49 protein-coding genes and 1 riboswitch (2 of these 50 running past the window's edge) are annotated in these 57,671 nt (G+C 46.7%); of the genes, 11 read left to right on the forward strand and 38 right to left on the reverse strand.

Features of this window, described 5'->3' with window-relative positions; translation table 11 throughout:
• Positions 1-186 carry the beginning of a cell wall hydrolase gene (locus DCC85_RS11560; RefSeq protein WP_108465727.1) on the reverse strand. The gene continues 237 nt to the left of window position 1, outside the view, so 186 of the gene's 423 nt are visible here — the first part of the coding sequence; the start codon lies at positions 184-186; the stop codon falls past the left edge of the window.
• Positions 187-491: 305 nt separating this feature from the next.
• Between DCC85_RS11560 and DCC85_RS11565 the strand changes: the two genes are divergently transcribed.
• A complete protein-coding gene (locus DCC85_RS11565; RefSeq protein ID WP_108465728.1) occupies positions 492-1,820 on the forward strand; it encodes a phytoene desaturase family protein in 1,329 nt (442 codons plus the stop codon).
• Positions 1,821-1,929: 109 nt separating this feature from the next.
• Here DCC85_RS11565 and DCC85_RS11570 read toward each other — a convergent pair whose 3' ends face one another.
• From DCC85_RS11570 to DCC85_RS11590, 5 genes are all read right to left on the reverse strand, one after another.
• The gene (locus DCC85_RS11570) at positions 1,930-2,325 is read right to left on the reverse strand and encodes a DUF2500 domain-containing protein (protein WP_108465729.1); all 396 of its coding nucleotides are present in this window, start codon (positions 2,323-2,325) and stop codon (positions 1,930-1,932) included.
• A 179-nt stretch (positions 2,326-2,504) separates the two neighbouring features.
• Positions 2,505-3,905 (reverse strand): group II intron reverse transcriptase/maturase, encoded by a 1,401-nt coding sequence (gene ltrA, locus DCC85_RS11575; protein WP_108463800.1) that lies wholly within the window; start codon positions 3,903-3,905, stop codon positions 2,505-2,507.
• 492 nt (positions 3,906-4,397) lie between these two features.
• On the reverse strand, positions 4,398-4,580 hold the full coding sequence (locus DCC85_RS11580) for a hypothetical protein (protein ID WP_108465730.1): 183 nt from the start codon (positions 4,578-4,580) through the stop codon (positions 4,398-4,400).
• A 187-nt stretch (positions 4,581-4,767) separates the two neighbouring features.
• Positions 4,768-6,045 (reverse strand): WD40/YVTN/BNR-like repeat-containing protein, encoded by a 1,278-nt coding sequence (locus DCC85_RS11585; RefSeq protein WP_108465731.1) that lies wholly within the window; start codon positions 6,043-6,045, stop codon positions 4,768-4,770.
• A 107-nt stretch (positions 6,046-6,152) separates the two neighbouring features.
• The gene (locus DCC85_RS11590) at positions 6,153-7,130 is read right to left on the reverse strand and encodes a polysaccharide deacetylase family protein (protein WP_159081857.1); all 978 of its coding nucleotides are present in this window, start codon (positions 7,128-7,130) and stop codon (positions 6,153-6,155) included.
• A gap of 419 nt (positions 7,131-7,549) precedes the next feature.
• On the opposite strand from DCC85_RS11590, the gene DCC85_RS11595 reads away from it, so the two are divergent.
• Positions 7,550-8,479 carry an L-lactate dehydrogenase gene (locus tag DCC85_RS11595; RefSeq protein WP_108465733.1) on the forward strand — a complete coding sequence of 310 codons (930 nt, stop codon included), beginning with the start codon at positions 7,550-7,552 and terminating at the stop codon, positions 8,477-8,479.
• 76 nt (positions 8,480-8,555) lie between these two features.
• On the opposite strand, the gene DCC85_RS11600 is transcribed toward DCC85_RS11595, so the two are convergent.
• From DCC85_RS11600 to DCC85_RS11615, 4 genes are all read right to left on the reverse strand, one after another.
• Positions 8,556-9,482 (reverse strand): carbohydrate ABC transporter permease, encoded by a 927-nt coding sequence (locus DCC85_RS11600; RefSeq protein ID WP_108465734.1) that lies wholly within the window; start codon positions 9,480-9,482, stop codon positions 8,556-8,558.
• A gap of 12 nt (positions 9,483-9,494) precedes the next feature.
• Entirely contained in the window at positions 9,495-10,454 is a 960-nt protein-coding gene (locus DCC85_RS11605) for an ABC transporter permease (RefSeq protein ID WP_108465735.1), read from the reverse strand.
• 74 nt (positions 10,455-10,528) lie between these two features.
• The gene (locus tag DCC85_RS11610) at positions 10,529-12,181 is read right to left on the reverse strand and encodes an extracellular solute-binding protein (protein ID WP_159081858.1); all 1,653 of its coding nucleotides are present in this window, start codon (positions 12,179-12,181) and stop codon (positions 10,529-10,531) included.
• Between the two features lie 192 nt (positions 12,182-12,373).
• On the reverse strand, positions 12,374-13,345 hold the full coding sequence (locus DCC85_RS11615) for a glycoside hydrolase family 113 (RefSeq protein WP_199909913.1): 972 nt from the start codon (positions 13,343-13,345) through the stop codon (positions 12,374-12,376).
• Between the two features lie 352 nt (positions 13,346-13,697).
• On the opposite strand from DCC85_RS11615, the gene DCC85_RS11620 reads away from it, so the two are divergent.
• The 3 genes from DCC85_RS11620 to DCC85_RS11630 all read left to right on the forward strand — a co-directional run bounded on the left by DCC85_RS11620 (position 13,698) and on the right by DCC85_RS11630 (position 17,884).
• Positions 13,698-15,491, forward strand: a complete 1,794-nt coding sequence (locus tag DCC85_RS11620; RefSeq protein WP_108465737.1) for a sensor histidine kinase — start codon at positions 13,698-13,700, stop codon at positions 15,489-15,491.
• 24 nt (positions 15,492-15,515) lie between these two features.
• Positions 15,516-16,232 carry a response regulator transcription factor gene (locus tag DCC85_RS11625; RefSeq protein ID WP_234414470.1) on the forward strand — a complete coding sequence of 239 codons (717 nt, stop codon included), beginning with the start codon at positions 15,516-15,518 and terminating at the stop codon, positions 16,230-16,232.
• A 335-nt stretch (positions 16,233-16,567) separates the two neighbouring features.
• Positions 16,568-17,884, forward strand: a complete 1,317-nt coding sequence (locus DCC85_RS11630; RefSeq protein ID WP_159081859.1) for an outer membrane protein assembly factor BamB family protein — start codon at positions 16,568-16,570, stop codon at positions 17,882-17,884.
• A gap of 146 nt (positions 17,885-18,030) precedes the next feature.
• Here DCC85_RS11630 and DCC85_RS11635 read toward each other — a convergent pair whose 3' ends face one another.
• Positions 18,031-19,623, reverse strand: coding sequence for a sigma-70 family RNA polymerase sigma factor (locus tag DCC85_RS11635; protein WP_108465740.1), 1,593 nt, complete (start codon positions 19,621-19,623; stop codon positions 18,031-18,033).
• A gap of 145 nt (positions 19,624-19,768) precedes the next feature.
• Positions 19,769-20,656: a tyrosine-type recombinase/integrase gene (locus DCC85_RS11640; protein ID WP_234414471.1), complete on the reverse strand. Its 888-nt coding sequence runs from the start codon at positions 20,654-20,656 to the stop codon at positions 19,769-19,771.
• Positions 20,657-20,923: 267 nt separating this feature from the next.
• On the opposite strand from DCC85_RS11640, the gene DCC85_RS11645 reads away from it, so the two are divergent.
• Positions 20,924-22,258 carry an outer membrane protein assembly factor BamB family protein gene (locus tag DCC85_RS11645; protein ID WP_108465742.1) on the forward strand — a complete coding sequence of 445 codons (1,335 nt, stop codon included), beginning with the start codon at positions 20,924-20,926 and terminating at the stop codon, positions 22,256-22,258.
• Positions 22,259-22,511: 253 nt separating this feature from the next.
• Here DCC85_RS11645 and DCC85_RS11650 read toward each other — a convergent pair whose 3' ends face one another.
• Positions 22,512-23,405, reverse strand: a complete 894-nt coding sequence (locus DCC85_RS11650; RefSeq protein WP_108465743.1) for a dihydrodipicolinate synthase family protein — start codon at positions 23,403-23,405, stop codon at positions 22,512-22,514.
• 228 nt (positions 23,406-23,633) lie between these two features.
• Here DCC85_RS11650 and pdxR point away from each other — a divergent pair, with 228 nt between their 5' ends.
• Entirely contained in the window at positions 23,634-25,067 is a 1,434-nt protein-coding gene (gene pdxR, locus DCC85_RS11655) for a MocR-like pyridoxine biosynthesis transcription factor PdxR (RefSeq protein ID WP_108465744.1), read from the forward strand.
• Positions 25,068-25,158: 91 nt separating this feature from the next.
• Here the strand turns inward: pdxR and yidC are convergent, their stop codons facing one another.
• From yidC to DCC85_RS11675, 4 genes are all read right to left on the reverse strand, one after another.
• Entirely contained in the window at positions 25,159-25,989 is an 831-nt protein-coding gene (gene yidC, locus DCC85_RS11660; RefSeq protein WP_108465745.1) for a membrane protein insertase YidC, read from the reverse strand.
• 723 nt (positions 25,990-26,712) lie between these two features.
• On the reverse strand, positions 26,713-26,898 hold the full coding sequence (locus DCC85_RS23715) for a nucleotide disphospho-sugar-binding domain-containing protein (RefSeq protein WP_442789489.1): 186 nt from the start codon (positions 26,896-26,898) through the stop codon (positions 26,713-26,715).
• Between the two features lie 701 nt (positions 26,899-27,599).
• The gene (locus DCC85_RS11670) at positions 27,600-28,493 is read right to left on the reverse strand and encodes an aldo/keto reductase (RefSeq protein ID WP_108465746.1); all 894 of its coding nucleotides are present in this window, start codon (positions 28,491-28,493) and stop codon (positions 27,600-27,602) included.
• A 113-nt stretch (positions 28,494-28,606) separates the two neighbouring features.
• Complete coding sequence (locus DCC85_RS11675) at positions 28,607-29,098, reverse strand: GNAT family N-acetyltransferase (RefSeq protein ID WP_108465747.1); 492 nt, start codon at positions 29,096-29,098, stop codon at positions 28,607-28,609.
• Positions 29,099-29,183: 85 nt separating this feature from the next.
• Here DCC85_RS11675 and xerS point away from each other — a divergent pair, with 85 nt between their 5' ends.
• Positions 29,184-30,266, forward strand: coding sequence for a tyrosine recombinase XerS (xerS, locus tag DCC85_RS11680; protein WP_108465748.1), 1,083 nt, complete (start codon positions 29,184-29,186; stop codon positions 30,264-30,266).
• 45 nt (positions 30,267-30,311) lie between these two features.
• Here the strand turns inward: xerS and mobB are convergent, their stop codons facing one another.
• From mobB to DCC85_RS11720, 8 genes are all read right to left on the reverse strand, one after another.
• Entirely contained in the window at positions 30,312-30,863 is a 552-nt protein-coding gene (gene mobB, locus DCC85_RS11685; protein ID WP_234414146.1) for a molybdopterin-guanine dinucleotide biosynthesis protein B, read from the reverse strand.
• On the reverse strand, positions 30,863-32,134 hold the full coding sequence (locus tag DCC85_RS11690; RefSeq protein ID WP_108465749.1) for a molybdopterin molybdotransferase MoeA: 1,272 nt from the start codon (positions 32,132-32,134) through the stop codon (positions 30,863-30,865). The genes mobB and DCC85_RS11690 overlap by 1 nt, the downstream gene beginning before the upstream one ends.
• 146 nt (positions 32,135-32,280) lie before the next feature.
• Positions 32,281-33,042, reverse strand: a complete 762-nt coding sequence (locus tag DCC85_RS11695; RefSeq protein ID WP_108465750.1) for a DUF4247 domain-containing protein — start codon at positions 33,040-33,042, stop codon at positions 32,281-32,283.
• Positions 33,043-33,053: 11 nt separating this feature from the next.
• Entirely contained in the window at positions 33,054-33,560 is a 507-nt protein-coding gene (locus DCC85_RS11700) for a DUF4178 domain-containing protein (RefSeq protein ID WP_108465751.1), read from the reverse strand.
• Between the two features lie 99 nt (positions 33,561-33,659).
• Positions 33,660-34,331 carry a PspA/IM30 family protein gene (locus DCC85_RS11705; protein ID WP_108465752.1) on the reverse strand — a complete coding sequence of 224 codons (672 nt, stop codon included), beginning with the start codon at positions 34,329-34,331 and terminating at the stop codon, positions 33,660-33,662.
• 187 nt (positions 34,332-34,518) lie between these two features.
• Positions 34,519-34,884 carry a prenylated flavin chaperone LpdD gene (locus DCC85_RS11710; RefSeq protein ID WP_234414147.1) on the reverse strand — a complete coding sequence of 122 codons (366 nt, stop codon included), beginning with the start codon at positions 34,882-34,884 and terminating at the stop codon, positions 34,519-34,521.
• The gene (locus DCC85_RS11715; protein ID WP_108467832.1) at positions 34,877-35,809 is read right to left on the reverse strand and encodes a dihydroorotate dehydrogenase; all 933 of its coding nucleotides are present in this window, start codon (positions 35,807-35,809) and stop codon (positions 34,877-34,879) included. Before DCC85_RS11715 ends, DCC85_RS11710 begins: the two co-directional genes overlap by 8 nt.
• Complete coding sequence (locus tag DCC85_RS11720) at positions 35,806-36,498, reverse strand: dihydroorotate dehydrogenase electron transfer subunit (protein WP_108465753.1); 693 nt, start codon at positions 36,496-36,498, stop codon at positions 35,806-35,808. The genes DCC85_RS11715 and DCC85_RS11720 overlap by 4 nt, the downstream gene beginning before the upstream one ends.
• 147 nt (positions 36,499-36,645) lie before the next feature.
• Here DCC85_RS11720 and DCC85_RS11725 point away from each other — a divergent pair, with 147 nt between their 5' ends.
• A complete protein-coding gene (locus DCC85_RS11725) occupies positions 36,646-37,500 on the forward strand; it encodes a polysaccharide deacetylase family protein (RefSeq protein WP_108465754.1) in 855 nt (284 codons plus the stop codon).
• Positions 37,501-37,726: 226 nt separating this feature from the next.
• On the opposite strand, the gene DCC85_RS11730 is transcribed toward DCC85_RS11725, so the two are convergent.
• From DCC85_RS11730 to DCC85_RS11755, 6 genes are all read right to left on the reverse strand, one after another.
• The gene (locus tag DCC85_RS11730; RefSeq protein WP_108465755.1) at positions 37,727-39,430 is read right to left on the reverse strand and encodes a methyl-accepting chemotaxis protein; all 1,704 of its coding nucleotides are present in this window, start codon (positions 39,428-39,430) and stop codon (positions 37,727-37,729) included.
• 30 nt (positions 39,431-39,460) lie between these two features.
• A complete protein-coding gene (locus tag DCC85_RS11735; RefSeq protein ID WP_108465756.1) occupies positions 39,461-40,735 on the reverse strand; it encodes an ABC transporter substrate-binding protein in 1,275 nt (424 codons plus the stop codon).
• Positions 40,736-41,207: 472 nt separating this feature from the next.
• Entirely contained in the window at positions 41,208-41,891 is a 684-nt protein-coding gene (locus tag DCC85_RS11740) for a 3D domain-containing protein (protein WP_108465757.1), read from the reverse strand.
• 3 nt (positions 41,892-41,894) lie between these two features.
• Positions 41,895-42,054: riboswitch (cyclic di-AMP (ydaO/yuaA leader) on the reverse strand.
• Positions 42,055-42,156: 102 nt separating this feature from the next.
• Positions 42,157-42,879 (reverse strand): amino acid ABC transporter ATP-binding protein, encoded by a 723-nt coding sequence (locus DCC85_RS11745; RefSeq protein WP_108465758.1) that lies wholly within the window; start codon positions 42,877-42,879, stop codon positions 42,157-42,159.
• The gene (locus DCC85_RS11750) at positions 42,866-43,528 is read right to left on the reverse strand and encodes an amino acid ABC transporter permease (protein ID WP_108465759.1); all 663 of its coding nucleotides are present in this window, start codon (positions 43,526-43,528) and stop codon (positions 42,866-42,868) included. Before DCC85_RS11750 ends, DCC85_RS11745 begins: the two co-directional genes overlap by 14 nt.
• A 126-nt stretch (positions 43,529-43,654) precedes the next feature.
• On the reverse strand, positions 43,655-44,473 hold the full coding sequence (locus DCC85_RS11755) for a transporter substrate-binding domain-containing protein (protein WP_108465760.1): 819 nt from the start codon (positions 44,471-44,473) through the stop codon (positions 43,655-43,657).
• Between the two features lie 297 nt (positions 44,474-44,770).
• Here DCC85_RS11755 and DCC85_RS11760 point away from each other — a divergent pair, with 297 nt between their 5' ends.
• Positions 44,771-46,516 (forward strand): alpha-glycosidase, encoded by a 1,746-nt coding sequence (locus tag DCC85_RS11760; protein WP_108465761.1) that lies wholly within the window; start codon positions 44,771-44,773, stop codon positions 46,514-46,516.
• 138 nt (positions 46,517-46,654) lie between these two features.
• On the opposite strand, the gene glgA is transcribed toward DCC85_RS11760, so the two are convergent.
• Together glgA and glgB are read right to left on the reverse strand one after the other, a co-directional pair.
• On the reverse strand, positions 46,655-48,085 hold the full coding sequence (glgA, locus tag DCC85_RS11765; RefSeq protein ID WP_108465762.1) for a glycogen synthase GlgA: 1,431 nt from the start codon (positions 48,083-48,085) through the stop codon (positions 46,655-46,657).
• Positions 48,086-48,168: 83 nt separating this feature from the next.
• Positions 48,169-50,139, reverse strand: a complete 1,971-nt coding sequence (gene glgB, locus DCC85_RS11770) for a 1,4-alpha-glucan branching protein GlgB (RefSeq protein WP_108467833.1) — start codon at positions 50,137-50,139, stop codon at positions 48,169-48,171.
• Between the two features lie 203 nt (positions 50,140-50,342).
• On the opposite strand from glgB, the gene DCC85_RS11775 reads away from it, so the two are divergent.
• Positions 50,343-51,563 (forward strand): glucose-1-phosphate adenylyltransferase, encoded by a 1,221-nt coding sequence (locus tag DCC85_RS11775; RefSeq protein ID WP_108465763.1) that lies wholly within the window; start codon positions 50,343-50,345, stop codon positions 51,561-51,563.
• 88 nt (positions 51,564-51,651) lie between these two features.
• Here DCC85_RS11775 and ltrA (DCC85_RS11780) read toward each other — a convergent pair whose 3' ends face one another.
• The 5 genes from ltrA (DCC85_RS11780) to DCC85_RS11800 all read right to left on the reverse strand — a co-directional run.
• On the reverse strand, positions 51,652-53,052 hold the full coding sequence (gene ltrA / locus DCC85_RS11780) for a group II intron reverse transcriptase/maturase (RefSeq protein WP_108463800.1): 1,401 nt from the start codon (positions 53,050-53,052) through the stop codon (positions 51,652-51,654).
• Between the two features lie 475 nt (positions 53,053-53,527).
• Positions 53,528-54,607 (reverse strand): GNAT family N-acetyltransferase, encoded by a 1,080-nt coding sequence (locus tag DCC85_RS11785; protein WP_108465764.1) that lies wholly within the window; start codon positions 54,605-54,607, stop codon positions 53,528-53,530.
• Positions 54,604-56,085: a sensor histidine kinase gene (locus DCC85_RS11790; RefSeq protein WP_108465765.1), complete on the reverse strand. Its 1,482-nt coding sequence runs from the start codon at positions 56,083-56,085 to the stop codon at positions 54,604-54,606. The genes DCC85_RS11785 and DCC85_RS11790 overlap by 4 nt, the downstream gene beginning before the upstream one ends.
• Positions 56,082-56,780, reverse strand: coding sequence for a response regulator transcription factor (locus DCC85_RS11795; RefSeq protein ID WP_108465766.1), 699 nt, complete (start codon positions 56,778-56,780; stop codon positions 56,082-56,084). The genes DCC85_RS11790 and DCC85_RS11795 overlap by 4 nt, the downstream gene beginning before the upstream one ends.
• A gap of 29 nt (positions 56,781-56,809) precedes the next feature.
• Positions 56,810-57,671, reverse strand: partial view of a hypothetical protein gene (locus DCC85_RS11800; protein ID WP_234414148.1) — the 3' portion only. The gene runs 410 nt beyond the window's last position; the window shows 862 of its 1,272 coding nt (coding positions 411-1,272); its start codon lies beyond the right edge, outside the window — the gene reads right to left on this strand; it ends in the stop codon at positions 56,810-56,812.

Here is a 57,671-nt window from a genome sequence, read left to right on the forward strand (position 1 = left end):
TGGCGATTGAAACACCATTTGCTTCATCAGACGTATGTCTTGGAAATCGAGACAGTTGCCTAAAATCCGGTTTACACCGACATTACCGACCATCAGCATGCCTTGCTCTCCTTCGCCTTCTGCCTCCGCACGCATTAAGCGGGCCAGCAGTTTAACGTCTTCGGAATTCACATTAATGACTGCCAACGGCTTACCTCCTTTGGGCTCTTTATCAACGGTATATCTTATGTGTGTTCGCCCAATTGGTTCCTCTTTTTTGAACCTTTGATAATAAATTTCATAAGAAGTAAGTCATCTACATGTGAATGCGGTTACATTTTTGAACATTTCGTGACTGTTTCTGTGGACGCGCTTACATGAATAACATATACTAGAAACATATCCTATGTTTGCTTAGCTCCACAAAACTTAAGCGTATGCTTTCGAAGCAAGTTTTGTTGCGCCGTTTTCCATGTTGTATCGCTCCACAAAACTTTGAGGAGGTACCATTCATGAAAATAGCCATCATCGGAGGAGGCTTAGCCGGTCTAACGGCAGCCGCTTATCTATCATCCCATCCGGAAATTGAAGGAACTGTGTTTGAGCGCAGCCCACAGCTCGGAGGCCGGGCTTTTACCTATGAAAAAGCAGGTTTCACCCTGAATTATGGGGCGCATGCAGTTTACGGCATTGATCGGCACACCCTCCGCCATATGGAGGATGAGCTGGGAATCACGATTCCAAGCAAGCAGGTGGACAAACGCAAGGTCATGTACGCCAAGAATGGGCGCCTCACCCCTGCACCGCTTGATTTCGTTAATATCATGAAGACCGAAGTACTAACAACTATGGATAAAGTGCGTTTTGTAGGTGAGGTTGCAGCGATTATCGGCAATCTGCACCAGCTCAAGAATTATCCGACACTGGGTGATTATCTGGATCAATCCCACGCTGCAGATGATGTGAAAGAATTGTGGGCCCACCTGGTCTGCTCCAATTTCTTCATAACGCCTGAGGAAGCTCGTAAAGTTTCCGGTGAGGTCATTGCTGATTACTATCATAATCTGTTTCTCTCATCAAGACCGGTGAACTATGTACTCGGCAGCTGGGCGGTAATCACGAATCAGCTTAAGGAAAAGGTGGAGAACAGCGGCCGCTGGACGATTTCAGTTAAAGAGCCGGTCGAGACCATCTTGCAGGATGGTAAACAGTTTCTGTTAAACACTAAATCAAGAGAGCTGCTCCCATTCGATGCCGTTATCATTGCTTTGCCCGTTCAGCAAGTGGTGAAGCTGATGGAATCTTCTCCTTGGGAAGCTGCAATGATTCCTTATATGGACAACACATGCACAGAAGTCATGGTCTATGATCTCGGCTTCTCTACTATTGTAGCAAGACCTTTCCATTACATTAGTGATATGGACAACAAGCTGTTTATCAGCGATGTTTCCGCCACGGATAATACGGTAGCTCCAGAGAATGGACAGCTGCTGCAGGGTATCGCTTACTTGAATGATGAATTTGCTACGGAGGAAGAGCGCAAGCAGTACTTGGAGAAGAAGAGCAGCCAGCTCGAAGCGCTCTTTGATCAGCATTATCCGAATTGGAGAGATCATGTGGCGGTTAAGCGAGTTTCGAAAAAAGCCATGGTCTCGAGTGTTAAGAACATAGCGAGCAACCGGCTTCTGCCGCATCAACTGCCCGAAGTTCCTTTCTACTTCTGCGGCGATGGCTGCGAAGGAAAGGGCGAACTCGCAGAGAGAGCCTTCTCCAGCGCCAGAATCGTAGCTCAACAACTGTTATCACAGCAAAATGAAAAAGCGAAGGTATCCTCCATTTAAGAGGAACCTCCTGTTTATAGTCTGAACTACAGCAACAGCCCCGGGACCTATGGATCCGGGGCTGTTCGAGCATAGAAAATGGGCGGGATAATGTCTACTTTCATTGGAGTTAGACAGAATACGATCTGGCAATAGCTTTCACATTCCTGCGAAAACCGAGATAACGCCTGCCTTGAAAGGTCAAGCTTCCCTCATCTCCTTCCGAGGTCTGCCCATACTCTTCTCCTGTTACGGAAAATTCCAGCCGGTCCCCGCTCTCAACCTCAAAAGTAATGTAATATCTTGTAATCGACCTGCTGGATGAAGTCTCAGCATCCTGGGCCCGGATCACTTCCGTCCGTTTGCCGCTCACCACTGTAGCCACGGTAAGCACAGGCTGTCTAACCGTATGGAACCAGCGGAAGATGCCTCCAGCCATGGAGGCTGCCAAGATTCCTACCACGACGATCAGGAATACGGGTACCACCGAACCCGTGATATCGAACATCTCAAATCCGGTTAGCATGCTTGATCCCCTCCTTCCAAGTCCCAAAGCCAGGCAAATGTGTCCAAGATCCCGCTCCATTTCAGTATATGCCCACATCACTAAAACTTGTTTATCGATTTGAATCGAGTAGGAGGCTATTCATTAGATGAGTAGCCGACCTCTCACACCACCGTACGTACCGTTCGGTATACGGCGGTTCAACCGCATAAGTGCAATTTACGTAAACGCTCGTATTGCGCAGGAAAGTCATAATATCCTGCCTGTACGAGCTTTTTGTTTGTTATGGAACGAGACAACACTGGACTTCCGGCGATGCGCCAGTACCCGAGACGGGAATTGCCCCACTGGTAAGCCTGCCATTCCGGTATCCCCAGCTTCCGCAGGTTTTGTACTTTTGTTCGCGGCTTTTTCCACTGTTTCCAGATGTACATCCGCAGTCGTCTTCGCAACCATTCGCTCCAGCTTTGCAGGATCCGTTTCATGTCGGCCACATAGTAGTAACCAATCCATCCCCGAATGTAGACTTTTACCTTTTCCATGACTTGGCGAACATTTCTGCCCTGGCTGCGACTTGTGAGTTCTTTCAACTTCTTCTTCGCTTTTGCGAGGGATTGTCCATGGGCACGGATATACATGCCGTTCTTGTTCTTTCCCAGGGCAAAGCCGAGAAATTTGAAGTGCTTTCGAGCCACTACGCTACCGACCTTACTTTTCTGCGTATTGATCTGGAGTCTCAGTTTGGTCTCCAGGTACTTTCCGCAGGATTCCAGTAGCCGCACCGCTGCCCGTTTGCTTTTGGCAAGCACCACAATATCGTCCGCATAGCGGATGACGTTCACTCCGCGGCCTTTCATCTCTTGGTCAAATTCGTTCAGGTAGATGTTCGCCAGAAGCGGCGACAGGGGGCCTCCCTGAGGGGAGCCTTCTTCTGTTTTGCAGTGCACCCCGTTCTCCATAACCCCACTTTTCAGGTATCTCTTAATCAGTTCGGTTACGCGTCTGTCCTGAATTTGTTTGCGCAAAAGATGCATAAGCAGCTCATGATTCAGCGTGTCGAAGTATTTGGAGAGGTCGATTTCTACTGCGTAGCCGTATCCCTGTTCTGCATAGTCTTTCACCTTGCGAATGGCCTGTTGTGCGCTCCGACCGGGGCGGTAGCCATAGCTTCCCTCCGAGAAGAGCGGCTCGAACAGGGGCTGGAGCTGCTGGGCGACTGCCTGCTGAATCACTCGGTCTACGACCGTGGGTATGCCAAGCTTCCGTACTCCGCTTCCATCTGCTTTGGGAATTTCCTTGCGCCGTACTGGGCTGGGCTTGTATCTGCCTTCCCGGATCTTTTGCAACAGCTCGTCTCTATGTTCCTGCAGCCAGGGTAGCGCGTCTTCTACGGTCATTCCGTCGATTCCTGGCGCTCCATGGTTGCGTTTGACCTGTTTGTAGGCTCTGTTCAGATTGTCTCTGTCCAGAATCTGCTCCAGCAGGTCTGTTGCACCGCCTCTTTCTTTACGTTCCCGAGTGCCGGCGCTCCGCACTCCCGCATGCTCTTCGCGTTCCACGCTATCCCTTTGCAGGTAGCCCTTTCGGTATTCTGCTTTCATCGCGTCAGCTCTCCTTTCGGTATGTACTCGAGACTTACGATTGTTCGGCCCTTCCCCGAAAAAAAAACCTTCCGGGTACTATGGCCTCTGCTGACTTCTCACAGCAAGCTTTACTCCGTCTTTCGGTTTTTTTTCCTACTTGTCGTCTGTGAGACCTCCCCGGGTAAGAGCGATAACCTTCCCCTCATCTATCTGCCACATTTACACCATGGGATTCGGGCAGTATTGGACTTTGCTTTGTAGTGCAAGCTCGTCCGTCCCATGATGCCTTCTATGTGATTTCTGTTCGTCAGACCGAGGGTTTGCCTCCGGCTTCCTTCAGATTCCGCCTCGCGGCGGACACCCTTGCCTTCAGCTAACAGTTCCTACTGCCAAGCCTGTAGCGGACTTTCACCGCCGAGTTATCGCCCATGCCGGGCGCACACTCATAACAATAGCCTCCCCGATCCTCATTCTCGGGAAGGCTATTGTTTTCTTGAGAGGAAGTATAGATTAAGCATAATACTCCATAAGAAGTTGTCTTGTCTCTTCCGTACCGTCGGCTTCCTGTTCCATCATACCGTTCTCTTCCCAGCAAGCTCTGCAAGCTTCTTCCGTCGTACAGAGGTGTGCATCTTCACAGGTGTAGCAGAATTGGAGCAGGTTTCTTGTCATGACATCGTTTGTTGTTTTCATGATCTATCACTCCTTAAGGTTGTTTGTAACTTTGTGAATTTTCTTACAAGTTAAATATATCACAGCTTCTCATATCTACATGTGATTTTTTTCACAATATGAGCTAAATCACATTATTTATTTTCTAGCAGTCACAAGGTCATCCTGTAATGCCCTTTCCCGCATTCATAAAAAAAGACGCGTGCTCTTAGAGCACACGCCAATTCATTCCTCCATCCTTGGTCTGCAATAACAAGGACTTCCTCTCATCATAATTCTGAATTAGGATCCATCCTACAGAAGAAGATACAAACTCCAGCTTTGCCACCTCTGGATAATCGGTCATCATCTTCTCCAGTTTATCACTTACTGGCAGCTTAGCCCAAGTTTTCCCTTGATCCATAGTGTGAAGCAGATTAACCCCGCTTAAGCTCCAACCTTCCCTTCCATTAATGAATGTCGGAGGAATATAACGATTCGGGCCACTTTGCCATTCAAGCGGAAATGCAGCAAAAGACCAGGTTGCCCCTCGATCTGCCGTGAAATAACCATTGTACTTGCTCTCCTGCCCTCTACTGCATCCAACTGGGACCCAAGCGCTTGTATGCTGGGCATTTAAAAAGCTTATACTGCGTGAAGTATACTGATCACATTTGCCCATATCTTTCTTCTCAAAGTTAGAATTACTTGTCCGCCAGTGATATCCGCCATCAGTTGTGATGTACAGCTTCGGACGATCCAGCTCCTGCTGAACTACATAACCGTACATGCTGTTCCCAAACTCCATGTCGCTTATATAGCCGAATTCCGGAAGCGGTGTCGTGGATGAATTGTCAGTTTGGGAATGCATGACAGTCTTCCATGTCTTTCCACCATCTAACGTTCGATACAGAAGTTTCTCCTGATTGCCCGGAGTTGAATTCTGTGTCGTCATGAGCCAGCCTTGCTGTTTGGAGACGAAGGAAATATCACTGACTTGTACAGATTTCGGCAATGAGGATACCTTCCAATTGACTCCACCATCTGTCGTATAAAGAACAATTGTCTCCGAGGTACCTCCACCATTGCGTACAATCCAGCCGTTCATCGAATCTGCAAAGAAAAGTTCCTTACCGTATCTAACGATCCCCGGAAATTGTACGGTTCCGGCCGGGGAGATATTTGTCCAAGTGGTGCCATTATCCTCTGTTCTATATAGACGCAGCTCACCGCGTGTTGAACCCCAAGCAATGCCTGTCGTATCACTTAGCAGATGGAAATCTGAGAGTCGTGTCTGAATCTGATATTTTTTCTCGGGGCTTTCCGTTCTCTTCGTTGTTTCCGGCTCGGTACGATTAGGTTCGATCACCGTTAAGGTTTGCCCTTTCTCCTGTGAATCGTGCTCTGCAGGAAGATCCTTCGGCTGTTCCTTGCTTGAAGTGCATGCTGTCAGCAGCATGCCGGCTAGGAGAAGAAGAACCATGATCCTGCCGCCCTGATTTCTCAAGTTATGCAAGCCTCCTATCCTTTTTACATTTTCAGTGTCGGGTAGTTCTTTCTATTATATTAAAAAAGGAATACGCAAGTCCACGTTGCTAAAGTCTCTCATGTCTCTTACAATCTAGGATCCTTAGCAAAATTAAGAACAAAGTGCTGTTCCGGCTTGTAGACCGCAAAGGAGTAACCCTGTTTTTTCAGATAAGCAATAATTTGCGGAAGAGCTTGCACCGTCTGCTTCTTCTCATGCATTAGGATTACTTCTCTCTTCCCGTGTACTTGTTTGCGGATCTGTGCAATGACTTTATCGGGCTTGCCCGTATAACTCCAGTCTTTGGAATCTACGGTCCAGTCCCACATTTTGAATCCGGCGTCCGAGATAGCTCCTCTAAAAGTTGAGCCGATTTGAGGCGCACTGCCATAAGGTGCACGAATCAAGGTTGGAGTTATTCCGGTCAGCTTTTTAAACAGAGCCTGTTCCTCCTTGAATTCATGAACGAAATGAGCTGCGCTCCCGCTTTTATACAGCTTCTTGTAACTATGAGTCATGCTATGGAGTCCCACATAATGCCCTTGATCAAGCACTTTTTGAAGATTGGCTTTATTCTCCTCAAGCTGCGAACCGATCACGAAGAATGTAGCATGAATATGTTCCTTCTCCAATATATTTAGAATTTGCTTGGTATATGGCCCAGGGCCATCATCAAAGGTCAGGTAAACGACCTTCATATTTTGGGCCGGCGGGGTGGAAGTTGAAGCGGGCTTCTTATTAGCTTCAGGCACAGCCTTAGCTGCGGCGGTCTTTGTTTCCGCATTCTGTTTCGAAGCAGTGTCAGCATCCGCTGCCTTCACATTGGTATTGGCATGATCCTTTTTCGATGGGGACTGGAGTTCGGGCACCTCGACAGATTGCTTACCGGCCGTATGAGCGGAAGCAGATGCAGTCGTTTCAGCACTGGTGGAAGAACTGCTTGGCTGTTCGCCCTTCATAAAAAAAGAAACAGCCGCAAGCCCAATGACGGTAGCGGCTAAGAGGGTGTTGATTTTAGTTAGACTCCAAAATTTGTTCTTCTTGTTGGACTGTAATTGACTCATACAACTTATCACCGATTCCTTCTCTATGTATTCTACTACTAGCATAATACAAATTAGAGGAATGGTGCTTACAGAAAAGTTACACTATTAGAAGAATTCTATCATTTTATGACAAATTTCATATTTTCCGCGTGAGCTAATATAATTCTCAGCAAGAAATCTAAGGATTCGTGTATTTCTCCCTTTCTTTTACTTTTAAATTTTAACTATCTGTGTACAATAAACATTAGCTTCATTCTTATTTCAAGGAAGCTTGAGGGTTCCGCTTACAATTTCAGAACACGTACATATTCATTTTAAGCCTGGCGGGTAAATGGATTAGAGCGGAGCCTACACAATTTAAGCACTTGAGGTTCTGATTGAAAGCTGTAAATGAAGATGGAACTAATTGAAACCGCATTCTAAAGGAGATGATGTTTATGAAGAAATCAGGTCAGCGTTCAAATCGTGTGGTAATTATCGGCACAGGTGCCGTGGGAGCTACAACAGCTTATACCCTGTTCCTCCGGGAACGTGTATCCGAGCTCGTGCTGATTGATGCCAACCATGATAAGGCACTTGGCGAAGCGCTCGATATGAATCACGGCATGCCGTTTACCGGCGGCGTCAAACTGTGGGCAGGCGATTACAGTGATTGTGCAGATGCGGATATTATTATTATTGCAGCAGGCTCGAATCAACGCCCTGGCGAGACGCGCATTGACCTGCTTAAGCGTAATGCCTCCATCTTTGACAGCATCATTCAGAATATCGTGAAATACAACAATCATGGCATAATACTGGTTGCCACCAATCCGGTCGATATTCTATCCTATGTATCTCTGAAGAAGAGCGGATTTCCGGTCAGCCGGGTTATTGGTTCAGGCACGCTGCTTGACAGCGCTCGCTTTCGTTATTTGATCGGCCAGAACAAGAAGATCAATCCGCGAAGCATCCACGCCCATATTGTAGGAGAGCACGGTGACTCCGAATTGCCGCTGTGGAGCCTCGCCAACGTGGCCGGCATTGGACTGGAGTTTACCGATGAAGAGCGTGAGGACATTTTTGACCGTACCAAGAATGCGGCCTATGAGATCATTAACGCTAAGGGAGCAACCTCTTACGCCATTGCCCTCGCTCTAGACCGAATTGTCGTCTCCATTTTGCAGGATGAAGGCTCTGTCTTGAATGTCTCCACCCTTTTAGAAAATTACAATGGAGTATCCGATGTGTATCTAGGTGTTCCTTGTATCGTTGACTCCTCCGGAGTTCGCCAAGTGCTTGACCTTGAGCTTAACGATGAGGAGCTAGCCCGTTTTAAGGCATCTGCCGATAAATTGAAAGAACAAATTGCCAGCTTGGATCTGTAATCAATTCCAAGATAAGATTCCACACCAAAGCCCGGCCCTTCCATTGCTGAAGGGCCGGGCTTTGGCAATACGGATTTTATTCCTTCACTCCGCCCAAGGTCAAACCTGTGACAAAGTATTTTTGCAGGAATGGATAGACAATGACAATAGGCACTGTGGCGACAATCGTAATTGCAGCACGGATGGATGCAGGTGTGACAATGTTTGCCTGCACATTTTTGCTGTTCGCAAAGGCAGATTCAGCGCTGCCGCCAACACTCATATTCGCGGACTGAAGCTTCTTCATGAGCTCATATTGCAGTGTACTTAAATCTATATTTGAAGAGTTATACAGGAATGTATCAAACCAGCTGTTCCACTGGCCGACGGCGACAAACAGCGCCACCGTGGCCAGAACCGGCATGCTTAGCGGAAGAATGATTTTAATGAAAATCGTAAAGTGATTAGCCCCGTCGATTTGCGCGGACTCCACCAGGCTTTCAGGCAGCCCCTCCATGAAGGATCGCATGACAATAAGATTAAAGGCCCCAACCAGACCCGGAATGATATAGACCCAGAAGGTCCCGTTCAGCTGAAGATTTTTGATGAGCATATAGGTAGGAATTAATCCACCGCTGAAATACATCGTAAATACAAAGATAAAAGAAATGGGCTTGCGCAGTGCATATTCCTTCCGGCTGATTGTATAAGCGAGCATTGCGGTACAGAATACACTTGTGGCTGTCCCGATCAGCGTTCTCGCTACAGACACGAAGAAGGCATGAAACAGAACGCCGTCCTGAAATAAAGTGCTGTAGTTCAGTGTGGTGAATTTGCGGGGCCAGAGAAAGGTGCTGTCCCTCACAGTATCCGAGGCTTGGTTGAACGATACCGCAATCGTATTCAAGATCGGATACAAGGTCACCACGAGCAGCAGTAGCAGTAAAGCCATATTCACGATATCAAAAACTACGTCTCCCATAGACCGGCGTGTTCTGCCGGCAGAAGCTGTCCATGCTGACATATGAGTTCCCTCCTAGAACAGTCGCTCTTGTCCCATGCGTTTGGCCATCCGGTTCGCAGCAAGCAGCAAAACAACACTAATAACCGTTTTAAAGATGCCTGCCGCTGTAGCGAAGGAGAATCGCGACAAATTAATCCCGTATTTGAGCACAAAAATATCAATCGTCTCCGCATAATCCACTACCATCGGGGTCTGCAGCAAATATTGCTGTTCAAATCCGGCATCCAGGATGTGGCCTATGTTCATAATCAGCAGAATTACAATAATCGAGCGGATTCCCGGCAGCGTAATGTGAAAGATTTTTCGAAACCTTCCTGCCCCATCAATGCTGGCCGCTTCGTAAAGGGATGGATCAATCATGGTCATGGCAGCCAGATATATAATTGCACTCCAGCCAATTTCCTTCCATACGTTCGAAGAACCGATAATCCACCAGAAATAATGCGGTTCAGACAGCCACATGATGGGCTCCTTGATCACATGAAGGCTGACCAGAACTTTGTTGATAATCCCGTCAATGGACAGCATGTTCATAATGAGATTTGCCGCGACCACCCAGGATATAAAGTGCGGCAGATAACTGATGGTCTGCACGAAACGCTTGAAAAATATTTTACGAACCTCATTGAGCATCAAGGCCAGTGCGATCGAGCTTACAAAGCCGAAGACCAAATTGATCACACTCATGGCCAGCGTATTTTGGATGACACGAAGAAAAGCATCATCCTGAAACAGCTCCGTGAAATTGCTCCATCCCACCCATTCATTGTTCAGCATAGAAGAGCCGGGTTTATAGTTCTGAAAAGCCATCATCCAGCCATACAAAGGAACATAGGCGAAGATAATAACATAGACCAGGAACGGTATTGACATCAACATGAGCAGCTTTTGTTGCTTCAGTCTCTTCCACAAGGACTTGCGATCCTGCGGATGGTAGGCTTGCTTGTTTGCCAATTCTGTAGATGCGGGCATATCCTCTCCTCCTTGTCATCCAAGAATAAAGGCGCCGGCTGAATGAAGCTTGAAGCCCGGCGCCCTTCTTATGCTTACCAGTTCTCCTGGCGCTGCTTCACCTTCTCGGTCAACTCATCCAGCCAGCTTTGAACATCCAGCTTATTAACCGTGTCCACATATGCATTCCAATTTTTCTCGAAATCCTCCGGCGACTTGGAGACTACCATTAGTGGCGGGAATTTCTTGTTAATGTCGTCAAGCTTCTGATTGAAGACCTTAGCCTTCTCAGACAGCTCAATACTCCATAACGGGAAATACTTGCGGGCCATATTCGGTCCATCGAACAGGTCCTCATAAGTCTTGACTCCATAGGCTTTCAGAATTTCCTTATCCAGTTCATCATACCCGGCTGCAATCTCTTCGGGCTGTCTGTAGGATTCATAGTTGTTCCCATCCGGCATCGTTCCAGAGGAACCTGGCCAGAAGAACATAATGTTACCGAAAGTCTTCAGTCCGTTCTTAGGATCTGCAAAGAAGTCGCGCTGCTCTTGGGTACGATAGAACCGACCTTGGTCACTAACCGTGAAGTCTTCTCCCTTCACACCCCAGTTCCGCAAAATCTGCCCTTCATCGCTTGCCATGAAGTCTGCATACTTTATGGCTGCAACCGGGTCTTTACAACTCACGGTAATTGAGAAACCCTGATTATAGTTCAAAGAAGGCACATCGAGATAATCCGGCTGGATACTTTCATCGAAAGTAAGCTGCAGCGGAACATGAATGCGATTACTCTTCCCCTGCTGCTTCAAGGAATCCATCGCCGTCTGGAACTGCCACTTCTGATCGAAGAAACCGAGAACGCGACCACTCGACAGCTTGGCAAGGTATTGCTCGTAGTTCATGACGAATGCTTCCTTGTCGACCATGCCCTCGTTATACATTTCATTCAGCTTGGCATAATACCGCTTCGTGATGTTCTCATCGGTCTGATAGAACTTGAGAGTATTACTATTCGGGTCTACCAAAGCTCTGGAATCGTTAGGACCGCCTGCTAGGAATTGCATTGCTGTCGTTAAGGTAAAGTTCCGATTATCGTAAGTCAGAATCTCAAACGGAATGGTATCTGCACCGTCGATTTGCGGATATTTCTTGTAATAATTTTTGAGTACATCGACATATTGATCGAACGTAGTGATTTTAGGGTAGCCTGCATCCTTGAGCACTTCCTTCTGAATCCAGAAGGCTGCGCTTATCCCCTTGCTTGGCGTCCCGGTAGGGGCCACCTGCGGCAGAGCATAGATGTGACCATCCGCTGCCTTTAAGCGCTCCCAATAAGGCCCATAGATCCTCTTAATGTTTGGAGCATGTTGCTCAATCAAGTCCTCCAGCGGAATCAGAGCTTTAGCATCTTCGAATTTGACAGTCTGATCGGTATTAAGCAAGTCCGGGTAATCTTCGCCGGCAATCATAACACCTACCTTTTGCTCCTTCTCTCCAACCAGACGCTCGTATTTTATTTTCACGCCAGTTTTCTCTTGAATAATGTCGCCAATCTTCGTATGCTCCGGCACATTGTCGCCCGGATCAAAGATAAAATAGGTAAATGTCTTCGTTCCCCCGCTGTCCTTATTCCCTGCATTAGCTGAATTCTTGCTGTTATTCCCGCCAGAGCTGCATCCGCTGATCGTCAGGGATAAAATCAACGCCGCGGAAACCAGTATTGTAAGCGCTCTTTTTTTGTTCAACTTTGAACCCACCCTTTCGCTAATTTAGCTATACTTTAACACTCCGATCCCGATGGATGTACCCGATGAAACATAACAGCACCCCCCACAAATCTAAGAAGTTTGTTTCCAAGCAGGTGCGCTATTATTCAACAAAAAAACCTTCACAGCGGACGAATCCGTCGTGAAGGAATAAAACTTAAGTGAAGCAATCTATCTTATTGCTGGATGCTTATAATAACTTCTAAGAATCTGCTCGGCTGCTTTACCGTAAATGTCAAAGCCAACATTCTGCGCCGCCTCTTCTCTACTATAGAGCTTTGTGCGCCAATCCCACCAGAAATAGCCGGCAAACCAAGGCTCATCCCAGAAGGCTTCCAGGGCAGACCGGTAAAAGTTAGCTTGCTCGCTCTCAGAGAACGGAAGATCGGTATGCTCGAAATCCCAAGGCATCGTGGCACAGCCAAGAGCACTGCGGCAGCCGATCTCCATGAACACGACAGGTTTATTAAAGCGCTCCGATAACGCCTTCAAATGCGGTTTTTGTTTATTCCAGGCAGCAAGCATATTCTCATAGCTTTCCCCCGGAGCTGTGGCTACAGGATAGTATGCGCTCGTACCGATCAAGTCCACGGCATCCAGCCACTCGATTCCATCTTCTTTGCCATGATTGGCATTGTAAATGATCGGCCCTGTATAGAGCTCCCTTACCTGACTGATCAATGCCCGCCACTGCTGAGTCCTTGATTCTGTCATAATCATCTCACAGCCAATACACAACATCTCACATTCGAGCTCGCTGGCAAGCTCAGCATAATGCTTGATGAAATTCGTGTAAGATTCAAACCATGCGGCCCAATAGGAGACCGCGTCTTCCGGAAAACCGATCCGAGCTCTCCAAATGCCATCTCTTGAATTCACTACAGGCTTCAAGCATACTTTCAAACCCAATTGCTTGCCTTGCTTCACTGCAAAGGCTATATCCTGGTCCGTCGGAGTGTATCCATAATCGAAATAAATGCTTGTTGAATGAATGGTATCCTGCCAGGTCCAGAACGATAAAGCAATCCACTCGCTGCCTGTCTCGGCCAGCTTCCTCATTGAATCAACAGCCTCGTCAGTCTGATAGGCTCCGCGCTTCTCTCCCCAGCCATAGGTCATTCCCTTTAAAAAAATATGATTCATTGTCTATTATCTCCCCCCATAAAATCTAATGTTCATTAACCTTCGTTAGCTTAAATAACCCGTCAGATTAGCTCAATCACTAAACATTCCAACGTTGATAAACATATCCTTCTGTATAGAATGAACTAAAGAAATAGGTATTATAGGGCCGTATTAGGCCGCTATATATAGATAGGTCAATGTATAACTTTAGTTCAATCTATCTGGCTATAATTATACAATGATCTGTTATAACCACATAATAACTGTTAGAATAAAACAAAATAATATATATAACAAGATTGATTATTGTTATTGTCTTAAGAGGAGGCGAGCAGCCAGCATCGCAATATTGTAAAGGAGGTTCATTCCATTGACTAGAGAGCGCAGTCTAAGTCAATATTGGAATAATTTGAGACTTAAGAACAAGTTGATGATTCTCTATTTTACAGCCGTGTTTTTTCCGATTCTGCTGACCAATACGGTCTTCTACCACATGACTGCACAAAATGTAAGAAACGAGAAAATGAAAGATCTTAAGCAAGCACTGGAGAACAACAAAGACAACTTTCGCAAAATACTTGATGGCATCATTAGTTTCTCCACTGTAATTTACACGGATGGGCCCCTCTACAGCGCCCTCGATCAAACTTATTCGAGTCCTGAGGATGTGCTTACCGCTTATAATGATGTGCTCATTCGTTCCATCAACCGCTTTGTTCCACTTAACAAGCAATTTTATAATGCTTATTTGTATACGGATAACAAGACACTCCCTTCCTCAGGAATGCTCAATTCCATTAATGAGCAGACCCTGCAGCAGAATTGGTACAAAGCCGCCATGGACCCGGCCCGCAGCCGGAAATGGACCATCTACACTCACTCATCGGATGAAGTACGGTCAGGGGCAGCCATACAACGATCTCAATCGCCGTCTACTTATGTAAGCTTGATCCGCGAACTTGATTTCTACCAATTATATTCCAATTATCGGAAAATACTAAAAATCGATGTGCTCCCAGGCTACCTGCAGAATACCTTGTTTGATCGCTCCTTTCCTGGTGAATTGTATTTGATCAATCCCCGGGGAGAAGTCGTCTATACTTCTGTAGAATCACCTCCTGATCAGTTGGAAGTCTCTGTTACCAAAGGTCATACTTCCATTACAAGTCCATATGAGGGAGTAGATTACCTGCAAGGCTGGAAGATGGTCGGCGTATATCCAGACCGTGTTATGGGTCAAAGTCTGTTTGAGTCTCGTAAATTCATCGTCCTTCTTACCTGTGCCAATCTGCTCTTCCCCAGCCTGATCATCCTGGCGATAAGCCAGTCGCTCAACTCCCGGCTCGGGCTGCTTCTAAAGGGAATTCGAAGGGTTCAGAACCAGCGATTCGAGCAATTGAATACGCCAAGGGCCAATGATGAGATCGGCCAGCTGACCGAGGAATTCAACCGAATGACCCTGCGTATTGACGGCTTAATCCAAGATGTCTATATAGCCGAGCTGGATCGCAGGCAAGCCCAGTTCAATGCATTACAAAGCCAGATTAACCCTCACTACTTGTACAACACGCTGGATGCGATCAGAATGAGCTGTATCACAAAGGGAGAACATGAGACAGCAACGATGATTAAACTGCTTGGACGAGGATTTAGGCGTTCCCTAAGCTGGGGTCAAGACTTCATTCCCATCGAAGAGGAATTGGAATTTGTCGTGGATTATTTGGAAATCCAGCAGTTTCGGTTCGGCTCCAAGCTCACCTATGAGCTCAATCTGGATGAACAGGCAGCTGATGAACGAATTCCGAAGATGAGCATTCTCCCGCTTGTGGAGAACGCCTGCATACATGGAATCGAGCATCTAGAAACGCCCGGCTTCATCCGTATTTCGGTTACTCACACAGAACAATGGGTGCTAATCTCGATACAGGATGACGGAATTGGCATGAATGGAGCGAGGCTAGCTACTCTTAATGAGCAGTTAATTCACCCTAGTTATAACCAGGAAGGAAAACATGTAGGTCTAAAGAATGTGTATGATCGGCTAAAATGGCAGTTCGGAAGCAATTTCAATATGTCTATAAATTCGCAAGAGCATGTAGGAACTGAGATTGAGCTATGGATACCGCACTCCTCCAACGAAGAAGTTAATTCAATGAAGGGATAGATTCGCTTGCTGAAAACCTTGATTGTGGAAGATGAACCGAGAATGCGGGAAGGCTTGAAGAAGATTATTGCGTGGGAAGAACATGGATTTCTCTTATGCAATGAAGCCGAGAATGGAAGACAGGCACTTCAATTAATCAAGGCCGAGAAGCCGGAGCTGGTCATTACGGATATACGGCTTCCTGGCGTAAGTGGCCTTGAGCTTATGAAGGAAATCACAGAGGTGCAGGATACCTGTTTTGTTGTGATCTCAGGTTATGATGATTTTGACTATGTCAAAACTGCCTTGGTCTGCGGAGCCGTGGATTACATCTTGAAGCCCATAGAGGAAGAGCAGCTGATCAGCGCTTTGCATCGTGTTAAGAAACGGCTTGGCAAGGAATTGCTTAAGCTGCCGCAAGAATCTGTTGGGAACGTCGAAGATCCTATCGAATCCGTGAAGCAATATGTCAAGGAGCACTTTTATGAGCAGATTACGATGAAGGAGCTTGCCGGGAAAATGTACCTGCATCCTTTCTATCTCGGACAGCTGTTTAGAAAGTCAACGGGGTTGTACTTCAATGACTATGTCCATCAAATCAGGATTGAAGAAGCCAAGCAAAGACTGATAAAATCAGCTTGTAAAATTGCCGACATAGCAGCTACGGTCGGATACAATGACACGGATTATTTTGTCCAGCAATTTAAAAAGAACACAGGCTGCACGCCATCGGCTTACCGTAAGCAGAGTTCGCAGCAATAAGCAAGCAATATAGAACAAAGATAACCGGAGGTCTCATTCTACAACAAGAGCCTTCTATCTCAAGACATGAAACTAGAAGGCTCTATCTATATTTAAAAAGGATACTCCTCTTCTTCTCTTTCTTATCAAGAATTCGCTGAAACGACGGTTTGCAGTGGTTCCGGCTGCAGAAGCGTCAATAATTTATTAAGGGAAGAAAATTACGTTCCCAGTCCTTAAATCAAGCATCATATGCAACATAAAAATAATTATGTAAACTATATATCGTTTCACATCCGCAACTAATTCCTGGAAGTCACGTTAAACTGTTATGATGAAAAATTTAGGAGATGATTATGTTGCCACGAACACCTTATAAGCAATTTAAGGTCATAGGAGCCATTGCAATTTCTACGGGCCTGATCCTTTCTGGATTGAACTTCCCCGCCTCCGCTGCTCCTATCACTTCTTATTCCGGACATCTTGGGAACAGCTATTCTGATCGAACCAAGGTATTGACCCCGAAATGGCAGACCTCTGTCGATTATGTAGCTGACGGACCGATGAGTGCAGCCGCGGATAACGGAATGGTATTTTATACGCTACAAAATAAGCTGACTGCAGCAAATGTCAATACCGGCAAAGTGGTGTGGTCCTCCTCTTCGAAGAGAATATCCAACCTCATTGCCAGCAATAATGCAGTGTTCTATGTGGACAGTACGGGTACGCTCCTGAAGCTGAACGGTCAAACCGGTAAGGTCGGATGGACAGTCAAATCGGCTATAGCTGTCAAAGCAGATATAGATGTACAAGTCTTTTTACAATCTGGAACTTTATATGTAGTTGGCTTCAATCAGTTTGCTGCCTATGATGTACAGTCTGGCAAGAAAAAGTGGCAGATCAAGCCGCGCAGTACATACGGTTTTGATTTGAGCGGCGTCCATGACGGCGTGGTGCTGACTTCAGCACTGGTGGACGAGAATCCGGCCAATCAATATGCCGCCTACGATGCGGCCACCGGTAAACTGCTCTGGACCCTTGCAGAGGGACACTCGGGAATATTGGAATACCGCAGCGGAACAATTTATACACTTAAGGAAGGAACAAGCAGCGGTAAAGGCTATGCGGCTACCATCGATCAAATTGATGTAAAAACAGGAAAGATTCTCTCCTCTTATTCTTATATCCCTGTAAAGGATGTTGTGAACCAAAGCGCTCGTCAAGTCGTCATTGATGGTACTACCATTTATATTGTACAAGAGTTATCAGATTCAAATAGTAGAGTTAGCGAATTTGTCCTGGGACAAGATCCCGCCAAGCAAACCCCGAAAGTTACAGAAGGACGAGGGTTATGGCTGGCTGGTGTGTATAAAGGCCTGCACTTCTACGAAGACAACGATCAGCTCGTTGCACGCAAGGTTAACTCAGATGACTACACTCCATTCTTGGGCCCCAACAATCCCATTAACCGCTTGGACCTCATCGGGAATGGAGCCTACGTTGGTCTTACGGACGGCCAGTTTTATCTGACAAATGCACTAACAGGCAAAGTCACTGGGAAAATTAAAACTGCAGCTCGCAGCTTTGGCACTACGCTGGTAGAGAAGAATACCGTAATCATTCAGGCTGAAAATAAGCTGATTGCCGTTCAGCTTCCCGTCGGTCTTCAATAAACCAAATATATAAATGCAGAAGGGCCCCCAAGATAATATATAACGTATCTTGAGGGCTCATTCTATACTTCAACTCTAGATTGGAACGCGTGTATATGCATGTTCATAACGTTGATGGCGGTACTTTTCGTATAAGTATCATCCCGTTAAGCTTGTGTCCTTAAGCAGCCTGCTTGATCATCCCATCTCCACATAGGTCCATCCGAGATAAGATGAACGCCGCCCAGATACTTATTGATTCCCCGCACTTCAACTGCATCTCTTTTCCCTTGCAGAATCAACTCCCCTAAAGATGTTAAAGAGACTTCTGTTTGCCAGAATGAGTGCTGTCCTTGGGTTGAACCAAACTTCGGCGGTTCAGGATTACCTTGAATTTCTATTAAGGGGCTCGGAAGCTTAGCCAGAAGTGTCAGCTCGCGGGCCGCCTGTAAATCTGAGAATCCCAGCCAACGCAGCTTGTCACTGGCTTTCCTGAACAGCTCCAAAAGCTGCACTGTACCCTTCGCGATTTCACTCAATAAAGTCTGTTCGACAATACCGAGTCCGTTGTAGACCGAGGGGAATCTGGATAGATGAAACCGGAAGGCTTGCTCGCTGAAAGGAAGCTTCCCAGGCTGTTGATCAAGCAATAATTGAAGGGACAACGGATCGGAAGAGATATAAGCCTCCCAAATAAGGCGCCCTGCCTGCAGGTCCTCCGGGCCTAGCTGTGTCCAGGTACCCGATAGCTTCATCAGCTGATCAGAGGACAGCTGTCCAAACCCGTGAAAAGGCTCGATTCCAGGATATTCACCTATCGACAGAAGATGAATCGGTAGTTGCTTGCCTGAGGTGGTGCCCAACCCTTCCAGCTTGTGCAGTAGTAACATCAGCATGGTCTGATCGAACAAATCATATTCGAACCAAAGGATAATCCCCCCCTTCTGCTCCTCAACAAATTGCTGCAAGACCTGCTCCTGGCTTCTGCATCCCTCTTCATATATAGACATTGGGATACCGAGCTCTTGCTCCAGATATCTTCCGCGTTCCTTCAGATTCTTCACAGGCTCAGATGGAGAAAAATGCGGGCCCTCGGTGTACAATTCCCGCCAGACGAGAATCTCCCCCTTGATCCTCCCATCACGCAATTTCTCAGCAACTACATCTCCATTTACAATGTGAAGCATGCTTTGTCGGCCTCCTTGTTCAATGAGCTCAGGCAACGCTAACAAGTCTGCCGCCGGCAGGCTGATCTTGAGCTTATTCCTGGCGTCATAGAGTCTTTTCTTGAGCGTAGATAAAGGGATCTCCAGATGGGCAGCAGTCTCAGCTAGCGAATAACCGAAAATATGAAATAACAAGACGGCATTTCCCAGCTTTTCAGGCAAAGAGCCGATATAGCGGTGAACCGTTGCCTTAAGCTCATTTTGCAACGCGATCTCGGCCGGATTTAAACGCATGACCGGGCGATCCAAAGCATCTTCTCCCATGGCTACAGCCAGCTGCTTCTTGCGCAGTAGTCGATTACACTGCCTTCTTACAATGGTCAAATACCAGGAAGGGAATGCTCCTGGCTCCTTTAACTTGGCTAAATGCTGGTAGACTTCGGTCCATGCCTCCTGAACCGCATCCTCCGCCAAATAATAATCGTTCAAACGACGATAAGCTGTAATCATTCCCAGGGGAGTGAACTCCCGGTTTAGCCAATTGAAGGCAGCTTGCTTCCCTTGCTGTGCTTGTTGCACCTGCTGCTCCAGCAACCTGATCTCTCCTTTATCTCTAATCTCATTAATCAAGTGCCAACTCTATAAGGAAAAGTTACAAATGAGGTCGAAAAACATTAAAGTTTACATAATTTTATTTTCGTTAATATAAATTCAGAGGTTTCAGACTCTTTAAGTAGAATTACAATTTCACTTCAAGCCGTGCCATTGCATCCTCTTTTTCCCGATTGGTGATATGTGTGTATACGGTGGTGGTCTGAATGGAGGAATGGCCTAGCAGTTCTTGGACTGTTCTCAAATCGGCTCCTCGTCTCAGGAGCATCGTTGCGAACGAGTGCCGCAGCTTATGGCTGGAGTATGCGATCCGCTGATTCTCCGGCAGTTCGCTCTGGAATCGCTCGAACGTTTGGGATGCGATGTCTTGAATGCACCGAATGGACAGTCTCTTACCTTTCTGAGAAATAAATAGGGCTTCCTCCTTACTGCGCCAAGGCTGAAGCCGATGCTCTATCGCATCCTTCAGATAAGGGAGCACAGGCTCCGGAACCGGAACTGTACGCCACTTCCTCCCTTTTCCAAACACACTGAGCAGCCGTTTCTCCATATGGAGATCCGCTAAATTCAAGTGATGTACCTCGCCAACACGAAGCCCCATATAGCCCATCAGCAGGAAGATCGCCAGATTGCGTGACCTATACTTTCCCTCCACACTGTTTAAGAAGCGCTGAAGCTCTCGTTCTTCCAGAAAAACAGGCGACCTATTCTTCTCAGTCTTCGATTTCTTAACGCCAGCAGCCGGGTTTCCTTCAAAGACTTCAAGCTCATTAAGCGCCTTATAGAAGCAATTAATGGATGCATGCTTACGATTTCTGGTGCTATCGGATACCCCCCGTTCTCGGACAGAGGTTAAGTAGCTGACTATATGAAGACGCTTGACCTTCTCTAGTGGCTTACCTGATAATCCGCTTAAAAACTCTCGAACGTCCCCAAGGTAGGACTTTTGTGTATATGGAGTATAACCGGCATCTTTCATCCAAATCAGAAATGCCTCAAGCTCTTCTTCATACATTTCATCGATGACGGAGTAATCTGTTTTATGTTTTGGCAACGTTCTTCTCCCTCTCATCTCTTGGAAGCTGTTTCTATCAAACAGTGTATCGGATGCCAGTATGCATCGCAAGTCACGGGCAACAGTTCTACATATGAAGAGACTAGGTATTGATTTTATTGCATTTAGGAAAAATGAATCAATTCGGCCCTGATATGAAACATTTTCCATGTCATAAGCGTCTTTAATGCTGGAACTACAAGACAGTCATATTTAGGAGGTTAACACATGAATTATTCGAAGTTACTTAACCACAAGAAAATAGGTTCCGTACTCTTGGCATCCGCAGTCGTGCTGTCCGCCACGGCCGTTCCTTACTCTGCCGTCAACGCTAAAGCAGCTACTGCAGCCACACAGAAGCAAAGTAATAGCAATGTACAGACACTTAAGCCCGTATGGGAAAAGAACATAGGCAAAGCAAACAGTGCGCAAATCAGCTACACTTTCTCCAAAGGGATCATCTATTACAATGCGGGAACATCTCTGGCTGCAGCAGATATGAAGACAGGGAAAACCAAATGGACCTATAAAGCGACCCCATCCTCAGCACCCGTTGTAAATTCCGGCTATGTATTCTTTACAGACAATACGGGTCGACTCCACAAAGTAAACGCCAAAACAGGGAAGAGCACATGGACTGGCAAGGTATACGGTGCTCCAAAGAGTGGCAAGGCATATAAGCCGAATGGCGTATACTACCTGGATAAGATGATGATCGTTAACGATTCATACGGCTTGACCGCTTACGACATCAACACAGGGAAGCTCAAATGGAAATCCGAAGCCGAAGGAAATTCCGGTTATAACATTGAGATTATGAACGGTCTGATTTTGGCCAGTTCCCCAGTCAGCGGTGCCATTACTACCAACTATTTGTATGGTATTGACGCGTATACAGGCAAGGTAGAATGGACTTATAAAGGCGACTTCAAAAAAGTGCTACAAACTAGTCCAAATTTGTATATCGCCAAAAATAACAACGGTATAGACGATGGATACGCCCTCACGATCGATGTACTTGAACAAGCCACAGGCAAGGTGTTGAAAACGCTGGAGTATCAGCCCGTTCAATTTGTCGAGAGTGAATCGGCCCAACTGGTTGAGAACACGGCGAGCAATTATTATTTCGTGAAGCGTGCACAAGAAGGCGGAAGCATTCTAGGGGTCGTGCCGCATAACGCAGCTAACCACTCTGCCGCCGTGACTTCGTATAAATACGATTCAGAAATTACCGGAATTGAAGTCGCAGAAAGCTATAATACCATCGTCATTAGTTTGGCTGACGGACGGCTCGTCTTAAAAAACACTAAAACAGGTAAAGATACAGTTACCAAATACAGTTCTAAAATCAGCCGGTTCGATATTCTATATAACACGATCGCGATCGGGCTGGCAGACGGACGAATGGTTGTGAAAAATATCAAGACAGGCAAGGATGCTGCGAGCTACAAACTGGGCTCCGGAAACTTCCTTGAGACCATGCACAACGAGAGTAACAGACTGATTGTCCAAACTGGCAGCAAACTTTACCTTGTTCCACTTCCGGCAGGTTTGAAATTATAAACTCATCACAAAACCCCGCTCTTCCATTTCGGAAAGCGGGGTTTTTGGCCTCTCATTTTATCGGGCAAGTGATTGAGCGTTACATATAAAATCGATATCATCAAAAACTGCGTATAATTTATGTTATGCGCAGTTTTTTGCTTCATTTTCTAGCTTAAAAGGGACGATAATAACCATTTAATGGAGATATCCGCTAAGCCCTTGAATGCCTTAGGCTTAGCGGCATGTTTACCTGCTTATAGCTATCGTTACATTAGTCAACAAGCTTCAACCTTTTAAGAATCTCACAGAGGTGTTGTCGAGCTGGCCCGTTCAGCGCTTGCAGCGGCAACGGCAGGCAAGGACTGTCGACCGCCTCCTGTAATTCGGCTGCAGCTGCTATTACCCTTAGGCTGCCATATTGACGAAACAGCTCCCATAATGGATTCAGTTGTGCGGATTGCTGTAGGACATCCTCTGAATCACCCGCCTGTGCAGCACGAATGATGCTTAGACAAGGCTCGGGAAATAAGCCTCCAAGCGCCGAGTACCATATTTCACAACCAGCATTCAAGCCTGTTGCCGCAAATGGATCGCCGCTTATACCGATCGTCACATGTGGTGGAATCTGAGCACGCAGTTCTTCTATCCGTACCTTTGCTTCTTCAGGATCAAGCGTGACTCCCGGTATCTTGATGGAACTGACATTGGGAAGCTGAGCGATCCGGCCAAGTAATTCGTCACTGAATTGAAAATGAGTCGTACCCGGATTATCATAAATGCACAGTGGTATGGATAGATTACGCGTCACGGTTTCGTAAAGCGAAAAAACCTCCACGTCGGTGAGCTTCTGATACGATACCGGAGCCAAAAGCACAGCGCTTGCTCCCGCTATTTGTGCATCCTCTGCTAGCCGAAGCACAGTGTGAGTAGTCAGTGCCCCAATACCAACCATAACCGGCGTTCCTTCGGCATTCTCTACGGCAAGCTGAGTGACACGCATTCGTTCATCCCGAGAAAGATATGCGTAGCTCCCGGTTGAACCCAATGCGCCAATGGAGTCCACTCCCGCTGAGACCAAGCGTTTAACGAGTCGCACGAATGCCTTTTCATCAATACCTGTTTCGTTCAACGGTGTAAGCGGAAAAGCAGATAATCCAGAAAACATGTTTTTCACTCCTTTTATCCATTCTTCAATTTTAATGTTTAAACTTCCCCTTGGTTCCCTCTTTACTTTTTGCTTCATGAAAGATTAGACTTATTATAAAAATCATTTGGCCCCATTAAAAGATCCAGTTTCGAGTTATTTGATGATGCCAGGTGACACTGTCAGATAAATTAGGAACCGTCCAAGGAAGCACCGCTTCCAAAACTTTATTTAGAAAGAGGAAGTATAATGTTAGCGATAATGCCAGCTCTAGATACAGCAAAAAAGGAACCTCTCTATACCCAACTCTACCGTTATATAAAAAATGAAATTCAAGCAAATAACATTCCCACTCACAGCAAGCTGCCTTCACAAAGAAAATTAGCAAATGATTTAAATGTAAGTCGGAACACGGTAGACGCTGCTTACCAGCAGCTGATTGCCGAAGGTTATCTTCGAAGTGAGGCAAGAAAGGGATTATTTGTTGTCGATATAAGAAGCGAACTCCTTCTTGCAGGCTCCTCCTCTAACACAGAAATGAAGAGAAACACCCGTCAAGAGAAAGAGTGTCAAGGATCCACGTCAACAGCTGATGAGTATAATTTCAAGTATGGGAATATAGATTTAATCCATTTTCCATATAAGTTATGGCGTCAAATGACGATAAAAAGCCTAGCTTCAGGGCAAGATAGCCTACTATTGTATGGGGAACCGCAAGGAGAAATTGAACTTCGAAATCACATTGCAAGATACTTGTATCAATCTAGAGGAGTTGAATGCTCAGCTGAGCAAATCGTCATTGGAGCAGGAACACAATATCTGTTAAGTCTAATATGTAAATTGATTGGCAGGGATTTCGTTTATGGCATGGAAGAACCGGGGTATGATCGTGTACGGCTTATATTAAAAGACTATGTGAGAAGAGTTGAGCCCATCCATCTTGATGAGCATGGCATTGATGTAGCTAAGTTAACCCTTAGCGAAGCAAAGATCGTCTATGTTACTCCTTCTCATCAATTTCCATCTGGAATTGTAATGCCCGTTTCTCGGCGTTTGGAATTAATCGAATGGGCACAGACAACGGGAGGATATATCATTGAGGATGATTACGACAGTGAATTCAGATATGAAGGAAAGCCTATCCCATCACTACAAAGCCTTGATCGGCATGGAAACGTTATATATATAGGGACGTTCTCCAAATCTCTTATCCCCTCTCTCTGTTTGGGCTACATGGTGCTTCCAAATAAGCTGTTAGTAAAGTATATAGAAAAGTTTGGTCGATATAAACAGACGACTTCCCGACTACATCAACATACGCTAAAGCTCTTTATCGAAAACGGAAAATGGCTAAAGCATCTAAATAAAGTAAGAAATATTTATAGAAAAAGGCACCAGGCTTTACTTCAAGCGATTCAAATAAATATGAAAGATCGTGTCCGTATTTTGGGTTCAGATTCTGGTCTACACCTTCTTTTAGAACCAAGGAATAATATGTCAGAGGCAGAGCTTATCCGTGTCGCCAAGGAAAAAGGGGTTATAGTCTACCCCGTATCTCCATTTTATGAGTGTTCGGCTCCTTCTCAGTATCCCCAAATTCTTCTTGGATTTGCCGGTTTAGATGAGAACAAGATTCACGAGGGTATCCATTTACTTTCTGAAGCCTGGTATAACGAAAACTAGAATGTTGAATTGCGGGTTGGACCTTCAAAACCAATCCAAAAAAAAGAACTTCCCCCGTAGAGGAAGTTCTTTAGCTGAAAAAAAGATATGGTTATGCTTTAGCAATCTTGTCCTGAGTCGCCCGGTCTTGAGGTTCAACGGGTTCCACCGGATAGAGCTTGCGGAACAACAAATTCTGAAGCAGCAGGAAGGTTCCGCCCACCATCCAATAAAGAGGCAGCGCCGCTGGTGTATTGAATGAGAATACCAGCATCATGATAGGTGAGATATATCCCATTAACGCTAACTGCTTCTGCTGCTCAGCAGGCATATTCTTCTGGGACAACTTAGTCTGAAGCAGGTAAATGACTGCAACGATTATCGCCAACATATGATCCGGTTTGCCTAATTGAAACCAGAGAAAAGAATGAGATGACAATTCTGGGGTTAGGCGAATAGCCGTATACATTCCTGATAAAATAGGCAGCTGTATTAACACCGGTAAGCATCCGATATTTAGCGGGTTGAACTGGTGTTTTTTATATACAGCCATCGTCTCTTCCTGCAGCTTAAGCTGCGCGTCACGGTCCTTCTTCCCTGCATATTTCTCCTTAATCCGGTCCAGATCAGGCTTCATCAAATTCATCGTTCTTCGCATCTTCTGCTGGTTCCGGGCTTGCTTCATCATCAAAGGCATCAGGGCAATCCGTACCATCAGAGTGATTACCATAATAGCAAGCCCGTAGCTTCCGCCAAACCAATCCGCAAGATGCCGGACTAGATAGGACAGCGGAAATACTACATAATGATTGAAGAAACCAGGTGTATTTGAATCAATGACCTTCGTATTTGTGCCGCATGCCGACAGCAGAAGAACCAGCATTATGACACCGATAAGTCCAATAATCCGTCCCTTGGAAGTGAATCCTTTATTTGATCCCATGTAAATCCTCCTCTTGATTGTAGGTATAACTTCAACGAGGAGGAAGTACAGTCCGTATTGACATCTTCGTCAGGTGATTCTTTCCTTCGAATCATCCTTGACAGCCGGACCGGGCTCTCACACCGAATTATAACTACAATTGGCTGAGGATAATCACTGTTCCAAAGACGCCCGCTTTCGATCCTGCATTCCTGTAGCCCACAATACAAATGGGCTATATAAGCATAGCTTACCGTACAGATCAAACCAATGGAGAATAAATAAGGAAGCATGTCGCTTAATTCAAACAAAGGACTCACCTCCCTTCTAGATACTTAATCGTTATTATATCAAATAACTATTCCTTGTTACAAAAAGAGCTATATACAGATAATCGTACTCTATGTGTCTGCAAATGATTCTAATAATACGAAGTTATACAAGGGTACCGTTTGGATATGCAAATTTCACCTCTCTCTTTAAAAGTCGATCTAATAGTTTACATAACTTTTATTCCGTAAACTATTGATGTCCTTTTAACACTTAGGTACGTATATTGTTTGGATTTGTAGATGTGATGATATATAGGAATATTATTTCTTTTGTGAATTTTTCATATGATGAATTAAGATAAAATATATCCTTATTGCCTATCAAGCTTGAAAATCGCCAATTTCAACACATGTCTTTCGAATTGACGCATCTTTGAACACACGCTCCGCGGCTCTTTAAGATCTTTAGCGGTTAAGCTTCTGGATTCAGGTGGATACCTGCACCGATTTCATCCACACACCGCGCAACAATAGGCTGGTCGGCGCTTTGAGGAAGTACAATCAGCGGCACACCATAATAAAGGCTTTCGCTGGTACTATTCATGTCTCCATGTGTGATAAACAACTTGGCCTTCTGCAGTACTTCGAGTTGCGGCACGTAATTGCGGACAATAAAATTCGCAGGAATATCTTCGAAATCCGCAATCTCCGGGTATGTCTGTCAACAGATAGAATGACGGTGCATTCCGTTTCAGCGAACGCCGTAAAGCATAGCCTGTAAAAATCCAATGCTTGATTGAATACCGTGCCTTGACTCGACGCGATCACGAAACTGATCCATTTTAAAGTAAACCACCTCGCCCTCAGCTGATTTTTCACGTAGGCCCATAATCCCATTTAAGATCGTGTATAGCAACTGTTTGCCAATTCCATGCTTTTGTGAAAAGTGATTATACTCTGACTTTATATAGTATCGGTTCTGACCAATCCGAATGTAAAGTTATCAAGTAGCATAGACAACACCTCTTCCGGAAGTTTACATAATTTTATTACTTTAAACTTACTTCTTTATACCTCTAGATTCGTGTATAGTTTGGATATGCATTACGTATCTAGATATAATTTATTTCTATTATGAATTTTTCATATGATGGCTTTTGAGAACATTGTAGCGTTCTTCTTTATATCATATGAATTCTTTTGAAATTTGTTTACATAATTAAATTATTGTTACTATAAAATACAATCCCTTCATCCGTATAGCGGGTGACTTTATGTTTCGCGCGTTTACGCGCTCAACTGACTAAAGCCTAAAAAAAGCATGGCCTTTAACAGACCATGCTCATTGAACAAATTTATCTAAGTAAGCCCAATCCAATCCGACTTAGCTATCTCATGCCACCGCTGTCTTATTGCACGGTATTCTTCAGCTGACAACAGACCTTTCTCCAATAGAGCTGCATTTTGACGCCAGCGATCCGGATTCTGTGTGCCTACGATAGCGGTATCCACACCTGGAACAGTCAAGGTAAATCTTAAAGCTTGGCTTACAGAAACAGATACATCATCCCGCAAAAACTCATACTCCAGCTCCTGTAGCCTTTTCCAGTACGAATATGCATAGTCATTTCGATCTACATTCTCCTTGGTCCAAGCTACATTTGCTACAGGTCTTTTGGCGATAATGCCCATCCCCTTCTTCTTAGCCTCAGGAATCGTCAGCTCCACCGCTTCTTGATCTGCTATGTTTAGCGAAGTTTCAAAGCTGTCGAACACACCTGTAGCAATCGCATATACGGCCGCCGTGCTATCACCGCTGTAACCGATAAATCGGGTTTTGCCCTTCTCCTTCGCCCGCTGCAGCACTCCAATTACATCCCCCTGCCGGAGGATTTCCTCAGAACAGCTATGCAGGTGGATAACATCCACATAGTCTGTTTGCAGTCTTTGCAGGCTTCGGTCAATGGTCTTCTCCAGCAGCTTCGGCTCCCAATCATCCAGTTCCATGCCTGAGGCATGTCCGCATTTGGTAAAGAGATAGTAATCTTGCCGGCGATGAGCAAGAACCCGGCCGATCAGTTCTTCACTCTCTCCATAACATTCCGCCGTATCAATAACGTTAAGACCTGCATCCAATGCCGAGCCCAGCAGTTTATCCACTGCTAAAGCATCTGTTCCGCGCCCGATCTCAGCCCCACCGAACCCCAGCATACTTACCTTCATTCCTGTACGCCCAAATTCCCGCTGTTCCATTCTTTCAGCCTCCTGTCCAGGTGATTGTTGGTTCATGCATGTAAAAGAGCAGCTTTCTATGAACGCCAACTATTCTACTATAATTTGGGACGGCATGAAAGCGATCACACACTCTATCCTTCGGACCTGAACAACTGAATGATATTGCCGTTCTCTTCTCTTGTCTTTTCTACATACCCTTCAGGGGCAAATTCTTCGATTGTCTTTCTCCAGAACGCTTGGGCAGGGATATTTTTGGGGATTTGCTGTACTATCCACCTTCCTTCATATTTCCGGAACAGCTCATGTGCTGCAGCCTTTCCTACTCCCGATCTGCGAAACTTGCGAAGCACAAAAAATTCTGTGACATAATAGTCGCCATCCGGGTGACCGTTCAAGGCTTCTATTAACGCAAATCCAGCAAGCTCTCCTTTACATTTTATGAAATAGGCGTGCTTAAGCTGAGGCTCCTGACCCCAGAAGGCGTCAAGCGGATAGTTCGCAAACCTTCCATCATATTCAACACGGAGGTCTAAGTAATCCGTAAAATCATAGATGTAGAACTGCAATAAATTCTCAAGCACTTTGCGCTCAGATTCCTGTACCGGTTCTAGCCACTTCGTCATGTTATTCTCCTTCCATCCGTTCAAAGGTTCATTTGCTATGATACAATAAGAGATATTGCAGAAGTCATAGGGAGTGGAATCTCACATGAATATACAAAAAGAAATCGACCGAAAGAAACTCGATGAACGTGCCCCTCTTATGCCCTGGTTCGTTCAGCAGTTTATTGACTATAAACTGCCTGATCTATCCCCTTCCACACTGCTAGAATATATCAGGGATTATGAGCAGTTTTTTAATTGGCTTCGTGCCGAGGGGCTCAGCAGAGCGGGAACTAACCAAGATGTTACCCTGGAGGAGCTTGAGGTTCTGCATATGGAGAGCATCGTGGCTTACCGACTGTATCTTACAACGCGTACAACCGGCACGAATTCACGGATAACCGTATCCCGTAAGCTTTCTTCCTTACGCTCATTATTCCATTATTTAAGTCAAATTGCGGAAGATGAGAATTTCTATCCCCTGCTCAAGCGCAATATTATGGCCAAGGTGGAGATCAAACGAATCCACAAACCGAAGGACACAGCCGCCAAGCTGAAAGGGAAAATTCTTGAGGAAGATGAGCTGGTTGATTTCATCCACTACATTCACGAAGGCTATGGACAGGATGTTGCGAGCAACAAGCAGGCCTTACACGCTTTTGAGCAAAACAAGGTAAGAGATGCCTGTATTGCCAGCCTAATTCTCAATTCTGGGCTTCGCGTATCCGAGGTGGTAAATCTCAATGTCAATGACCTTGACCTGGCGAACAAAATGCTCTATGTATACCGTAAAGGCAACAACGACGAGACCTTTAAGGCACCGGTTTATTTTCGCGAACAAGCCAAAGATGATCTGGCCGAATATTTAACGTTAAGAGATTCAAGATACCGGACACCAAAGCGTGAAAAGGCGCTATTCGTAGCCCTGCCGAACGGCCAACAAGAAGGCAAACGGATGACCAAACGGGCGATTCAGGCCATGATCATTAAATATGCCAAACGGTTCGGCAAGCCTTACTTAACGGTACATAAGCTGCGTCACTCGTTCGCTACAGATTACTATTTGCAAAATGATATCTACAAGACCAAAGAGCAGCTCGGACATGCTTCTACAGAAACCACTGAAGTATACGCCCATCTAACCGATAAGACCATGTCTGAGGCGATTGAGCGCCGACTTGAACAATAGCTAAGTTGCGCCCCGTAAGGGGCGCGTTTAGTTTATAAAATAGGATTAATCCTGCTCAAAATAATCCATCGTCCACTTGATCCATCCGCCCTGGTCCTCCATATCAAATAGCGGCAATCCACCAGCACCTAGTAATTCACGTACCTCGGCTTCAGCCTCAGCCTTAGCTTGCTTCCAATAAATTATGCCAGCAGGCTGTTTAAGACGAAGCAGCTTCTTTATATCCCCCGGCTCTCTAACCAGCAGCAGCTTGGGATAGTCTTCTTCTTTGAAACCTTCGACCAGAATGAGGTCAAAGGTTCGGAATTGACCAACAAGGGAATCCAGGGAGCTCTCTTCTTCCCTTATGACTGCGGTTCGCTGTCTTGAAGTGATCGCGACTGCAGCTGCTCCTGCTTCGGTAAACCGAAATGTATCGGTCCCCTCATGATCCATTTCGAACTCATGTCCATCATGCTTGATCACGGCTACCCGAAGACCCCTACCCTTATAATGCTCGACTAGCTTTCGAACTACAGTGGTCTTGCCACTGTTCTTGTAACCTACAATTTGCAGCACCGGCGGAATGCGCAAATCCAAATCCAGTCTTTCACTCATCAGGCAGGAGTTCCAGAAAGCTTCAACACCTGAACAGACTCTCCCGCAGTCACACCGTTGGTTGTAGGCGGAATAACGATCAGGCAGTCGCTATCCTTAATGGTGATCATTACACTGGACTCATCCAAAGCAGCAGGGTATACATAAACTTTCCCTTCTTGAATCTCTGTTCTGCCTCGTACAAATCTTGTAAAGTTATTCACCTTGTTGTAATCTGACCCTAGTATCGCCTCAAAGCTCGTCAGATAAGGAGTAACAGAACCCATCATCGTCTGAATTGCGGGTCTGACAAACAGCTCGAATCCGACAAAGCAGGCTCCAGGATTGCCTGAGAGAGCAAAAAGCAACTTCCCGTTCTTAACAGCAGCTGTAGTGACACTGCCTGGGCGCATGGCAATTTTGTTGAACAGCAGCTCAACACCATCTTCCCGCACCAGATCCGCCATAATATCGAAGTCCCCTACCGACACGCCTCCTGTTGTGATCACAAAATCATATTCCGCTAACGCTTGCTCCACACGCCCTTTGGCCAGAACGAGATCGTCTTCAATGGCTTCGAGCATGAACGGTTCGGCTCCGGCTGCTCGAACCTGCGCTGCTAAAGTATAGGTGTTGCTATTGCGGATTTTCCCATCCTGGAGAGGTTCATCTACCCGAAGAAGCTCTGATCCCGTTGAGAAAATAGCAACTCTTGGTTTTACTGCTACTTGCACATTAGCAATTCCAAAAGTTGCGAGAACCGAGATCTCGCCAGCAGAAATTGCCCGGCCATGGTCCAGGATCAATTCCCCCTGTGCCAATTCTTGTCCGACAGGAGTAACATTCTTTCCAGCCTCGATCTCCCGTTTGAGTCCAATAAAGGTTCCGCCGCTCTCGCGGGTTTCTGTCATTTCCAGCATAACAACCGCATCTGCTTCATCGGGAACCTTCGCGCCTGTCATGATCCTAGCGACCATACCTGGCTTAAGAACTACTGACGGAAGCGATCCGCAAGGGATTTCGTCAACGACTTCAAGCCAGACCATTTCCTCGCTGCTTGCCCCCTTGGTATCTTCACTGCGAAGTGCAAATCCATCCATACCGGATCTGCGGAAGTGCGGATAAGGATGAGGAGCTATTACTTTCTCAGCCAGGATTCTGCCCTGAGCTTCTATAAGATTCACCGTTTCTACTGCCGCTCTTGGAACCCGGGGTAAAATTAATTGCTGTGCATCTGCAACCTGCAGAGCAGTACGCCGAAATTTAGATGATGAATTACTTGCTGCGTTCACTGTTATGCCTCCTGTTATCGTTGATCAGCATCATATCTACCATGGTATAGCACTTTTTCTCTTATTGGCAAATGGAATTTTAATTATAAGAAAAATAGACATGCTCAACAAAACAGCATGTCTATCCCACTTAAGCTAAATTTCCATTAACGTCGGCTTCGCCTAGAAATCCCGCCGCGACCTGATCTGGTCTTTGGCTTCGTGATCGACCTCTTTGGCTTAGAATAGCTCTTACTACTTGAGCTTCCATCCTTGTTTCGCGATATACTGCCTTTGCTGCTGCTTCCGGAATCCGAAGAGCCGCCGCCAAACCAGCTTGAACCACCGCTATCCGTACTTGTTTTGCCGCGCCGCGTAATGCTCCCCTTCTTCTCAACCGTTAAAGGAGGAGCCGCTTTCTTATCCTCTTGGGTAGGTGTTCGGTAGCTCTTCTCAGGATGATAGGTATCCCTGCTGCTATAACCTCGATAGCTGCCGCCTCCATAACCTCCCAGACTATCAAATAAGCTGCCGATCAGCGTGGCTGTCAGGTATCCCTGAAGAAAGCTGGAGTCGTAATTATTGCGAACGTACTCCTCCGAGTCCACCTCAATCAGGGTGTCCTCTGGTTTGGCCGTATCCTTCTGCAGATGATAATATTCCTTATCATAGACGAGGAACATGCGTTCATCGCTTTCGGCAGACATTTCCTTCGGCTTCTTCTGATCTGCCAGCTTGGCTGCTACCTCTGGAACGGTCTCGTTCACGGCGCGGTACACGTATGATGTCGAATTCCCCTCACGGTTTACGGATTCCAGCGGGTAGCTTTCCTTCACATTAGGCCCGCTGCCCCCACATCCGCTCAGCAATCCGACCACCAGACTCAGTACCAGAACGATCTTAAGATATAATGCAGGGCCTTTCTTCATTCCTATCACTCCTAGGTAGAGCGGATAACTTGAACGTCTCCTGAGATCACTTTTGCTCCTTCATACAGCATGAATCTGCCGTCCTGCCATTCTACTCGCAGAAGGCTGTTATCATCAGCCTGGAACTGCCAAACGTGCTGCTCACCGCCTTGACGAAACGGAGTTCTCCCGTTGATCGTCACACGGCCCTCATACTCCTCTTCCAGATAATAAGCTTTATCATCCAGAACCAGCTCGGTCGGTACTTCACTAGGATTGTCAAGTCTCCCGTCAATATCATCATATAGTGCATATTGAAGCAGTTCCCGCTCTTCAATATGCAGGTATTTAATTTCATTGCCATCCTGTAAAGACAGTACTACCGCATTTCTGCTTGGATTACGTACACTTCCTACAACCTGATAAGTAACAAGGGATACCTCACAAATATCCCCAGGTCCCAAATCCAGCATGCTCTTTTCTTTCACAGGTGGCTCCTGCTTCGCAAATAAACGACCGATTCGTTTCATTAGACCCATACCAAATCACGCTTCTCCTTTCACCCGCAAGGGATCACATACGATAGAAGAAGGAGAAACGCTAAGGCGGTTTCTCCTTCTAAGTCATACGTGCATCGATTAAGATTGTTTGTCGTACTGCTTCATCAAGGCAGCCAGTTCATCCTCAACCGCCTTATCCTTGTTCAGCTCGGCAAACTCCTCATCAAGAGATTTCGCTTTGGCACTCATCTCACCGGAAGCTTCCGCCTGGGCTTCCATTTGTAGCATTTTCTCTTCCATACGCTTCAAACCTGCAGAAGCGGAATCAGAGCCAAGTCCGGAAATCGCTTTGTTGATTTCATTCTGTGCTTTTGCAGCATTATAGCGGGCAACCAAAGTTTCGCGCTTATTCTTAAGCTCTGTCAGCTCTTTCTTCATTTGAACAAGCTTCGTGCGAAGAGTATCGGCTGCAGTCTTATTCTGCTCATAGCTTGTTTTGTACTGTGTCAGCTTCTCCTCTGCCGCTTTCTTCTCTTCCAGCGCACGGCGGGCAAGGTCTACATTTCCAGCCTGTGCTGCGGAATGTGCCTGTTCATTACGGCGGTTCACCAGTTCTTCCTGTTCTTCATACAACAGCTTGAATTTCTTCTCAATTGCGATCTGAGCGGCAACCGCCTTCTCAGCATCGTCTAGATCCTCTTGCATGTCACGGATGTACTGGTCCGTCAGTTTGATCGGATCTTCTGCTTTATCAATCAGTGCATTAATATTAGACATAGTCAGGTCACGCAATCTCTTGAAAATGGACATTTTTTAGTTCCTCCCAGAATCAAATATGTTTTATGATCATGTTTACGTAGTGAATTCACAGAACGTTTCATTTTTTTATAAAAAAATTATAATGTGCCTCTGCTACGTATATTCACGCATCATATTGTTGATTCTGTTCTGGTTCTATTACTGGCCCTATTTCTGGCTATAAAGTAACGGTATTGCCTTAATTCATGAGATAACCATTCATAAGCTCTGCCGTTCGCCAAGCGATCTCCTCAATATCATCCATGCCTAAATGATCGTAATGAATCCCCATAATTACAGTTACGGTGGTTCCCAGAGCTGAAGCAGCCTTACGGGCTAGCTCTGCAGTTAGCGTATACTCTTTATGACCGGGAACAGAGCTTGTATGTACATGAACAACCCCGTCCGTTAAGTATGCAGTTGTTGCTGCCCCAATATGGGACTTGCCTCCCGTCAAAAGAAATAACATATCCTGCCCTACCTGGTGAACTTCAAGCTTCAAATCCTCGAATCGGCTCATGATCATCGCCCCCATCTTATCCATACGCTGAAAATTCTTAGACAATTCCCCGAATTTCCTTCAATGAAGAGATGCCTAATTGCCTCATTAGATTCTCTAAGTCCCGGCTAAGATTCTCGCCAGCCCTCAAATCTACGAAGTTATGCGTGCCTACCTGCACGACTTCCGCCCCTGCCATAATAAACTCCAGAATATCCTCTGCACTGCTAATCCCGCCAAGCCCCATTACCGGGATGTGCACGCTTTGGCAAACCTGGTGCACCATTCGAAGGGCAATCGGCTTGATGGCTGGACCTGAAAGGCCCGCATAGCTGTTCTCAAATACACTTCTGCGCTTGTAAATGTCAATTTTCATTGCTGAAAAGGTGTTGACCAGTGAAACGGCTTCTGCTCCCTCCTCCTCACACATAAGCGCCATGCTTACAATGTCTTCAGCATTTGGCGACAGCTTTACAATCAGCGGCAGGGTGGTAGCTTTGCGGACAAGCCCCACTACCGTTCTTGCTGTCTCTGTCTGAATCCCATAGGCCATTCCACCCGCCTTCACATTTGGGCAAGAAATGTTCAGCTCGATCATATCGACAGCCTTCTTCCCTCTCTGCTGTCTATGCTTATAATCCTCTTCGATCAGTGCAGCTCCTCGCTCATAATCCTCCAGGCTGCTTCCGCCGAGATTCAAGATCCGCACAACATCATAGTTCTCCCATCGCTCAGCTTCCGTGGAGAGAAAAGCGGGAATCCCCGGATTCTCGAGGCCTACACTATTCAGCATACCGGCTGCCGTCTCCCAGGAGCGCAGACCTTCATTCCCGCTCTTCGGATGCAAAGTAAGCCCTTTTCCAGAGAATCCTCCTATCCGATCTAACGGATAGAACCTGTTATATTCATGACCAAATCCGAAGGTGCCTGATGCCATAACAATAGGATTTCTAAAGGCAATTCCAGCTATATGACAGGTTGTATCCATCACCATGATTTCACCTCCTCCACAGCGAACACCGGGCCGTCAACACAGGACTTCTTCCTCCCGCCCGTTGTTCCTACACTGCAGACCAGGCAGGCTCCCACTCCACAGGCCATCCGGTTCTCCAGCGAAACATAAACCTTGTTGCGTCCGCTCCATCGCTCATTCAGGCGCTGAGCTGCTTGCATCATGGCATTCGGTCCACATACAAATATCGCGTCATAAGCTTCATAATCAACGAGGTCAAGAATATGTCCGCCGACATTTACTGTAACCCGATCCGTTATCCTTTTGAAATGATCGACTTCGTAAGGCTTTTGACTGAAACCTAAGTATACATCCGCCTGAGGAAGACTTTGCAGCGCATAATAAAAAGGGGCGATGCCAATGCCTCCACCCACAAGCGCAACTTTTCCATTCAATTCCGGGAATCCGTTCCCAAACGGTCCCTCCAGTGTAATTTCGTCTCCAGCTTGGAGCATGGACAGAATTCGAGTTCCTTCACCGACGACCTGATACAGAAAGTGAATTTCTTCGGCGTCCAGGCTGTAAATACTGATAGGTCTTGATAATAAGGGAGTCTTGTCCCATGCACGCAGCATATAGAATTGCCCCATCTTCCCCGCGTATGCTCCAGCCACTGACATACGGAAGATGCCAGGAGCAACTTGAATATTAGCCGTTATTTCCGCCATGCTCTCTCTCCTCTAAATATGTGCTTCATCTAAAATGCCGTTTTTCCCGGCTTATAGCTGTGAGCAATATCACTCATATAAAGGGATAATTTCATCAAAAGGAGGAAATACCAAGGAAACATGAGTTATGTAAAGGAGCCCTCACCCATGAGAAGACACCCTCAAATTATCAAGACCGTATTAATCCTGCTGTTCACGCTCTTTCTAAACAGTGTTGGCTGGACAGCTTCAGTTGATGCCGGCACCAGCACTGTAGAAGAAACCATACATATCAAGCAGAGCAGCAAACCCGCTAGTAAGGATGAGACGTCCAGCCCCTCCTCCCTATCGCTCGGAGAACTCCGGCGCAAATACAAACAGACCTTCAAGTTTAAAGGCCCCCATGTCAAACAAGTGGCTTTAACCTTTGACGATGTTCCGGACCCGCGCTTTACTCCACAGGTACTTCAGGTACTCCGCAGCAAGGGAGTCAAGGCAACGTTCTTTATCGTGGGCAACAGAGCCGTTAAGCATCCTGATCTGGTTAGGCAAATCAATAATGAAGGACATGCGCTCGGCAACCACTCCTATTCCCATCCGGTGCTTAAAAAGATGAAGCTGGAGCAATTTATGCAGGAAATCTTAAAGACGGAAGATATCATTTACCGCCTGACGGGTAAACGTCCAAAAATAATTCGGCCCCCCTATGGGGAAGTGAATGAAGAGGAAGTTAAATGGGCCAAAGATCATCATTACATGATTGTGAATTGGAATGTAGACTCATTGGACTGGAAAGGGCTAGACCAAGAGAAAGTTAAGAAGAATGTATTAAGCGAGGTTGGTCCTGGAGCGATCGTGCTCCAGCATGCCGGCGGAGGAACCGGGTCAGATCTAACCGGGACGATCAAGGCGCTGCCCCAGATTATTGATCAATTGCGCTCAGAAGGCTACACCTTTGTAACCGTGCCTGAACTGCTGGGGATCCCTTCTCTGCGGGTTGATACAGGAGTAGACGGCCCCTAATTACCTTCTTGCCTAACATGAAGGTTGTCCCAAGATAAACTTTGGAACTAAGGAGCATCTTACGAACATCTCGGGCTATGGTACACTGCGGCTTTAGAAGACATTCCCCACACCTTGCGCTTTAGAATATTCACATAAATTGCTGTAGCTGTACCATTACACTTGAAAATGAAAAGAGGGTCGTCCCTCGATCATCTATGATGACTTCTGAGACACCCTCCATCATTTAAACCTTAAACACGGATACCGTTTGATTCATTTGCTCTGCCCTCTTGGCAAGCATGTTGGCCCCGGCGGAAACTTCCTCCATGGAAGCAGTAGTCTGCTCGACAACGGCGGCTACTGTTTGCGTTGCATCCGCAGCACGTTCGGAGATTTCGGCAATTTTCTTCATAGATTCCACCATAGTAACGGTTCCTCCGCTTACGGCTTTTGCCTCCATAGCAGCATTGTCCACCTCACCGCTCACCTCTTCTACAGCATCGACAATCTCGGAAAATACGGTACCCACCTCTTCAACAAGCACCATGCCTTCATTCAGAGAATGAACCCCTTCATTCATCGAGATCACAACTTCGTTTGTTCTCAACGTAATTTCGTTGACCAACGAAGATATTTTGCCCGTCGCTTCGCCTGCCTGCGTCGCCAGGTTGCGTACTTCACTGGCAACGACGGCAAATCCTTTTCCGTGCTCCCCTGCCCTTGCGGCTTCTATGGCTGCATTTAAGGAGAGCAAATTGGTTTGGGCCGCTATATCCTTGATCATAGCTGAAATTTGACTGATCTCGGCTGATTTTTTCCCCAAAATATTCACGACTTCCGCAGATTGCGTTACCTTGCTATGAACATCCCTGATTTGGGAAACTGTAGACGTGATTATGGCCTGGCCATTATGAGCCTTCTCCTGGGCTTGAGCGGAGAGACCGGCCACATTGCCAACCCGCTCGGTGATTTTCTCGACACTGCCGGAAACGTCTACCGTAATGTTCAACGTCTCGGCTATACCCGCTAATTGGGTTTGCGATCCCTCTGCGACTGAAGTCGCGCTTACAGCAATCTGCTCGGAAGCTGTACTCGTCTGCTCTGCACTCGCTGTCAACTGCTCTGCCGTAGAGGCAACTAGCAACGAATTTTCCACCACTTCATTCAAAAGGACACTCAGTGACTCGCACATGACATTGAAGTCCGCGGCCAGTTCCCCAACCTCGTCTTTGGAGCGAACCTGGAGCGGTTCGACTTGCAGGTTGCCCTTGGTTACGAGTTTCACTTGGCTCGCAATTTTTAAGATAGGCTTTGTGAACGATTGGGCCAATAAGAGCGAGCCGATAATTCCGAGGATCGTACTTATGATGGCCAAGGATATCATTAATACTTTGCCCGAGCGGTAAGACCGACTCGACAGGTCAGCCGCATCTATAGCATACTGCTCGTTAAGAGCCCGCAACTGATTGACATTATCCAAGGCTTTCTGATAAACAGCCGTATTTCCTTGGATAATCATGGTTGCCATGACTTTGTTGTTTTCCTCCATCGCCGCGGAAACCACGTTTAGATACCGGTGATACATCGACCACTGGCCGTAAAAGTTGGTGAACAGCTCCTTTTCCTTGACGGTGGAGGCTAGGTTTTGATATTGGTTTACGCTCTTTTCCATGGAAGTGATCGCTTTTTTCAGTTCATCCTGATCTTTTTTTCGAGCCTCAGGCTCCTCTTCAAGAATCATCCGTACTGTGAGTCTGTCGATTTCCGTAATCTGCTTATCCAACCCCTGAAGCAGAATTAGGGCCGGCAAGGAATGGTTATTGACATGATCCGAGGCTTGCCCCATTTCCGACATTTTAATGATGCCTACCACACTTGAAAGCGACAAAACGATAACCAGTACGAGCGCCGCGCTGATTAATTTTTTCTTTAACGTTAATTTAAACACCGTTTATCCCCCCTATGTCCGATCTCGCTGTCAGCGTTGGGCTTTCCAGTAAATGCGTATTTGATTCAACAATTCGGCCGAATCGATTTTTCCGCGGATATAGCTTTGAATAGAAGCTCCGGTAATGGCCCAATGATCGGGAGGAAGAGTTGTCATAAACGGCAGGGTCTTGCCAGCCGAGATATACGCTTTGATCGATTTACCCAAAGGATCGGCAGGTTCTAAAGCAATATTCTTAAACGCGGGGATCGTGTTCGTCTGATTGACCAGAAACTCCTGTCCGGACTTATCGAATACAAGCCAATCAAGAAACTTCTTGGCTTCCTCCTGCTGCTTGGGCGTGGTGGTCGTAGAGTCGATAAGTATATACTTGGTTACACCAACCGTAATTTTGGCATTAATAGGGTCCTCCGTATCATCGTTCAACGGTAACGGCAAGAAACCGTACTCCCCATTGGCTTTATCATTGCTCTTAATTACATCCCAAGCCCAGTTGCCCATAAACCAAAGCCCTACTTTTCCTTCTCCTAAAGCCTTGGCTCCGTCTTCCAAGGTGCTGCTCATCGGCGAATTTTTGTTGATATTGTTCTCTTTAAGCAAATCCAGGGTTTGAACCCACCCGTTCATCACATCATTTCGGGACATTTCTATGGAGCTGTTCTGCATGTCCTTAACAAACTTGGAGCCCCCTCCGGGTTGAACGGCGTAAGATACCGTTAAAAGATGGGAACCGAGCGACCAGTCCATCGGGGAGAGCATAACGGGTTCTACACCCGTCTCCTTGATTTGGTTCATTAACAAGTTTAAACTGCTTCGGCTTTTTACCGAGGAAGGATCGAATGAGCCTCCAACCGCCTTGTCGAGCACCTTCTTATTGTAAATTAATCCGTACCCTTCAACCGCGAACGGAAAACCAACCATAGATTCGTTCTTCTTCACGGCGTCCAATCCATTGTCTATCGTTTCATCCACCCATTTTTCTTGGCTTAGATCAACTGCCTTATCCAGAAACTGTTGAGCGTCCCCAGGATCGAGCATCGACAGGGTTGCCGCACTTCCCGAGCCATACATTGACATCAGCTTTTGATAGGCTGAAGTCCCTTCCGGTGCAGTTATAATCTCCAAAGTTACTCCGGGATGCGCTTGGTTGTATTGTTTCGCCATTTCCTCCATTTGAGCTTTTATCTCGGTTTTGGAATTCAGAAAGGTGATCCGGGTTGTTTGCTCTGTACCTGGAGAAGTTGAACATCCCATAACCATCAATAAACATACCAGCGAAAGTACCATCTTCAGCTGTCTCCTCATTAAGTTTCCCTCCGCATTGTCAGCAAATTTGTATTATTTGTGCACAAATGCACACTCTTAATATATCGGTATAATCTTATGAAGAGATGAGAATCTTACCGTGGTAATTATTGGGGGAGTCCAGATCGAACGGCGAGGAGATTATGGAGGTCCCAGGGCACGGTTGGGAATGACGACAGCGATTATCATCCGATGAAGTCAGCTCCGTGACGTCCCTCTCTCAAATGGATTTCTAAACATATATCCGGAAAATCTAAAAAAAAGCCCCCGCGTCTTCTTTGGGACGCGTGGACTTTTGGTTTCTAAAAAAACATATGGACATGCGCGGCTGAACAAGCGCTCCATTTTCGAAGAAAGAGTAAAAATAAAACAGCAATGGGGTATGGATCTAGCATCGATATAACGGAGCCCCAGCTCTGAGAATTTACTCGTGTGTACCCCCTTAATATCTCGGAGGACTAATTTACATCATCTAATTTAAAACATACAGCTTTACATCCTGGAAGCCAAACTGGCTGGCGGACTGCTGCGAACCTGGAATGAAAATATCAATTCGCTTGCCCTTAATCGCACTCCCCTGATCTGAAGCCGTAGCAACAAATGCCTGTTTAGGGAGGCCGGGATGACTATGCCCAGTTACCAATACTTTAGTGCCCATTGGAATTACAGCAGGATCAACAGCAATTGTCCCGAGACTTAGTGGTTTTCCATAATAATCAACAGCGCCCCACTGCCCGTTCTCGCTGGCTGCCGCCGAATAAGCAGTAGCTACAACATTAATCGTATTAGAGTAGTTAAAGGTTTTCCCCCAAGCTGTGACCTGATGGCTGGATGCTGAAGCATTCAGCAGCTTAACAGCCTCAGTGGAAGAGGCCTCCAGCTTAGCCGCATTTTCTCCCGGAATTTGAATAGACAGGCCTGCATAAATATTGTTTGCCTTAACGCTAGGATTTGCGCTCATCAGCTGATTTACCGATACTCCATACTGCTTGGCCAGCAGATAAAAAGTGTCTCCTTCCTTCGCCGTATGCACAGTGCCCGCAGCATAAGCAGACGCACCCTGCAGGGCGGCAGCAAGAGTAAGTGTCAGTGCCGCAGTCTTCAATACAAACGGCAATTTGTTAACATTTTTGTTTTTTCTGAAAGCAAATTTCATATGTAATCCTCCTTCGAATTGCCTCCGAGGTTAGTTGTCGGATTCGGACCCAAGGATGGCCCGGCGCTAAGAGTAAAGCGCTTCACCCCAAGAAGATAAACGTTCATCTTCGGAAAAATCATCCCCCGTTCCCTGCTGTATAGGGATTCGGCACTCCCCAAATATATCACAAATTTGTAACCTTTGATTCAGGTAAGTGTTACCACCTATGGAACAGCAAAAAACACGACATGGAACATGCCGTGTTTTTTGCCTAAATATGAAGTTACAGCACCTTGCTCAAGAAGTCCTTGGTTCGCGGGTGCTGAGGGGAGCTAAAGACCTGCTCTGGTGTCCCCTGCTCTACAATGAGCCCTTGATCCATAAAGAGAATACGGTCGCCTACTTCACGGGCAAATCCCATCTCATGGGTAACGATGACCATCGTCATCCCTTTCTCTGCCAACCTCTTCATAACGTCAAGCACTTCCCCGACCATTTCGGGGTCCAATGCCGAAGTAGGCTCATCAAATAGCATTACGTGCGGCTCCATCGCAAGCGCACGAGCGATTGCTATCCGCTGCTTTTGCCCGCCTGATAGCTGAGAAGGATACGCATTTTTCTTATCCTCAAGACCAACCGTTCTTAGAAGATCCGTAGCAATTTGCTCTGCCTTTACCTTATCCAGACCTTTAACCTTCATCGGAGCCAAGGTAATGTTCTTCAGCACCGACTTGTGCGGGAATAGGTTGAAATGCTGGAACACCATTCCCATTTTCTCCCGAGTAGCATTAATATCATGCCTCTTATCTGTTATGGATTTGCCTTCAAATAATATTTCACCGTCTGATGGCGTCTCCAGGAGATTTAAACAGCGAAGGAATGTACTTTTTCCCGAGCCGCTGGGCCCAATCAATACTACGACCTCTCCCTGCTTGATTTCAAGGTCAATCCCTTTGAGAATATGGAGCTGGCCGAATTTTTTGTTTAGTCCTTTAACGCTGATCACGGCTCATCAACTTCCTTTCGAACACGCCCAAAATTTTGGACAAAATAAAGGTTAGAATAAAGTACATTACGGCAATAATCAAGAATGGCGTCATTCCATCATAGGTCATCGACATGATGCTATTCGCTTGAAACATCATTTCCGATACCCCGATAACATACACAATGGACGACTCTTTGATAATGGTAATGAACTCATTACCGATGGCCGGAAGCACATTCTTAACTGCCTGGGGCAAAATGATATGACGCATGGCCATACTTTGTGTCATGCCTAGGGAACGAGCAGCCTCCGTCTGTCCGCGTTCCACTCCCTGAATACCGGCCCGGAATATCTCAGCCAAGTACGCGGAACTGTTAATCGTAAGCGTAATCGCACCCGATTGAAGGGCGCTGAATTTCAAATCAAATGCGGTTGCGAATCCATAATGAATGATTAAGAGCTGAACCAACATCGGCGTCCCGCGCAGGAACTCCACCCACACCGAGCCGATAAACCGAAGGACTTTCCATTTTGACATTCTGAGCAGGGCTACAAGCATTCCCAGTATGAATCCGCACACGACCCCGATCGCCGCGAGCAGCAGGGTGTATTTTACACCGTCCAGAAAATACTGCCTGTAATCCCAGAACATATTAAAAAATTGCATTCTCCTCTTCCTCTCCTTCCGCATGAAGGTCTGCCGCAAAAAAACAGAAAATAGCGAAGTTCTTCGCTATTTTCTGCGAGGGCCATCCATCATGCTTAGATCCTTAACAGGCAGGGCAAGCTTCGCTTACTCTTCTGCTAATGTACTAGCCTTTTGAACAAATTGATCAATCAGATTGTCCTTCTTCAAGCGATCCAGTGTCGTATTTACTTGATTCAGAAGTTCTGTATTGTCCTTCTTCACACCAACAACATAGCCTTCATCTTCAGTAACCGGCTTGGCATCTGCAATCGAAATGCCCTTCACGTTCTTGACAAAGGATTCTGCTACAGGACCTTCAATGATAGCTGCATCTACGCGCCCGGAATTTAGCTGCATAATAATATCATTAATCTTCGGCAGCGAAGTCAGCTTCGCTCCTTTAATCTCCTTAGCAATGCCCTCTTGAATGGAACCAGTCTGTACGCCGATGCTCGCATTCTCCAAAGATTTCAAGGTGCTGAACTTCGCTTTGTCTCCCTCGCGAACCACAACGGCCTGCTCAGCTTTATAATAGATGTTAGACAAGCCCACTTGCTTTGCGCGATCAGGTGTAGGACTTAGTCCGGAGATAACCATATCAATCCGTCCGCTATCCAATTCATTCAGCAGGGAGGAGAAGGTCATATCCTTAATCTCAAGCTCCGCTCCTGCATCCTTGGCAATTTCTTTGGCAATATCTACATCGAACCCGACAATTTCAACCTTACCGTTTTCTGTTTTCTTGAATTCATAGGGCGGGAAGTCAGCGCTCATGCCAACGATGAGTGTCTTCTTACTTCCTGTATTTCCCGATGCTTGATCGTTTCCGCTTGCGCTCTCTTTATTGTTCTTGTTCTGTCCGCATGCTGCCAGCAAGCTTGCTGTCATCACCATGCACACCAGTAATATACCCCATTTTTTCATTTTATCTCTCTCCTCGTTCTGTTCATATTCCAAATGACTGGACTAATTATAAATCAAACTGCATGAATATGCAAAGAGTTTTGTAACAAATCATCAACTTCCAATTTCAAACATCATCTTCAGCTAGGAACATCATCCCTGCATTCTATGTATTCGCCCAGCCTATGGTGATTTAAAACATTGATCTTAATTTTAGCCGCAGGCACTGGAACAAAGCCCATGCATAGTGGGTATACTGATTCATATAGCAAGTACTCAGGGTAATGAATGGCTATAATCCTTGCTGGAGGTGGTTTCATGCTGCTTGAAGCTTTTTATCACGTCCCGCGGGATAAGTGGGCCTATGCATATGATGCTGAAACAATTCATTTGCGGGTACGCACTCAACGGGACGATGTGGAACAGGTTTTTGTGTGGACGGGGGACAAATACAATTGGGATGGAACTTTCGCCGAGATCCTCATGGAGAAGGTCGCGCATGATCACATGTTCGATTTCTGGGAAGTCGAAGTCAGCCCCAAATTCAAACGTTTGTCCTACCTGTTCAAACTTGTGAAGGGCGATGAGATCGTCTATGCAACCGATAAGGGAATCAGTCATGATACCCCTTACCCGCCTGGAGGCAATTATGAATTTGCCTACATACATGAGATCGACGTATTCAAAGTTCCTGAGTGGGCAAAAGAAGCGGTCTTCTACCAGATTATGCCTGAGCGGTTTGCCAACGGCGACCCTTCAAATGACCCTAAGGGTGTACAGCCATGGGGCGGCAAACCTACAAGAGAGAACTTCTTTGGCGGTGATCTCCAAGGGGTTCTGGATCACCTTGATGATCTCGTGGACCTTGGCATTAATGCAATTTACTTTACTCCTTTGTTCAAAGCTCCATCTAACCACAAATATGACACGGTCGATTACAAGAATGTCGATCCGCATTTTGGGGATAACACGCTGCTCAAGAAAGTCGTGGATGCCTGCCACGAACGAGGCATTCGCGTAATGCTGGATGCTGTGTTTAACCATTGCAGCGAGCAGTTCCCTCCTTTCCAGGACGTTGTGAAGAACGGCCCGAACTCTAAATACAAGGACTGGTTCCATATCAACGACTATCCGCTGGAAGTACGAGATGGGATACCGACGTATGATACCTTTGGCTTTTTCGCTAATATGCCCAAATTTAATACCGCCAACCCGGAAGTCAAGCAGTACTTGCTCGGCGTTGCTGAATATTGGATCAAGGAAATCAAGCTTGACGGTTGGCGCCTTGATGTCGCAGATGAGATCGACCATCACTTCTGGCGGGATTTCCGCCAAGTGGTCAAAGCAGCGAACCCTGAAGCTTACATTGTCGGAGAAGTATGGAGTGATTCTCTGAACTGGCTGCTTGGGGATCAATTCGACTCCGTCATGAACTATCCTTTTGCCGATAAGGTGCTTGAGTTTTTCAACGGAGGTATGGATGGCTACGGGTTTGCCAACTCCATGGGAGCCTTAATCATGCGCTATCCGCAGCAGACGAATGAAGTCATCTTCAATCTCCTCTGCAGTCATGACACCCCTCGCTTACTAACCCGATTGGGCTGTGACAAGCGCAAGCTGAAGCTGTCGGTTGTGTTCCTGTTTACCTATATGGGTACACCTTGTATCTTCTATGGAGATGAAGTAGGCATCCGAGGCGAGGGTGATCCGGATTGCAGACAGTGTATGGTTTGGGATCCTGCCAAACAGGACCGGGAGCTGTATGACTTCTATAAGCTCATGATTGCGCTGCGCAAGAAGCACCCTGCCCTTAGAAAAGGAAGGTTCCGCTTCCTGCAGGCTGAGGAGAACAACCCCTGCATTATTTATGAAAGAGCAGACAATCAGATTCACTTTACGATATGGATGAATAATACAGATCAGCATCAGACCCTCTCTCATCCTATGGAGACTAATGACTGGCGGGATGCGTTAACAGAGGAACCTGTAAAGCCTGAGAAAGGAATCATGAATATTGGGCTGGATCCTTACGGATACCGGATTCTATATCGTCACTTGAAATAATCGGAATGTAAAAAAGGCAAAGCTCTATGTTCATAGAGCTTTGCCTTTTTTAATATCCCCGAATAAATAAAGGTGCCCTTCGCAATTAGCGAAAGACACCTTGGCTCAATCAAATGAAAGAGAGTTTACATCTAGTTCTTAGTTCTGAATCCGTTTATAAATCTCCGTATATTCTTCCGCAGATACACTCCAGCTGTAATCTCCGCCAAACGCGTTCTTCGTAATCACCTTCCAATGCTTTGGCTGGTGATAAAACTGAACAGCCCGGCGAATCGTATACAGTAGATCATGGGCGTTGTAGTTCGTGAACGTGAATCCGTTCCCCTCTCCCGTGAATTCATTGTAGGCCTGGACTGTATCGTTAAGCCCTCCAGTTTCGCGAACGATGGGGATGCTTCCATACCGAAGTGCGAGGAGCTGGCTGATCCCGCACGGCTCAAACCGGGAAGGCATAAGGAACAAATCACTGCCGGCATAAATTCGGCGGGACAATCCATCACTGAACTTGATCTGTGAGGACAGCTTCTGCGGCTGGCGTGAGGCTGCCTCTTTGAACCAATGCTCATAGTATGCATCTCCAGTACCGAGAACGACCACCTGTACATCATCGAAATACAGCAGCTCATCCAAAATCCGCATTACCAGATCCAGTCCCTTTGGCTCAACTAGCCGGGTCACCATGGCAATCAGCGGCACATCGGATTGAACAGGAAGCCCTATCTCCTTCTGCAGCGCCGTCTTATTCTCTCGCTTCTTGGTCAGGCTGGCCCTATACTTGGTCTTGAGAGCCTCATCCGTTGCCGGATTATAGAGCTCCGTATCAATTCCATTGACAATCCCGGATAAGCGGCTGCCCAGAGAGCGGAGCAACCCATCGAGCCCATAACCGTAATGAGATGTCTGAATCTCTTCAGCATAGGTTGGACTCACCGTGGTCACATGATCTGAATAAACCAGCCCGGCCTTCATAAAACTAACATTTCCGTAATATTCTAGCCCTTCGTATGTAAAATACTCGTCAGGCAGACCCAGCAAATCATACAGCGTTTCATAAGGGAAAATCCCTTGGTACAGCAAATTATGCACTGTAAAAACCGTCTTGATGTCCTTGTAGAATGGATCATGTAAATAATGATGCTTCAGCAGGACGGAGATGGGCCCGGTATGCCAGTCATGACTATGAATGACATCTGGTCGGTAATCAATCAGCGGGAGCATTTCAAGTACCGCACGGCTGAAGAAGGCAAAGCGTTCTCCGTCATCCATATAACCATAAATGCCATCTCTCCCAAAATACTGCTCATTATCAATAAAATATACGGGAATTCCCTCAAAATTCAGCTGCTGGATTCCGCAATACTGATTGCGCCAGCCAACAGGAACATTGGTTATATGCACAGGAACCATCTGCTCCTTATAGATATCTGGGATGGTATGGTATTTAGGCAGGACAATCCGAATGTCATGCCCTTGAGCATACAGTGCCTTGGGCAGGGCTCCGATCACATCGGCAAGCCCACCTGTTTTTACAAATGGAATCCCCTCTGCGGCAGCGAACAATATATTCATTCTATAGTTCCTCCTTGAACTAAGTATGCAGCCAGTTACAGGCTGATATTTCTCTCCTGGCTCCTTTGATCCTTAAGACGGCATCAGACTTTCGCTTTCCTTGAAGTCCGCTTCGTGCTCTGAGCTGGCTTATCCGCAGCTTTCGCAGCGGCTGAAGTTGCTCTCCCCTGCTTCTTCCAAATCGTCACACTAAGCGGAGCAAGGGACAGCTCTATACTGTGCGTCTGATCGTGCCAAGCAAGCTTTTCGGCCTTGATTGCGGCCTGATGCACACGTCCAGATCCACCGTATTCAAGCTGATCGCTGTTAAACACTTCTTCGTAATTCCCCGGTCTTGGCACACCAATGCGGTAGCGTTCTCTTGTGACAGGCTGAAAATTAATGACCACAAGCAAGGTGTCTCCAGGCTTTCTCCCTTTCCGCATAAAGGCAATGACGCTTTGCCTTGCATCATGCGGCGTCAACCACTGGAACCCATCCATGGAATGGTCAAGCTCCCAAAGCGCCTTCTCCTTGAGGTAGAAATGATTCAGGGCCGCTGAGTAATCCTGCAGCTTCCGGTGTGACTCATATTCGAGAAGGAACCAGTCAAGCTGTCCCTGGTCCCGCCATTCAATGAATTGACCAAATTCGCCTCCCATAAAGAGCAAACTCTTCCCCGGAGAGGTAAGCTGGTAAGCAAGCAGAACCCGAAGACCTGCAAATTTCTCCTCATAGCTGCCCGGCATCTTATCCAGCAGTGATTTCTTCCCATGCACTACTTCATCGTGAGACAAGGGTAGCGTGAAGTTCTCGGAGTAGGCGTAGACAATGGGAAACGTGAGAAGATTATGCTTCTCAGGACGATGATAAAAAGGGGTTTCTATGTACTCCAGCGTGTCGTTCATCCATCCCATATTCCACTTATAGTTAAAACCTAGTCCTCCCTCATGAACCGGAGCCGTTACAAGCGGCCATGCACTGGATTCCTCCGCCATCATCAGGGCATGAGGATGGTATTCAAAGACCCGGCTGTTCAGCTCCTGAAGAAAAGAAATCGCTTCGAGATTCTCGATTCCGCCATGGAGATTGCGCCGATATTGACCTTCAGACTTCTCAAAGTCCAGTCGGATCATACTGGTTACAGCGTCTACCCGCAACCCGTCGAAATGATACATATCCATCCAGTACAGCGCGTTAGAGATCAGGAACGATCTTACCTCTGGCTTACTGAAGTCGAAGCTCAGCGTGCCCCAACCTGGCTTATCTGCAAGAAGCGGATCTCCGTACTCGAAGAGTGGTGTCCCATCAAATAGTCGAAGACCATGGCTGTCTCGGGTAAAGTGACCCGGTACCCAATCCAGCACAACTCCAATTCCTGCCTGATGGCATTGATCCACAAAATACATCAGGTCTTTGGGCTGTCCGTAGCGGCTTGTCGGAGCAAAATACCCGGTCGCCTGATAACCCCATGATAAATCGTATGGATGTTCGGTTAACGGCATGATCTCAATATGGGTATAGCCCATCTTTTGCACATAAGGAATCAGCTCATCTGCCATTTCGCGGTACGTATAGAAGGAACCGTCTTCCTTCTGTTTCCAAGTTCCAAAATGAATTTCATAAATATTAAGCGGCTTCTGATAAGGAGCTCTCTGCTTCCGTCTCCAAATCCCGTCATTCCACTTATAGTCATCGACCGAGGCCACAACAGATGCGGTTGCAGGACGAACTTCTGCGCTAAAGCCGTAAGGATCTGCCTTTAAGAAGACGGCGCCATCAGGACCCATGATTTCATACTTGTAAAATGTTCCTTCTTCAATATCAGGGAAAAAACGACTCCAAATTCCCGAATCGGGTATCTTATATAATAAATCACTCTCTCCCCTCCAACCGTTCCAATCCGAAGCAATTCCGACCCGCTGCGCATGCGGTGCCCATACCGTAAAGCGAACGCCGCGGCGTCCTTCTTCTTCACATAGATGAGCTCCGAACGAACGGTAGCTGCGGCATAATGTACCTTCATGGAAGAGGTAGATATCTTGGGCCGAAATTCCGGCTTTCGGCTCATTCATATGCAGTTCTGGCAATTCATCACACCCTTTTTAAAGATGATTCACTTAGTCCATTACCCCATTATTTCAATTTTGAACAGCGAAAATGCCGCTGAAAAATAAAAATGTAATTTTTCAGTTAATTCCCAATAAACTGGTTTCAACAACAGTATATCTCGTTTATGTATAGACTACACTGACAAATTCATTGGGAGGGAAACGACATGAGTAAAAAGGAATGTATTGCCATGCTGTTGGCGGGAGGGGAAGGTCGCAGACTGTCTCCGCTTACGTCAAAGCAAGCGAAACCGGCCGTGCCGTTTGGCGGTCACTATCGTATTATCGATTTTCCTCTCAGCAACTGCGTGAATTCCGGAATCGATACGATCGGCGTATTAACCCAATATGAAGCAGAGTCCCTGCATAATCACATTGGAGATGGATCGGCTTGGGGACTCGGACGCAGCGAGACTGGAGGCATTGCTTTGCTTCCATCTTACAATACAGGTTCTGATGAGTATTTAGGCACCGCTGATGCCATTTATAAGAATATCGAATACATTGATTCCTATGCTCCGGAGAATGTCCTCATCTTGTCCGGGGACCATATTTACCATATGGATTATCGCGAGGTACTTGATTTCCATGTGAACTCGCAGGCCTCTGCAACGATCTCCGTGATGCCCGTTCCTTGGGAAGAGGCTCATCGCTTTGGCGTTATGGTTGCAGACGATAACTTCAAAATTACAGAATTTGAAGAAAAGCCGGAAAGTCCGAAGAGTAACCTGGCTTCCATGGGCATTTATATGTTCAGATGGGACTTCCTGAAGAAGCATCTGCTGATGGATGCTGCAAACGAAAGCTCCAGTCATGACTTCGGCAAAGATGTTATTCCTGCCATGCTGGCTGGCGATCTCCCGCTCTATGCCTACCCGTTCAAGGGCTACTGGAGAGATGTCGGCACAGTCTCCAGCCTGTGGGAGGCCCATATGGATATTCTAGCCGAGGATTCTGACTGGAAGCTCCACAATCCAAGCTGGCCAATGTACACCAACGAATGGGAGACCACGCTTAACGAGACGAAATTCCGCGGAATTCCTGCGAAGGGGTCCATGATCCATGATACTTGTGCTTTAGAAGGGTATGCAGAGCGCTCTGTTATCTTTGGAGGTACAGAGATTGGGCGGTTTGCCAAGATCAAAGATAGTGTGGTTATGCCAAATGCCAAGATTGGACGGAACGTACTCATCGAATGTGCGATCATTGGAGAAGGAGCCGTTATTAAGGATGGGGCAGTCATCAAGGGAGCCGCGAACGAAGTCATCGTGATCGGACCGAATGAGACCGTTCTGGCTAAGCCTGCCGTTCGTCCTCAGCCTTCCCGTATGCTTAAAGAAGTGTATGACAAGTCCACCAGATTGCGTGCTGGAGGCATGTCTTCTTAAACTAATATATGAATCGAGTAGGAGGCTATTCATTAGATGAGTAGCCGACCTCTCACACCACCGTACGTACCGTTCGGTATACGGCGGTTCAACCGCATAAGTGCAATTTACGTAAACGCTCGTATTGCGCAGGAAAGTCATAATATCCTGCCTGTACGAGCTTTTTGTTTGTTATGGAACGAGACAACACTGGACTTCCGGCGATGCGCCAGTACCCGAGACGGGAATTGCCCCACTGGTAAGCCTGCCATTCCGGTATCCCCAGCTTCCGCAGGTTTTGTACTTTTGTTCGCGGCTTTTTCCACTGTTTCCAGATGTACATCCGCAGTCGTCTTCGCAACCATTCGCTCCAGCTTTGCAGGATCCGTTTCATGTCGGCCACATAGTAGTAACCAATCCATCCCCGAATGTAGACTTTTACCTTTTCCATGACTTGGCGAACATTTCTGCCCTGGCTGCGACTTGTGAGTTCTTTCAACTTCTTCTTCGCTTTTGCGAGGGATTGTCCATGGGCACGGATATACATGCCGTTCTTGTTCTTTCCCAGGGCAAAGCCGAGAAATTTGAAGTGCTTTCGAGCCACTACGCTACCGACCTTACTTTTCTGCGTATTGATCTGGAGTCTCAGTTTGGTCTCCAGGTACTTTCCGCAGGATTCCAGTAGCCGCACCGCTGCCCGTTTGCTTTTGGCAAGCACCACAATATCGTCCGCATAGCGGATGACGTTCACTCCGCGGCCTTTCATCTCTTGGTCAAATTCGTTCAGGTAGATGTTCGCCAGAAGCGGCGACAGGGGGCCTCCCTGAGGGGAGCCTTCTTCTGTTTTGCAGTGCACCCCGTTCTCCATAACCCCACTTTTCAGGTATCTCTTAATCAGTTCGGTTACGCGTCTGTCCTGAATTTGTTTGCGCAAAAGATGCATAAGCAGCTCATGATTCAGCGTGTCGAAGTATTTGGAGAGGTCGATTTCTACTGCGTAGCCGTATCCCTGTTCTGCATAGTCTTTCACCTTGCGAATGGCCTGTTGTGCGCTCCGACCGGGGCGGTAGCCATAGCTTCCCTCCGAGAAGAGCGGCTCGAACAGGGGCTGGAGCTGCTGGGCGACTGCCTGCTGAATCACTCGGTCTACGACCGTGGGTATGCCAAGCTTCCGTACTCCGCTTCCATCTGCTTTGGGAATTTCCTTGCGCCGTACTGGGCTGGGCTTGTATCTGCCTTCCCGGATCTTTTGCAACAGCTCGTCTCTATGTTCCTGCAGCCAGGGTAGCGCGTCTTCTACGGTCATTCCGTCGATTCCTGGCGCTCCATGGTTGCGTTTGACCTGTTTGTAGGCTCTGTTCAGATTGTCTCTGTCCAGAATCTGCTCCAGCAGGTCTGTTGCACCGCCTCTTTCTTTACGTTCCCGAGTACCGGCGCTCCGCACTCCCGCATGCTCTTCGCGTTCCACGCTATCCCTTTGCAGGTAGCCCTTTCGGTATTCTGCTTTCATCGCGTCAGCTCTCCTTTCGGTATGTACTCGAGACTTACGATTGTTCGGCCCTTCCCCGAAAAAAAAACCTTCCGGGTACTATGGCCTCTGCTGACTTCTCACAGCAAGCTTTACTCCGTCTTTCGGTTTTTTTTTCCTACTTGTCGTCTGTGAGACCTCCCCGGGTAAGAGCGATAACCTTCCCCTCATCTATCTGCCACATTTACACCATGGGATTCGGGCAGTATTGGACTTTGCTTTGTAGTGCAAGCTCGTCCGTCCCATGATGCCTTCTATGTGATTTCTGTTCGTCAGACCGAGGGTTTGCCTCCGGCTTCCTTCAGATTCCGCCTCGCGGCGGACACCCTTGCCTTCAGCTAACAGTTCCTACTGCCAAGCCTGTAGCGGACTTTCACCGCCGAGTTATCGCCCATGCCGGGCGCACACTAAGAGCGGACCTTATGGGTCCGCTCTTTAACATTTTTGAATAGATATGCTATTGATATAAGTTCCAGCTGTTGCGGTCGATGCTCATAAGAAGAAGCTCTTCTTCCTTGTCTCCGAACTGGACAGTCATACGTTGGTCATCCTGCTCTTGCAGTCCTGCTGAGTGAAAGGATCGGATTGCGCGCTGATTCCATGCAAAGACACGTAGAGATATCTTATTCAGCTTAAGGATGTCGAAGGCGATGCGCAGCATCTCGCGGACCATGCGCTCCCCAAGTCCTTTTCCCCGAAAAGCCGCACTGCCGATAATAACCTTTCCGATCCAGCCTTCCCCTGTCTCGCGATTTAGATCCTCCAGGCTAATGTGACCGATTCGCTGGCCGCTTGCACGATGGATCACCGTATAGATGAGCCGATCGGATTTCCAAGGGAAGTTGGCTCCTGATAGGTATTCATCCAGCTGTTCATCTTGAAGCGGGTACTGCCAGTGTGGACCGGCCCATCCCAACAGAAACTCAGGAGAACCCGCCCATTGCTGAATCGCATCATAATCCCATTTGCCAAAATACACAAAATCGAGATCATCTTCTTCTTGGCCTGTCGTAAACCATTCATATAAGTTAAACTGGCGGTCTCCGTTATAACGAGTAGCCATGTAGCGGAACCCTAAGCTTTGATATAGCAGGTTCAAGTTCAAATTGGTGGATACGCAGTCCAATCTAATTCCCTTTTTCCCATCCTCCAGGGTTTTCTGAATCGCCCATTTCATCATCTGTTCCGACAATCCCATTCTCCGATACTTCGTTCGAACGTTAAGGCGATGCAGATAATAATAATCAGGATCGTTCATTTCCCCCCAATAGGAAGGATCGCTCTCCTGCAAAGTAAACATCGCAGCAGGCTCATCCCCAGCAAACCCAAGGAAAATACGTCTGGAATCAAAATAGGAAGATACTTCCTCTCTAGTAAAACTCTCTGGACGCCATTGGTCGATGCCCTTCTGCACCATCCAATTCGCCGCTTCCACCAGCAGTTCACGGACGGCATCAGCATCCGAAGGCTTTGCTTCTCTTATGATCAACGAAGGGACATCAATCTCTGTCTCCCATTCATCTTGCCAGTCACTCATGCCTGTCCCTCCTCTTCTGCAGTCATGTGTTGTCCGCCTGAGATTTGCTTAGAATGATCTGTCTGGTCGGTCTCCTCAGTACCTTTATAGAGAGGTAACTTTACAATCACTCTTGTGCCAACACCCAGCTCGCTCTGCATATCCATGATTCCCTTATGGAGCTCCACGAGTTGCTGAGTGATAGCAAGGCCAAGGCCTGTGCCCCCACCCTGGTGATTCACCTGGAAGAAGCGGTCTTTCACCTTCCGCAAGTGTTCTTCACTAATGCCAATTCCGGTGTCAGTCACTTCGGCCACCCCATACTCGCCCTCAGTCCGGATAGTCAGTGCAATAGTCGAGTTCTCATGCGAGAACTTGGTCGCATTATCCACCAGGTTGAGAAAGACCTGCTTGAGACGGTTAGGATCTCCATATACCCTGACTGGCTCCCCCGTCTGATTATCTAGCTGAAGCTGGATCTGCTTCTGTTCGGCTTTTACCCATACATTCAGCATGGTCTCTTGAAGAATTTCTACTAAATTCACATCGGATAGCACCAGCTTCATCTCATTCTGCTGCAGCTTCGAGAAGTCGAGCATTTCTTCCACCAGGCCGATCAGTCTATCGGTCTCTTTAGCAATAATCTGCATTCCAAGCTTCGTCTCTTCCGGATCGAACCCGCCAGAGGTCAAAGTTTCGCTCCATCCTTTAATTCCTGTCAAGGGGGTACGAAGCTCATGCGAAATGGATGTAATGAAATCATCCTTAATCTGATTGCTTCTTACGATTTCCTGAGCCATAAAGTTCAGTGTAGAGGCAAGCTGCCCCAACTCATATTTGTAGTCCCCTTTTACCCGAACATCAAACTTGCCCCTCGCCATCTGAGAGGAAACCGCCTGTATATTGTTGATTGGCTTCACAATGGAATTGGCCAGACCCATACTAAACAGAAGCACAACCGTTAACACAGCAACACCAACGCCGGAGGATACTAAAGAAATGTTCAGGACTTTGGCATTCACCTTGTCCAATGAGGTGACGTAACGAACGATATATTTAACTTCTCCGCTGACCTCGAACGGACTGGATACAGCCATAACCGATTCGCCGGTTCCCGGCTGACGGCCGATCCATTTGCTGATATTTCCCGCTAGCGCCTGGGGAACATCACTCGTCTGTATCGGTTTATCCACGATAAAGTTGGTGCTGTTTATAAGCACATGCCCCTCCCGATCAAGAATTTGCAGCTCGGCGTACTTTGAGCTATAGCTTTGGAGCATGACCGGCAAATAGTCCGAATCCTTATCCGAGCTGACTTTAAGTACGGTCTCAAAGTAACGATCAGCCGTTTCGATGTCACTCTTAAGCGTGTCATAGACACTATCGTAGTAGTATGTCCGGATGGCAAAAAGAAAGATGATTTCCACCATCAGCAGCGTAACAAACACTACAATAAAGTAGTGCAGCACGATCTGCCGGCCGATCCCTTTCTTAATCATTGTCCCTCGCCTTTCCACTTATAACCGTGTCCCCATACGGTTTGTAAAAAGGCCGGTTCGGAGGGGTTACTCTCAATCTTTTGGCGGAGTCTGCGGATATTCACATCGACAATTTTAGGGTCGCCCATATATTCCTTGCCCCATACATGATCCAGCAGAACATCGCGGCTCAGCGGCGTATTTTCCTTCTCCAGGAAATACTGAATCAGTGAGAATTCGGTCGGCGTCAGCTCAATTGGCTGTCCATTCTTTTTGAACTGCTTCGTAATCAAATCCAGGGTGAACGGTCCGGAGGCGAATGAAACCTTAGCGCTGCTCTCCCGATAGACATTTACGCGTCTAAGAAGAGACTGGATGCGAGCAATAAGCTCTGTCGGACTGAACGGCTTGCTTACATGATCATCCGCACCCACAGACAAAGCATACACCTTGTCCTGCTCCTGTACTTTTGCCGTCAAAAATATGATGCCGATCCGCTCATTGGTCTCCCGAACTCTGCGGCAAACCTCAAAGCCGTCTATCCCCGGAACCATGACATCAAGCAGTGCAATATCAATGTCGGGTACGCTTGTCAGCTTGCTCAGCGCCTCATTGCCGTCAGCTGCCTCCAGAACTTCAAAGCCGTTGCGCTTCAGATTGATGACAATAAAACTGCGAATGGACTCTTCATCTTCCAAAATCAATACTTTACTCAAACTAACCCTTCCTTTCCTAAGGTGTACGATCAGCGTTTGACCTCTTTCTCGCTTTTGCCCACCTTCAACTCGTATTTACTACGGTAACCGATCACTTTGTCATTGGTTCGGCTCAGCTCTTTCCAATCCTCACGGGCCCGATCCCACTGGGATAGGGTGAAGAACTTGATCTCGGTCACAGTCTCTCCATTGTCAATCCGTACAAACTTCAAATACTGATCCTTCTCAGACTTAGTATCTACTGTTATATTACCGTTCAGCTCACTCGGGAACGTGTAATAGAATCGTCCCTCTTGATCCATGTACTGCTGCATTACAAATTTCAATCCCTGTTTCTCATCATATTGGAAGTAGGAGAAGAACCACGGAATATCATCGAAAGAAAATCCATCCCATCCTTGGGGCTTCTGCTGGATGCCAATTTCCAGAATGCCATCCCGGTTCACATCACCACTAGAAATTATAAAGTCCTTCAGCGCCGCATCTTGAGAAAGCTTCTGAACAAGCTTTCCCTTCTCCATCACTACAAGAATAGAATAGGCGGAGTGCTGGGCCAAGGAAGCATCTAGAATAATTCCCCGCTGCTTGCCTTCTGAGATTCTTCCGGACACCACATTATAGTAATCATTCACATTTGCATCCAGCTCAAGCTGGTCAAGCTGTACAAATGAACCGTCCTTATACTGATATGTGGTTAGTGTTGAATATTCATTCTTCTGGAATGTAAGTATGGAGATATCCATCTGCCCATCCCCATTGAGGTCGTCAATGACATAGTGCGTATATGGCAGCACCAGCGCTTTCTCCACGGTCTTGTTATGGAAGGAATATATAGTCAGGCCTTGCTGCACCTGCTTATCCGAATTTGAATAGCCAACGACAATTTCCGTC

Origin of the sequence: Paenibacillus sp. CAA11, from assembly GCF_003060825.1 — a bacterium.
In the GTDB taxonomy this organism is placed as follows: domain Bacteria; phylum Bacillota; class Bacilli; order Paenibacillales; family Paenibacillaceae; genus Fontibacillus.

Bases quoted from the DNA above. Each gene is read 5' to 3' on its own strand.
- DCC85_RS11565 (WP_108465728.1), top strand. From the start codon at position 492: ATGAAAATAGCCATCATCGGAGGAGGCTTAGCCGGTCTAACGGCAGCC.
- DCC85_RS11570 (WP_108465729.1), bottom strand. From the start codon at position 2,325: ATGCTAACCGGATTTGAGATGTTCGATATCACGGGTTCGGTGGTACCC.
- ltrA (WP_108463800.1), bottom strand. From the start codon at position 3,905: ATGAAAGCAGAATACCGAAAGGGCTACCTGCAAAGGGATAGCGTGGAA.
- DCC85_RS11580 (WP_108465730.1), bottom strand. From the start codon at position 4,580: ATGAAAACAACAAACGATGTCATGACAAGAAACCTGCTCCAATTCTGC.
- DCC85_RS11590 (WP_159081857.1), bottom strand. From the start codon at position 7,130: ATGAGTCAATTACAGTCCAACAAGAAGAACAAATTTTGGAGTCTAACT.
- DCC85_RS11595 (WP_108465733.1), top strand. From the start codon at position 7,550: ATGAAGAAATCAGGTCAGCGTTCAAATCGTGTGGTAATTATCGGCACA.
- DCC85_RS11600 (WP_108465734.1), bottom strand. From the start codon at position 9,482: ATGTCAGCATGGACAGCTTCTGCCGGCAGAACACGCCGGTCTATGGGA.
- DCC85_RS11605 (WP_108465735.1), bottom strand. From the start codon at position 10,454: ATGCCCGCATCTACAGAATTGGCAAACAAGCAAGCCTACCATCCGCAG.
- DCC85_RS11615 (WP_199909913.1), bottom strand. From the start codon at position 13,345: ATGAATCATATTTTTTTAAAGGGAATGACCTATGGCTGGGGAGAGAAG.
- DCC85_RS11630 (WP_159081859.1), top strand. From the start codon at position 16,568: ATGTTGCCACGAACACCTTATAAGCAATTTAAGGTCATAGGAGCCATT.
- DCC85_RS11640 (WP_234414471.1), bottom strand. From the start codon at position 20,656: ATGTATGAAGAAGAGCTTGAGGCATTTCTGATTTGGATGAAAGATGCC.
- DCC85_RS11645 (WP_108465742.1), top strand. From the start codon at position 20,924: ATGAATTATTCGAAGTTACTTAACCACAAGAAAATAGGTTCCGTACTC.
- DCC85_RS11650 (WP_108465743.1), bottom strand. From the start codon at position 23,405: ATGTTTTCTGGATTATCTGCTTTTCCGCTTACACCGTTGAACGAAACA.
- pdxR (WP_108465744.1), top strand. From the start codon at position 23,634: ATGTTAGCGATAATGCCAGCTCTAGATACAGCAAAAAAGGAACCTCTC.
- yidC (WP_108465745.1), bottom strand. From the start codon at position 25,989: ATGGGATCAAATAAAGGATTCACTTCCAAGGGACGGATTATTGGACTT.
- DCC85_RS11670 (WP_108465746.1), bottom strand. From the start codon at position 28,493: ATGGAACAGCGGGAATTTGGGCGTACAGGAATGAAGGTAAGTATGCTG.
- DCC85_RS11675 (WP_108465747.1), bottom strand. From the start codon at position 29,098: ATGACGAAGTGGCTAGAACCGGTACAGGAATCTGAGCGCAAAGTGCTT.
- xerS (WP_108465748.1), top strand. From the start codon at position 29,184: ATGAATATACAAAAAGAAATCGACCGAAAGAAACTCGATGAACGTGCC.
- mobB (WP_234414146.1), bottom strand. From the start codon at position 30,863: ATGAGTGAAAGACTGGATTTGGATTTGCGCATTCCGCCGGTGCTGCAA.
- DCC85_RS11695 (WP_108465750.1), bottom strand. From the start codon at position 33,042: ATGAAGAAAGGCCCTGCATTATATCTTAAGATCGTTCTGGTACTGAGT.
- DCC85_RS11700 (WP_108465751.1), bottom strand. From the start codon at position 33,560: ATGGGTCTAATGAAACGAATCGGTCGTTTATTTGCGAAGCAGGAGCCA.
- DCC85_RS11705 (WP_108465752.1), bottom strand. From the start codon at position 34,331: ATGTCCATTTTCAAGAGATTGCGTGACCTGACTATGTCTAATATTAAT.
- DCC85_RS11720 (WP_108465753.1), bottom strand. From the start codon at position 36,498: ATGGCGGAAATAACGGCTAATATTCAAGTTGCTCCTGGCATCTTCCGT.
- DCC85_RS11725 (WP_108465754.1), top strand. From the start codon at position 36,646: ATGAGAAGACACCCTCAAATTATCAAGACCGTATTAATCCTGCTGTTC.
- DCC85_RS11735 (WP_108465756.1), bottom strand. From the start codon at position 40,735: ATGAGGAGACAGCTGAAGATGGTACTTTCGCTGGTATGTTTATTGATG.
- DCC85_RS11740 (WP_108465757.1), bottom strand. From the start codon at position 41,891: ATGAAATTTGCTTTCAGAAAAAACAAAAATGTTAACAAATTGCCGTTT.
- DCC85_RS11750 (WP_108465759.1), bottom strand. From the start codon at position 43,528: ATGCAATTTTTTAATATGTTCTGGGATTACAGGCAGTATTTTCTGGAC.
- DCC85_RS11755 (WP_108465760.1), bottom strand. From the start codon at position 44,473: ATGAAAAAATGGGGTATATTACTGGTGTGCATGGTGATGACAGCAAGC.
- DCC85_RS11760 (WP_108465761.1), top strand. From the start codon at position 44,771: ATGCTGCTTGAAGCTTTTTATCACGTCCCGCGGGATAAGTGGGCCTAT.
- glgA (WP_108465762.1), bottom strand. From the start codon at position 48,085: ATGAATATATTGTTCGCTGCCGCAGAGGGGATTCCATTTGTAAAAACA.
- glgB (WP_108467833.1), bottom strand. From the start codon at position 50,139: ATGAATGAGCCGAAAGCCGGAATTTCGGCCCAAGATATCTACCTCTTC.
- DCC85_RS11775 (WP_108465763.1), top strand. From the start codon at position 50,343: ATGAGTAAAAAGGAATGTATTGCCATGCTGTTGGCGGGAGGGGAAGGT.
- ltrA (WP_108463800.1), bottom strand. From the start codon at position 53,052: ATGAAAGCAGAATACCGAAAGGGCTACCTGCAAAGGGATAGCGTGGAA.
- DCC85_RS11785 (WP_108465764.1), bottom strand. From the start codon at position 54,607: ATGAGTGACTGGCAAGATGAATGGGAGACAGAGATTGATGTCCCTTCG.
- DCC85_RS11790 (WP_108465765.1), bottom strand. From the start codon at position 56,085: ATGATTAAGAAAGGGATCGGCCGGCAGATCGTGCTGCACTACTTTATT.